Raw genomic sequence first — 44340 nt, 5'->3', positions numbered from 1 at the left:
CTCGACACGGACACGCGGGTAGGACCCGATACGCTTCTTCACCTGGAGAGTGCCTTCTTTCCTGCGGCGGACAGAGCCTTCGACAAGCCCCTTCCCAGGTCAGGAGCACTCTCCACCTATTTGATCACCTTCTGGACACCCGCTCCGTGAAAGCCCGAGGTTAGAGAGGTGGGGGGATCCACAGGATCGTGCGCCTCGAGTCGAAGTGCCCCGGAGCTGCGGACCACTGCTGGCCGCCGTGCTGGCTTCTTGTTGGCACGCACGGCGGCCAGGGCCTAGCTTCTGCGGTCAGCGCGCCTGGGGAGGGCGCGAGCGGTTCAGGAGAGCCAGTCGGCGTAGCGGGTGGGGGCGAGGTGGGCGTCCTTGTCGGTGAGGACCTCACCCTTGACGACGGCGAACATGCCGGCGGTGGGGTCGGTAACGACGGTACGGTTGTCGCCCTTGCGGGACAGGGTGATCCGGCCCAGCTCGTCCAGGGAGAAGATCTCGGGTCCGGCAATGTTGCGAATGCCATTCAGCGGGGCGCCCGCGGCGACCTCCGCCACCGCGCTGGCCACGTCCTTGGAGGCGATCGGCTGGATCGGCGTGGCGGGCAACCGGACGGTGCCGGGGTCGGCGGTCCAGGACAGGACGGCGTCCATGAACTCCATGAACTGCGTCGCCCGGACGATCGAGTAGGGGATCGGCCCGGCCGCGAGGATCTTCTCCTGGAGCACCTTGGCCCGGTAGTAGTCCAGCTCCGGCACCTGGTCCACGCCGACGATCGAGAGGATAACGAAGTGGCCAACGCCGCCCTTCCGGGCCGCGGCCACAAGGTTGTCCATCGAGGTCTGGAAGAAGGCCAGGGAGGCTTCGTCGAAGGTCGGGGAATTCGTCAGGTTGACGACGACGTCGGCTCCCGCCACCGCCTCGTCCAGTCCCTGGCCGCTGATGACGTCGACTCCGGTGGACTGCGAGTGCGGTACCGCCTCGTGCCCGGCGGCGTTCAGATTCTTGACGACCTGCGACCCGATCAGCCCAGTACCGCCGATGACCGCGAACTTCATGACATACCTTTCGTTGGCGGGTATGTCTGCAATATGGCATATCGCCCTATGCGGGCGTTGCATGCACCGAACTCGATCGCCGATCCGGTCCAGGGCGTCGGCTGGGACTACGGCCCCCGCACGATGGCCGGCATCAGAGCATGGCTGACCGCGTCGCACGCGTGAGGGCCCCGGACCGCGAGACTGCCTGTCGCGCCGCGTGATCCGGGCCCCGGCATTCCCGTCTGCCAGGCACCGCCAGTTCTTCAGATGCGCGATCCCGTGCTCGACCCGGATGCGCCGTGAGGACTGCGCAAAGCGCCGAGGGCTCGCTTCCGCGTACGAGAAGCGCGTCTGGCTTGGTGCCGCTCGTGCCACAACGGGCCTACTTCGGCGGCGAGTTCGGCGATCACCTCGGATGACAGTCCCGTGATCCGCTCGTTCCCGACGATCAGCGCACGCACTGCGTTCCCCACCACGCGCAGATCAACGACGGCCCACGCCGACAGGCCACGGCCAACCATGGACGAGGTCGTGAGGGCGTGTATCGAAAGTGCCTGGTGAGGATGGTGGAGAGCTCATTTGTGATCCAGAATGATGGGATGGTCACGCTTGAGACTCCCCGTTTGATCCTGCGTCGCTGGCGCGAGGAAGACGTTGCGCCCATGGCTGCCGTCAATGCCGACCCCGAGGTCATGCGGTGGATCCGTGACGGCAGCGTCCGTGACGAACAGCAGACTCGCGGCGGGGTCCAGGCATGGGAGAGCGAGTGGGAGTCACAGGGCTTCGGCCTGTTCGCCGTGGAGATCCGGTCCACTGGCGAGCTGGCCGGGTTCACCGGCCTTTCGGTGCCCGACTTCTTGCCGGAGGTACTGCCGGCGGTTGAGGTCGGCTGGCGGCTGGGACGTTCCCACTGGGGGCAGGGCTTGGCCACCGAGGCCGCTGCGGCTGCTGTACGGTTCGGGTTCGAAGAGCGAGGGCTGGAGCGGATCGTCAGCATCACTCAAGTGGGCAACGACGCCTCCGAACGGATCATGACCAAACTGGGGATGCATCCGGTCCGTGAGACCGTCAATCCCACCTGCGGTCGGCGAGTACGGGTGTTCGAGTTGTCGTCGGACCAGTACGTAACGACCACTCGTTGATGGCGGCAACGAGGACGGTAGCCTCGTAGCGGACCGCGAGTTTGTCGTACCTGGTGGCCACGGCTCGATGTCTCTTGAGGCGATTGATGCCGCACTCGACCGCGTGCCGGGCCTTGTAGTCCTCTGGGTCGAACTTCGGTGGCCCGCCACCGCTGGACCCGCGCTTCTTGCGTTGCGGACCTGGTCGGCCTTGTCCGGAATGGTGCAGCGGATACCGCGACGCCGCAGGTAGGCACGGTTCTTGCGGGACGCGTACGCCTTGTCGCCCGCACGCGATCCGGCCGGATGCGCGGTCGGCAGGGCCCGATGCACGCGGACCTTCTCCAGGAGGGGCTCGAACTGCGGGGAGTGCCCACGCTGCCCGGCCGTGACCACGATTTCTGAAGCCGTGGAGCCAGGTTCGCTCAACTACCCAGCGGGAGACGCCTGTGGGGTTCCAGAACAGTGCCGCCGCGCTGACGTGGCCCGCCTCCCAATAGGCCTCGAACTCGGCGCCCCACTCCCGAGGAAACCGCCCCTTCCCTATCGCCGCCGAAATCATTGCCACCCGCCGAGGTGGCAGAGGCGTCCCCCTGGCCGGCTCCCACACCCCGATCCATCACACAACCCAACGGCAAGGGACCGGGGAGGGGGCGGCAGCCTGACCCAAGCACTGAAAGTGCCCAGAGCTCAGTCCGGCGAGGGGGCGGCGGGATGGTCGACGTGGAAGGTGAGTCCGGTGATCCGGCCCGATTGGATGGAGGGGGCCGTGCTGGACTCCGCCGCTGATGTCGTTGTGCACGGTGACCCGTTGTGTGCCCGGGGCGTTCGTGAGCCGCGGCAAGGATGTGAGCAAGTCGCGCAAGTCGTCGCCCTTGCGGAGCTTCGGCATCCGCCCTGCTGCCGGATCTTCGTCCGCTGTCTCGGTTACGCCGGCGGTTTTTGGCCCCAGGCGGCGATGCCGATATACCGGATGTCGACGAAACCCGGGTTGTCGAGGAGAGCCAGGCATTCGTCGAGGTCGTCCTGGGTGAATAGCCCGCCGTTGACCAGGTGCCTTCCGGCCTGTTTCAGGTTGATTCGCCAGAGGTCATCCGGTAATCCGCCCGTACCCACGAGGCGGAGTTTGGATTCTGCGGTGACGTGGCCGAGTCCGAGCGTGGCCAGGATGCCCGGAACTCTGCTGCCCCATTGCATGTCCGCACCCCGTAGCTGTGCAGCATTCTGGGCGGCCGCGGCGTAGCGGTTCATGGCTGCGTACGGGCTGGAGCCCACAGGAAGGGTGTAGACATCTTCCACAAACAACCACCCGCCAGGGGCGAGCCACTCGAAAGCCTGTGCAAGGACCTCGTCTCGGGCCGGGAGGTGGCAGAGAACCGCGCGCGCGTGAATCAGGTCGAAGGACGACGGGGCGAACCTGTGCGTAGCGATGTCCACTTCCTGGATGTCCACGTTGGGTGACCGGTGCGGATCCAAATTCCGGGTGTCGATATCGGCGGCGACGACGCGTCCCTTTGAACACCTCTCGCCGAGCCAGTAGGCGATCGACCCCGCGCCGGCGCCGATCTCCAGGCACCGCCATGACTCGACCACAGGAAGCGACTCCAAGACGCGGATCGTGTCGGAGTCCTTGGTTTGCTCCAAGAGCAACAGCCGGTCTCGTTCGGTGAGTTCGTCCATGCTGAACGGACCGGTGCTATATGCGTCGGTCCTGAGTTTCGCGTCCATAAGTATTCGGCGTCCTCGTCCCGTGTGTCGACGAAGCCGGCCCCTACGACCGAGCGCTCGCGCGGCGGCGCGAGGAAACGGCGCAGGTGCGGGACTTCGCTGTGGGGCAACCTCGGTGTCGTCACGATAGTCCGTGGCCCCTGCCGGTGCATCAACGGCCCGGCGCGTGATGGCTTGGAACGCCAACAGAACTGGGCTGTACATCCGCGAGGCGCGTGCATGCCCTCCGGCACCGTCCGACGGGCGTTGCCCATCGCCTCGTCCGATTCGATGGGCACCGGACATGAGGGACGCCCGTCGCCGCGACATCAGCCAGTTTCAAGCGGATTGACCAACGTCCGTGACCGTAATGGCTCGCGTCCACCCGGCCCGGGGGTTCACGGGGCTCGAGCCGCTGCGACGGCACCGGGCGTCCGGGCTCGGTCCGGAGAACCGCCAGCCGTTGTTGGACGGCGTGGTGACCGGCTGGGCCAACGGCCGCGGCCGGACCGCATACGGGTAGGCGCACGACTTCCGCATCTTCAGCGGCACATTCGGTGAGACACACGCCGAGAAGATCCACAAGGTGATGATGCTCGCGGGCCCGATCCTGTGCGGCTTGGCCCCGGTCCGCGGTGGTGCACGCATGCCGACGTCAGGCCAGTCTGCCCAGCCGGTGGCGAGCGTTCACCGCGGACACGCATCGCTCTACCAATGGCGTTGACCAGACTCTCGCTACTTCTCGGAGCCAGCTGAGTTCGGATTCCCCATCGCTCCCGCCTCGACGGACCAGGTCGAGTGCCTGCTCGGTGTTCGGCAGACCAGCCCGGTGTGCAGACAACGCCACCTTGAGCCAGCACGCAGTTATTACAGCTTCGGCTTGGTCACTGGGGACTTCCTCTTCGGCGATCACTGCCCGTATGTGGTCGAGATCGGTCGAGGTGACCCAGTCACGCATGATCAGTAGTCCGTCACGGATCTCGACGAGTCGGCGGTGCAGCCGCAGCTGACTATCTCGCGGCAGTAGCACGTCAACGAGTCGAGAACGGGGTGGATAGAGAGCAATTTGCGGTAGGGCAGTGCACAAGGTCTTCCACAGTGGGTAGAGCATGGTGCCGTTGCGCCATGAAGTGTAGCCCTGAATCATGGGTATGAAAGCTGCGATCGAGCAGCCCAGGGCGACGCCTACGGTATGGGTCGATGAAATGTACGTGCCGTACTTGATGGGCTCTGCCGAGTAGGTGAACACGGCTACTACACGGCTACCGAGAAAGACCATGAACGTGCTGGTGGCGACTGTCAGAAGAAGCACCGGTGTTCGCATCAGCCACGAACGGACGGTCCACAAGATGACGACCAGTAAGGCCGAGGTGACGCCAGTAGCGACCAGCATGTACGTGAGGTAAGTCGCCCAGTAGACGCTGTGCACTGTAAACGTTCCGGGAATGGGGAGGAAGCGGTCCCTCGTAGGAATTCGTTGGAACGTGACGATCGAGAATGTAACGATCATGGTGCCGACCGTCATGCCGCAGGCGATCAAGCGGAGACGCCTGAACGGGGCACGCGGCAACTTGTCTGCCAGGTAGGCTCGTGCGGCGAATGTCAGGAGGGTGGTCGCAACTCCGACCGCCATCAGGCTCGACACCAGGTTTCCGATGCGCGGAAGGCCGGTAAGGTGCAGGAGTGCTTGTGCTGTCGATTCTTGAAGCATCGTCATGCCCAGGGCCAGCATGAGAAGTGCAAACCATAAGGGCCGTTGATTCCTCGATCGCAGAGCGGAAACGCGAATGATGACGACGGCCCAGCACAGGTAGAGTAATACCAATTGGATCAGCTCAGTCATCCTTGATTTCCCAATCTCGCCCTAGACCTGTGTCGTCGGCCGCCTATGAACCGCATGCCGCCTCGCTGTCCCTTCCACGCCTGGAAGAGCCCCTATTTCATGGTGTGGTGCCTGGTGGTGTAGCCCAATCCGCAACACCAGAATGGTCAGCCGGTCGGGAGTGCTTCCCTCGAGGGGAGTCGACCGATGAACGCTGGACGTCAGATGACGTCAACCTCCCATGGAGGGACGAAATGGAACAACCAGACCAAATTTTCAGTCATCGATCACTCCGAGCGCCGAACCGAGCCAGCGGTCGTGCTTGCTCGACGGCTTGTCCCGCATCCTGTTCGACTTTTCCAGGATCAGGCTGGCAACCATCTCGGCCTGTCTCTCCTGTTCGGTCGTATAGCTCGTCCGCTTGAGTGCTCCTCGGACGACGTCGGGGTCTGTCTGGTCGCGACCCGGCGAGAGGCCGGACTCATCGGCCAGGTGCGGCATGGAGTGTCCACACAGTATGTGACCGATTTCATGCAGGATGATATGGTCCCGATGAAAGGCGCTGGTCTGCTCTTCGTAGAAGATGTGATCGGCCGTCTCGGTCGCGATCCAGACTCCAGAGGGAATATCGGGGCCGCTCTCCGCTGGCAACGGGTGTAGATACAGGGGGCGTCCACGTTGCGTCGCGATTGCATCACATAGTGCGGTGACGAAAAAGGGCTGTGGAAGCTCGATCTCGCGGAGGATGGCCTTCCCGTATCTTCGGAGCTGACCTGAAGTCATGTACTTTGTGTCCATGGCGGGTTGGCTTGCGCATCGGCAGTAGACCTTGCCATCGAAGCCGGGGGGACACCCGCTTCTGCGGCGCTGTCAGCCTAGTCTGCACCCACGCCTCCCACAAGGTCGACTGGTAGCCGAGGGGGCCCGTACGAGCCGTTCCCGTCTGGGCCGTCGGGCTCGCAAGCATGCCGCAAGAGTTTGGCGGCGGTGACCGCTACTCGGCTTCCGGCTTTTCTTTGTCAGGAGAATCGATCGGGTTCAGCCGCTCGATCTCGCCAGTTGTAGAAGGCCTCTAACTCGCCGAGCGCATGCCGGAGATGGTGCTGGTTCGAGATCAACCTGCGGTCCAGGACCTCGCGTCGGCAGGTTTGTATCCAGCGCTCCATGATGAAGTTCATGCGTGGTATCTGGATGGCCAGCGGTGACGACCCTTCAGTCCGGCCTCGGCCAGCAGGTCGTCGAACGCTGCGGTGAAGCGGCGGGGACCGGAAACGGAGCAGGGGACCGGAAACGGAGCATCAGCCACCGCGCCAGTCCCGAACCCTACTGGCCTCCCCTTCCTGACTTCCCTTGGTGAAGGGCAGGTCAGCCGTCCGGGTCCTCCGTGCTTCCCGCCTGCTCCAACCGGTAGACGAAGTCGAGCAGGTCCATCACCTGCTTGCGGCCCTGTTCCGAGAGCTCGCCGGCACGCAAAGCCATCAGCTTCACATCGCTGCTCTGGACGGATGCGTTCCACCGGGCCTGCTTCGCGGCCAGGGTCTCGAGCTGTTCTGTGACCCGATCGGTGACCTCGTCGTCGAAGAAGTAGGCCGCAGGTACCCCGAAGAAGTCGGCCAGTGCCTGCAGATGCTTGAGGGTCGGATTGGCCTTCTTGCTCTTGCGCAGTTGCCAGATGTAGCTCTGAGAGATCGTCACGCCGGTCCGGCCGATGGAGGCCGCAACCTGCTCGTTGCTGTACTCCCGGTCGTGCCTGGGCCTGACGGTGGCAAACAGGTGGTTGAGCTTGTCCGCCAAGCTGCGCCCCGTCCCCTCGGTCATCGTGCCTCCTGTGCCACCGCAGTCGCTTCCACCTACGTGAACGTGCATCGCGTGCAGTCTCTTCACCTCAGTTGAAACACGTCAACCCTCGGGCTAAGGTGCAAATGCGTGCCACCACCCACCGTGGTCATGCTCCTGACTGGCCTGTGATTCACGTGAGTTGACCACTCCGAGGACCATAAGCCCGAGTCGGGTTGCGTGCCTGGAGCCACGCGCCGATGACCGACCGACTGCCCGAGCCGCGTGCACTCGCGGGCAGTGCGTTGCCCTGCACCACCTCATGCACGGACGACTGCACCAGGAGCCAGCACGTCATGAATGATTCCAGAAGCCCTGCGGACGGGGTGCGCCCGTTAGCCGCGGGACTCGAGGTGGTGGCGCGGTGACCTGCGAGCCCCTCGAGTCCACCGCAGAACTCCCTTCCCGCACGGATGCTGCGTGGACGCCATTGGGGGTGGCGCATCCCTGCCGCGGCGGTGAGTCGGCCGGGATGCCGAGGACGTTGGTTGCCATCGCCTCCCTTCTGCCGTCCGACTCTCCGAGGTTGAGCGGCGAGGACACGGAGCACGTGCGGTTGCTTGCCGGGTTGGACGGTGAGCTGCCTCCCATCGTTGTCCACCGGCGCACGATGCGCGTTGTGGACGGCATGCACCGGGTCCGCGCCGCCGAGTCCAGAGGCGAAGAGCGCATCGCGGTCCACCTCTTCGACGGTACCGAGGAAGACGCCTTCGTCCTGGCTGTGAGACTGAACTCAGCGAATGGACTGCCCCTCAGCCAGGCTGACCGTGGCCGCGCGGCAGCGCGCATCCTCGCCTCCCATCCGCACTGGTCGGACCGGCGGATCGCCGAGGTCACCGGCCTCGCCGCAGGGACTGTCGCGGCCATGCGCAAGCGTTCAACTGACCGTTTCGATCAGTTGAAAAAGAGGGTGGGCAGAGACGGGCGCGCTCGGCCCGTCGACCCTGCCGAAGGCCGTATACGTGCCAGCGAGTCGCTCCTTGCCCACCCGGACAGTCCGCTCAGGGAGATCGCCGCAGCGGCCGGAATCAGCATCGCCACGGCCAAGGACGTACGGGACCGGATTCACCTGGGCAAAGACCCGTTGCCGGCGCGATTGCGTCATGCCGCAGCCGAAGCCGCCGTCCCGCAGACGGAAATGGCTGTCATCGAGTCCGAGCTCCCGAGTATGCGCAAGGACCCCTCGATGCGTACGGAAGCGGGACGGGCGCTGATCCAGTTGCTGAGCGCCCACTCGATCGGTGACCGGAACAAATGGCGCCGACTGGCGGGCAGCGTACCTGGCCACCGAACCGGGGCCGTGGCCCAGGCGGCTCGCGCCTGCGCCGAGCAGTGGCTGCGTCTTGCCAGTGAGCTCGAAGAGAGAAATGCCTGATGCTCAACGGCGAGACATCGTTGTCGAATTGTGAATGAGAATTCGGCCCATTGACCGTTCTTGAGCGGACGACGATCCCCAGTGAGAGAGGAACGCATACGACGTGACAGCACGTAGTGTGGGACGGCGAGTCGGCGTGACTGTTGCTGTGGTGGTGGTGAGTGCCTCCGCAGCGGCGACCGCCACCGCAGCACCGAATGGCGCGGCACAATTATCACGGCCCCCGGCGGTCGCCGCCGACAGCGGCGTTGACTACGACACGTGGCGGCGAGACGTGGAGCGTGTCATCGCCGAAGCTCGCCCGTACATCGAGCAGCGCACCGAGAATTCTCAGGAAGAGAAACAAGCGATAGTCCTGGACATCGACAATACGTCTCTCGAGTCGTACTTTCATCCCTTGCCGCCCACGCAGGCGGTCGCGCCGGTACTGGAGTTGTCCAAGTACGCGCACTCCCGCGGTGCGGACATCTTCTTCGTGACTGCGCGCCCAGCGATCCTGCAGCCGGTGACCAAGTACAACCTGGAGAGTGCGGGTTACCCCGTCACCGGCCTCTATGAGCGCGGACTGATCGACCTGTTTGCCGAGGTGAGCGCCTTCAAGACGGAGCAGCGGGCGGCGATCGAGAAGCAGGGCTACAAGATCATCGCCAACATCGGAAACAACACCTCCGACTTGGTCGGTGGTCACGCCGAGCGTTCGTTCAAGTTGCCGGACTACGGCGGAAAGCTGTCCTGAACCGTCCGCTGCCCACGGGCAGTCGGCGGACGGGAGAGGAGAGGTACGAGGCCCCTGGGGCGCCACTTGCTGTGGTGCGCCGGGGGCCTTGGCGTGCCATCACGCCAGTACGCATTGCAGCTTCCTGCCAGAAGTGTGCGGGGTGCAATGTCCTCCACTGCCGCTGTGTACGGAAGGGCATCATCATGCAATGAGGGACGCCTCAAACTTGAGTCGTCACCTGGTAAATTGAGGCATGTGGTTTAGACCGGCCATATGGAGTCGCGCCTGCCGTGACGGCCCGAGCGACTCGCTGAGCAGGATGTTCTGTGACGGGGGTATTTCTGGTGGGACACCGATTGACGGTGGGTGCATGAACGGTGTGCGAAGCGTAGCCGTCAGATCGTAGTTGTTGAAAGCGATAGAGCTATCCTGCCGAGGATTGGTCTGCACCTGTGTATGCGGCCAGTCGGATTCGGGCTTGGTTTGGTCGAGCTTCAGGGGGAGCTGTGCCAAGTTTGTCTGTCGATTCGGAAGAGCTAAACGACTGCAACATAACGCCGTCCCCGATAGGGACTGCATCGTCCAGCGATGAAATCGAGCAAATGCTGCTGCAGGCCCGCTTGCTCGTGGAATCAGCTGTCGACAAACACCGCAGCCACTCGGGAAGGCGTTCGGTGGCGCCATTGGAGTCGAATGACTCCGTAGTGGGAGCCGCCGCGGAACGGTTAGTCGGCTCCGCTCGCCGGTACGTTGTCGTGGTCCTCCCCGAAACCGGGGGAGCGGCGATGGGAAACCTCTTCAGCCGACTCGGCAGGGCGGCCGCCCATGGTATCGACGTGAAGCTGATGGGCAGGGTGACCATCCTCGAAAACCGTGGGCTGATGGAGGAGCTGGACAAGTTCGCCCACGGAGTTGAGATACGGCTCGTCGAAGTGCCGCTTCAGGAAATGGTGCTGGTCGACGATGTGGCCGCGCTGGTGCGGACCAGGGATGAGCCGATGGGCCAGCAGGCGCTTCTGGTCCGTGCGCCGGCTCTGCTGACCAATCTGCGAGCGCTCTTCGCCGCTTCCTGGCGGTCCAGTGTGGCTATCGGGAACTACCGGAAACTCGGCCGCAGGTCGCGCAACGGTCTGACCCGGCGGATCCTGGTGGCGCTGGGCTCGGGGCGTACGGACGAGGCGGCCGCTCGCGAGTTGGGGATGTCGGTTCGTACTTATCGCCGTCATGTGGCGGAAATCGCGCGTGAGCTCGGGGCGAACTCCAGATTCCAGACCGGCGCCCGCGCCGTGGAACTGGGGCTCCTGCCTCCCATGGCCACGGCGTTCGATCCCGGCGAGTCGCGTGCCGGGTGAGAACCTGCCATTGCCGGACATCCGCGAATGCCGTGGCGGGGAGCGCTGGCAGCTTGCTGTAGATCTCCTTGTCGCTCGTTCGGGAGGCGAGGTAGACACTCCTTGCCCGCACATTCCCTCCCTGTCTCTGCCATGGGCGCTGAACCACTGTCTGCGAGGAATGACAAAACGTGAGCCGTGCAATGATCGAAGCAATTGAGATCAGCAGGAGTTTTGGTCAGGCGCACGCTCTCACTGACATCAGCTTCGAAGTCGGCAAGGGTGAAGTGCTGTGCCTTCTTGGGCACAACGGCGCAGGCAAAAGCACGTTGGTGAGCATTCTGACCACCGTGCTTCCGCCCACATCCGGGACCGCCAGGGTCGCCGGATTCGATGTGACGCGGGAGGGGCACGATGTCCGCGCGAGGATCGGCCTGACAGGGCAGTTCGCGTCGGTCGATTCCAGCCTGTCGGGGATGGACAACCTTGTCCTCGTCGCGCGCCTGCTCGGGGCGAGTCGTCGCCAAGCCCGGTCCCGCGCGGGGCAGTTGCTGGAGATGTTCGCACTGACGGGGGCAGCCGGCAGGCCCGCCCGCACGTACTCGGGCGGCATGCGACGCCGCCTGGATCTCGCCAGCAGCTTTGTCGGCCGCCCCAGCGTGCTCTTCCTCGACGAGCCGACCACCGGCCTCGATCCGGTCAGCCGCAACTCGTTGTGGGAGCTGGTCGGGCAGTCGGTCGCCCAGGGCATGACCGTGCTGCTCACCACGCAGTATCTGGAGGAGGCCGATCAGCTCGCCGACCGGATCGTCGTGCTCGCGCAGGGACGGACGGTCGCCGAGGGAACGACCGAGCAGCTCAAGAACCGGGTGGGCGTGAGCACCGTGCACGCGACCCTTGCCGATCCCGCGGCGGTGCACTCGGCCATGACCGCGCTGAGCGCGGCGGGGCTCGAGCCACAGCCCTCGGAGAAGCCGGGGTCGGTGAGTGCGCCGGTCGAGACCTCTGTGGGCCTGGCGGCCGTGGTGCGGGCGCTCGATGACGCGGGTGTGGCGATCACCGGTATCTCACTCGCCGAACCGACCCTGAACGACGTCTATCTGGCGCTGGCCGAGCACTCCGGCGTTCCGGTCCTCTCGTGAAGACGGCAGGAAAGCGTCTCGCCGCCGGTCAGGTCCGGCAGTCCCCCGCGCGCCGACGTCCTCGTCCGTGCTGTTCTCCGCCCCGAGTCACAGGGAGCCTTCATGGCGGTAGCCACGACCACGTTCCAGGAGATCACCGAGGCTCAGATGATGCCGCGGCTGATCAAGCTGGGGCCGAACTTGTACGGAGCGGTCTTCACGCTGATGAAGCTGCTGCCCGCCCGCTATATCCTCCGCCGGGCGGCGGACCGCGGCGAGTTGGACCGCGACACCGTGATCGTGGAGACCACCTCGGGCACCTTCGGCCTGGCGCTGGCGATGCAGGCCGCCCTCATGGAGCGGAAGCTGATCCTGGTCAGCGACCCGGCCATCGACGCCAACCTCCACCGCCGTCTGGAGGACCTCGGCGCGAGCGTGGAGATCTGCCCCGAGCCCGCGCCGGTAGGAGGCTTCCAGGAGGCCCGGCTGCGCCGGCTCGCCGAGGTCAGGGCGGAGTACCCCGGCAGCTTGTGCCCCGAGCAGTACAGCAACCCGGACAATCCGCGCTCCTACGGGGTGGTGGCCGAGCAACTCGCCCAGTCGTTGGGGCAGGTCGACTGCGTGGTGGGGCCCGTCGGCTCCGGGGGTTCGATGTGCGGCACGATCAACGGGCTGCGCGAGCACACCCCGCACACCCGGGCCATCGGCGTCGACACCCATCGCAGTGTGCTGTTCGGCCATCCCGACGGCCCGCGGTCGCTGCGGGGCCTCGGCAACAGCCTGTGGCCCGCCAATCTGGACCACACCGTCTTCGACGACGTGCACTGGTGCACAGCCGCCGAGGCCTACGCCGCCACCCGCCGGCTGCACGCCCAGCACGCCCTCTTCCAGGGGCCGACCAGCGGGGCCGCCTACCTCGCGGCCCATTGGTACGCACAACACCACCCCGACGAACTGTGTGTGGTGATCCTCCCCGACGAGGGCTACCGCTACCAGGCCACCGTGTATTCGGACGCCTGGCTCGCCGACAACGGATACGCGACGGCCCAGCCCGAAGAGCCCGTCCGGATCACAGCCGTTGACCAGGCCGGCGATCGGTGGTGCCATCTGGACTGGGGCCGCCGCGCCTACGACGAGGTCCCCGGTGTCGTGGGCAGGTCCTCCGTCACGGAGCCCGCGAAGGCCCTGTCATGAATGCCACCGGCCGGCTCACCACGACCCTGGGGAGCCGTACCCAGCGCGTGGTCTACGGTGAGCCCGGCCCGGCCGGCATCCGCCACGAGCTCGGGCTGACGACCACCGTCGACCTGGCGCATGTGGTCATGCTGGCCGAGTGCGACCTGCTGCCCGTGCCGGCGGCCGCGGCGCTCCTGGACTACATCACGCGTCTGCGGGCCGGCGGCTTCCGGGAGTTGTACGAGCTTCCCGCCCCCCGGGGCCTCTACATGATGTACGAGAGCCATCTCGTGGCCGAGCTCGGCTCGGAGGTCGGCGGCAAGCTGCACACCGGCAGGTCGCGCAACGACATCAAGGCGACCACGACCGCCCTGCGGCTGCGCGCCGATCTCACGGAGTTGCTGAGCGAGACGTTGCGGATGCAGGCCGTGCTGCTCTCCCGCGCGCGGGCGCACCGGCAGACGCTCATGCCGGTCTACACCCACTTCCAGCCCGCCATGCCCGTCACCTACGGCTACTACCTGGCCGGGATCGCCGTGGCGCTCGGCCGGGACATCGACGCACTGCGGCTCGCTCTCGGCGCGCTGGACCGCTGCCCGCTGGGCGCGGGCGCGGTGGCCGGCACCGACCTGCCGATCCAGCCCGCTCGTACGGCCGAGCTCCTCGGCTTCGCCGGACCGCCGCTGCATGCCATGGACGCGGTGGCCAGCCGGGACACGGCGCTGCGGGCGCTTGCCGCAGCCAGTGGCGTCGGCCTGACGCTGAGCCGCATCGCCACCGATCTCCAGCTGTGGAGTACCCAGGAGTTCGGCTTCGTCGAGTTTCCCGAGCGCTTGGTGGGCGGGAGCTCGGCCATGCCGCAGAAGCGCAACGCCTTCCTTCTCGAGCACGTCAAGGCGAAGGCCGCCGCCGCGATCGGCGCCTGGACCGGAGCGGCGGCGGCCATGAAGTCCACTCCCTTCACGAACTCCATCGAAGTGGGCACCGAGGCGCTGGCCGGCGTGTGGGGCGCGCTGGAGGCGGTGCGTGAATCGGTGCTGCTGGCTCAGGTGCTCGTCAGCGGCGCGCGCCCGGTGCCGAACCGGATGGCCGAGCGTGCCGAGGAGGGCTTCGTGACCGCCACCGTGATCGCCAACAGGCTGGTGCGGCAGGGGGTTCCGTTCCGTACGGCCCATCACCTCGTGGGCGCCGCCGTGCGTGAGGCCGTGGAGTCGGGAGCCACGCAGCTGAAGATCGACGGTGCGGCCGTCGACGCGGGCGCGGCGCTGCCGTCTTTGGACGAGGCGGTCACCGAGCACCGATTCGGCGGCGGCCCCGGAGCGTTCGACACCGCCTTCGACGCCATGCGCGAGCAGCTCGCTGCCCACAGTGGCCGGCTGCGGCGGTACCGGGCTCGCGTGGCATCGGCCCAGGGGGAGCTGGAGCAGGCAGTCGCCGCACTGATCGACAGGGCGGCCCCTACGAGCGGAGGCGGGTCGGCATGAGCGGAGGAAAGACCCGCTGGTTCGCGTTCGTGGAGAGCAACACCACCGGTACGGGCCGGCAGTTCTGCGCCGCGGCGCGCGCACGCGGAATGCGCCCGGTGCTGCTGGCCAAGGACCCGGACCGCTATCCGTACGCGGCCGAGGACGGTATCGCCACGGTGGCTCTGGACACCGGCGACATCGACGCCGTGCTCGCGGCCTGCGGGGAGCTGTCGGAGGGCGCGGGCCTCGAGGGGATCACCTCCAGCTCGGAGTACTTTGTGGCGACCGCCGCGCGGGCCGCCCGGAAACTGGGCCTGCCCGCGCCGGACGGTGACGCGATCGCCCGCTGCCGCCACAAGAGCACCCAGCGGGCGCTGCTGGCGGGAGCCGGTGTGCCCGTGCCGGCCTTCCGCGCCGTCGAGGAGGCGGCCGGGGCGGTGCACGCGGCCGAGGAGATCGGGTATCCCGTGGTGGTGAAACCGGTCAGCGGCTCCGGGTCGGTCGGAGTCAGACTGTGCCGCGACCGGGGCGAGGTACGGCAGTGGGCGGACGGGCTGCTGTCCAGAACCGGGGACGAGCGGGGCGCGCCCGTCGCGCGGCAGATCCTGGTCGAAGCGGCCGCCCGCGGGCCGGAGTTCTCCGTGGAGACCTTCGACAGCGGTGTAGTGGCCGTGGTCGGCAAGCACACCGGCTCCGAGCCGTTCTTCGTGGAGACCGGACACGACGTGCCCGCTCCGGTGCCCCCGGACCGGCGGGCCAGGCTCGGCGAGACGGCCGTAGCGGCGCTCGGGGCGCTCGGCCTCGGCTGGGGCGCCGCCCACACCGAACTGCGGTGGACGGCCCGGGGCCCGGTGGTTATCGAGGTCAATCCACGGCTCGCCGGGGGCATGATCCCCGCGGCGGTCCGGGCAGCGGCCGGCATCGACCTCGTGGACGCGGTCATCGCGCGGGCGAGCGGCGGGGAGCCGGCGCCCGCCGGGCCGGGGGAAGGGCATGCCGCCATCCGCTTCCTCATGGCGTCCGGCACCGGCCGGGTCGCGTCCGTCGCAGGCGTGGAAGAGGCGGCGGCCGCTCCTGGCGTCGTCCAGGCCCGGACTTCAGCGGCTCCCGGCTCCACGGTGCGGCTCACGCACTCCTTCCAGGACCGCCTGGGATACGCCCTGGCCGTCGGAGCCGATACCGGGGAAGCCGGACGGCGCGCGGAATCCGCCGTGCGCCTCATCAGGATCGAACTGGCCGGGAACGGGCCGGAGGAAAGGGACGGGGGACGATGACGGACCACGGCATGCACGGGGTGTTCACCAAGGTCCCGCGGTGGACAGAGCCGCTGACCAGCGATGAGGGCACCGGCGAGCACCGCACGCGGCTGCCCGGGGAGCTCGTACGGGATCTGGAGCGCACGGGCGTGCGGCTCGGCGCGCCGCTGCCCGCCCTGCTGATGGCCGGGCACGCCCGGGTGCTGGCGACCGTGTGCGCCGAACGCGAGCTGCTCATCGGCCGCGTGGTGCCGGGCGCGGACCGGCCGGTGCCGCTGTCCCTGACCGTGGACAACTCCACGTGGGCCGAACTGGTCGCGCGAACGAACGAGACCGGGTCCCCGGCGGCCGCCGACGGGCAGGACGCCGACGGGCAGGACGCCGACGGGCAGGGTACGGACGACGGTCCCGAGGTGGTGCTCGACCTGTCCGGCCTGCGTCAGGAAGCAGCGGACGGCGCCGGCCCGGCCGCGGGGAACCCCTCGGCCCCGGCCCCGGAGCCCGGCGACCGAGCGCTTCTGCGGGTCGCCTACGCGCACCATGGCGACGAGCTGGAGCTGCGGATCTCCTTCGACCGCGGCACCGTGAACGACGCGTACGCGCGGCGGCTGGCCGGATACCACCTCACCGCTCTGCGACTGCTCACCGAGGACCCCGGGGCGCGGCATCACCGGCAGAGCCTGCTGTCCGACTCGGAGGTGGAGACGCAGCTGTACGGGCTCTCCGGCCGCCGCGTCGAGTTGCCACCGTCCACCTTCGTCGAGCTCTTCGAGGAGCGGGTCCGCACCGCTCCCGACCGCGTGGCAGCCGTCCACGGCACGACCCGCTGGACCTACCAGGAGCTCAATGCGCGCGCCAACCGCATCGCGCACGCCCTCCTCGGCGCCGGCGTCCGCGCCGAGGACGTCGTGGCCGTCGTCATGGACCGCGGCCTGGACTGGATAGCCGCCGCGCTGGGTGTGTTCAAGGCGGGAGGTGTGTATCTGCCGGTGCGCCCCGACTTCCCGGCGGACAGGGTCGCCGCTCAACTGGAGCGCAGCCGCTGCGCCTTCCTGCTCTCCGAGCCTCCGAGTGACGAGCTCGTCCGCCGGGCCACGGCCGGCCTCGGCTCCGCGCCCCGCGTCCTGTCCGTGCCCGGCATCCACGCCTCCGGGGCCGGGGCGGAGAACCCCGGGGTCCCCGTCGAGCCCGCGCAGGCCGCGTACATCTACTTCACCTCCGGCTCCACCGGCGCCCCCAAGGGCGCGCTGTGCGAGCACGCGGGCATGCTCAACCACCTCTTCATGAAGATCGAGGACATGGGGATGGAGACGGGCGCCGACGAGGTCGTCACACAGACCGCCTCGCAGTGCTTCGACATCTCTCTCTGGCAGTTCGCCGCGCCGCTGCTGGTGGGCGGCAGCGTGCGCCTTGTGGACACCGACGTACTGCTGGACGTCGGGGGCTTCATCGACGAGATCGTCACGGGTGGGGTCACCGTCGCGCAGGTCGTGCCGTCGTACCTGGAGGTCATGCTCACGCACCTGGAGCAGAGCCCGCGCCCGCTGGGCGTCCTGCGCTCGCTGTCGGTGACCGGTGAAGCCCTCAAGATGGAGCTGGTCCAGCGCTGGTTCGCCGCCTACCCGCACATCCGCCTGGTCAACGCCTACGGCGCGACCGAGGTGTCGGACGACACCATGCACGAGGTGCTGGATGGGGTACCGGAGCGTGACTTTGTGACGGTGGGACGCTCTCTGCGCAACGTCAACACCTATGTACTGGACGAGAGTCTGGCGCTTGTGCCGCTCGGCTCGCCGGGTGAGATCGCGTTCTCCGGCGTGTGCGTGGGCCGCGGGTACATCAACGACGAGGAGCGGACCCGGCAGGCTTTCGTGCCCGACCCGTTCCGGGCGGGCACCAGGATGTACCGGACCGGCGACTTCGGCCGCTGGCTCCCCGAGGGCCGCATCGAGTACCTGGGCAGGCGCGACGAACAGGTGAAGATCCGCGGCTTCCGGATCGAGATCGGCGAGATCGAGAACAAGCTGCTGACCATGGCGGGCGTACGCGCGGCGGCGGTCGTCATCGACGGCGGCGCGGGCGAGCTGCGCAACCTCGTCGCCTTCTACAGCAGTCCCCAGGAGCTGCGGGCGGAACAGGTGCGCGACTTTCTGGCCGGGCTGCTGCCCGAGTACATGGTCCCCACCTATTTCCACCAGATGGAGCGGCTGCCGCTGACCGAGAACGGCAAGGTGGACAAGAAGGCGCTCACCCGGCTGGCCGGGACACTCGGCCACGGCGGAGCGGCCTACGCCGCACCGGTCACCGACACCGAGCAGCGTCTGGCGGTGCTCTGGTCCGAAGTGCTGGGCGTTCCCCTGGAACGGATAGGCCGGGACGACAACTTCTTCGAGCTGGGAGGGACGTCGCTCGCGGCCGTGCGCCTGCTGGTCAGCATGGACCGGGCACTGTCGCTGCGGCAGCTCACACAGAACCCGGTACTCGGTGCCCTCGCGGCGGTCCTCGACGAGAGGGGTGCGCGCGGCGGGCAGGCGTCCCCGGCCGACAGCCTGCTGCAGCCGCTGTCCGCCGTCACCAGGCCGCATCACACGCTGGTCTGCTTCCCGTACGCGGGCGGCAATGCGGTCAACTTCCGCTCCCTGGCAAAGGAACTGGAACGCGACGGGATCGCGGTGTACGGAGTGGAGCTGCCCGGCCACGACCTGGCAGGGGCCGAGGAGCCGCCGGCCGACGTGGCCGAGGTCGCCCGCCGCGTTCAGGCGGAGATCGCGGAACGGATCCGTACTCCGGTCCTGCTGTGGGGCCACTGCGCCGGCGCTGCGGCTGCCCTGGAGACGGCACGGTTGCTGGAGGAGGCGGGCAGGCAGCCCGAACGGGTCTTCATCGGCGCACTGCTGCTGGAGAGCGTCGCCGCGCTGCGCAGCGAGATGAGGGATGTGGAGGCCGTGGACAACAGGGGCCTGCTCGCCCGGCTGCGCGACGAGAGCGCGTATGTCGAGCTGGACGCCCTCAAACCGGAGCGCGCCGATGTGGTGGGCGCGGCCTACCGCCACGACGTGCTGACGGCCAACCGGCATCTGATCGGCGTACGCGAGAACGCGGCGCGGTACCGCATCGGTAGCGCGGTCGAGGTCGTCATCGCCCGCGACGACCCGACGACCGCCGGTTTCGCGGACCGCTACAGCGAGTGGAAGCACGTCTCCGACACCGTGGAGCTGCGCGAACTTCCCCACGGCGGTCACTACTTCACCAGCACGCGGCCGGGGGAGACCGCCGCCCTCGTACGGGCCGCGTGCGAGGGAGCGGCTCGGGCCCGGGACCAGGCGGGGCGACGCGGGGATGACGCGTAGGACGAGGGGATGAGCACGGGGGTGACGAAGTGATGAGGGCCGGAATGACCGTGACGGAGGAACTCTCTCTCCACCGGGCACGGCGCCGGGCAGGAGCGACCGGGGTGAGCGCGGCCTTCGGCACGTTCGGCGAGCTGCTGCAGGGGGTGCTGCCCGAGGAGGACGGCGACTTCCTGGTGACGCTTCCTGTCGCCCGCTGGACGATGGCCAAGTTCCAGGCGGACCCGGGGACCCGCACCCTGGAGGTGTGGCCGCCGCAGAAGAAGAAGGCCCTGCACCTCATGTCGATGATCATGGACGAGGTCCGGGAGCCGACCGGGGGCCTGCTGACTATCGACAGCATGCTGCCGGAGGGTAAGGGGCTGGCCTCTTCCTCGGCGGATCTGGTCGCCACGGCGCGTGCCGTCGGCAATGCCCTCGACGAGCGCATGCCACCGCAGCGCATCGAGTCCTATCTGGCCAGGATCGAGCCCACCGACGGTGTGCTGTACCCGTCGATCGTCGCGTTCCACCACCGCAGCGTGCGCCTGCGCTCGAGGCTGGGATCGCTGCCGTCGATGGCCGTGGTGAGCGTCGACGAGGGCGGCGCGGTGGACACCGTCGACTTCAACCGCATTCCCAAGCCCTTCACCGCGGATGACAAGCGAGAGTACGCGCGGCTGCTGGAGCGGCTGACGGATGCCGTGGCGCGCCGGGACCTCGCGGCGGTGGGGGAGATCGCTACGCGGAGCGCGGTGATGAATCAAGTGCTGCGCCACAAACAGCTGCTGGAACCGATGATCGGCATTTGCGCGGATGTGGGAGGGCTCGGCGTGGTCGTCGGGCACAGCGGTACGACCCTCGGGATCCTCCTGGACACCTCGTACCCGGCGTACGCGGGCCGGCTGGCCGACGCGGCGCAGGCCTGCGAGCAGCTGGCGGGAAACGTGACGATGTACCGGACCCTGAGCTTCGGCTAGCCGGTTCCGGCCACCCACCTGGACAGACAGGGAAAGGAGAAGGCTCATGAGGACACTGCCGGAACCCGTCATCGACGACCCGACGTTCGCCGCATCAAGCGTGGAGGAGGCGGGCGCGCGGCGCGCTCTGCAGCAACTGGCGGCCGGTACCAGCGGGGCCGTCAGATGGCCCGGACTGCTGGCGGACGACCTCCCGGAATTGGTGAAGAGGGTGCACGCACCCTCGTTCGAACCGTATGACGAGGAGAGGCTCGATCCCCCGATCATGAAATTCGGGCCCGCCGTCTTCGACTACTACGTCAACGGCCGGCTGCACGAGGAGTACTGGGCGCGAGCCGAGCACGCCCGGAAGGCATGGCGGGCGAACTTCGGTGACGCGGACCCGACGAGAGCGGTACTGGCGAGGCTCGATCGGGAGCTGGGAATTCCGGTCCGGCCCGCCACCATCGACGGACGACCGCTGTACGTGGGGATCCTGCGGGAGTTCCCGACTGGGTCCAAAATCCATTTCGATGAGGTGGCACGGGAGTTCCCCGGTCGGCTGGACGAGGAGCCCATAGTCCAGCTCGCCTTCAACTGCCATATCACCGTGCCCGATTCCGGTGGGGAGCTCACGGTGTGGAGGCACCGGTGGGTGCCTGACGACGACGTGAGGAAGGACGGGTACGGCTGGGAGCCCGGCGTCGTCTCGCGCGTTCCGTCCGTGACGGTGCGGGCGGGCGGCGGCGAGGGGGTGTTCTTCGACTGCCGGAACTTCCATCAGGTCGCGAAGTCGTACGGGGCGCGCAGGATCACGCTGTCCTTCTTCATGGGTTTCACCCTGAACGGGGAACTGCTCGTATGGTCGTGACCGGGCTCCCGTAGCCGTCATCATGCGCTGTGCCGAAAAGCGGCCGGCCCCGCACACCGCGGGGCCCGGCCGCTTTCCGGTCACGACCGGAATCATCAGCACGCCGTGGCGGGCACCGTGGGGTGGCAATCGTCGAGACGGACGGGATCGCCGAGTCCGACCACGATCTCGCGGTCGCCCTGGTAGGGCTCCCGGCTGTGCGCCATGCGGATGTTGTCGACCACCATCAGGTCACCGCGCTGCCACGGCTCCCGCAGCGTGTGCGCCTCGTACACCTCGTTGATCAAGTCGACAGTGGGTTCGTCGAGCGGGGTGCCGTCCCCGTAGTACGTGTTGAAGGGCAGTCCCTCGGGCCCGAATTCGAGGGTGAGGAACTCCCGCACGTCCGGGGCCATCGTCCACTCGTTCAGGAACGCGATCTGGTTGAACCAGCAGCGCTCGCCGGTGCGCGGGTGGTGAACGACCGCGGCCCGCGACTGGCTCGTACGCAGTCCGCCCTCCGCGTCCCACTCGAAGGCGATCGCGTTCTGCTCGCAGTAGCGCTCGACGGCCGCGCGATTGCTGGTTCCGAACGCCTGGGACCAGGCCACACCGACGAGCGGGTTGTAGTTGCGTGTCAGGCGCCAGCCGGTCGACTCGAAGCGCTCAACGAGGCCCCCCGGGAGGTCCCGGAGCACGGCGCGTGTGTCGGCGATCGCGGTGATCCCGCCCCGTGTCGGCGGGGTGAGGCAGGCGAAGAGCATCAGGCCGGGGAAGTGCCTGGTGTAACTGAGCTCGTTGTGCATGCACATCGGCTGGTCCGGCGGCCACTGCGAAGAGGAGTGGATCCCTTCCCCGTGGCCCTCGTAGACCTCGCGCGGTGCGAAGCCCTCGTGCTCGGCCATGCCCCGGTCGACGATGCCGCGGATCGCCCCGGCCGCCGTGCCCCGAGCGGTCAGAGGCAGGCCGCGGATGAGCACGGCGCCGTGCTCGGCGACCTGTGCCCGTATCGCTTCCCGACGCTCTGCGATCCAGCCCACGGCCTCTGCCGCCGAGGCCGCTGCGGCCTCCATGAGCGCGATGGAACTGGCGTGAGGTGTCGACATGCGTCTTCTCCAGACTCTCGGGGTGGTGTGCGGGCGGCCGGCCCACGAGTCCGGGCGGCCGCGCATACGGATACGTGGTTCAGCTGCCGGGGGAGGGACGCTGGAAGGCGCGTACGGCGCAGGTGGCGCCGACGGCGGCGACCAGCAGGCTCGAGCCGAGCGCGGCCCACACCTGGCCGCCCACCGGCAGGTCCAGGGCGAGACTTCGGCTCGCCTCCATCGCGTACGTCAGCGGGTTCACCGTCGCGAGGATCTGCAGCCACTCGGGCAGCCGCTCCTTGGGCACGAACGCGCTGGAAGCGAACATCAGGGGAAAGGTCACCAGGAAGCCCATGTTCTGCATCGCTTCTGCGCTGCGCAGCCAGGCGCCGAGAGCCAGGAAGATCCAGGCCATCGCCCATACGACCACGCAGGTCAGCAGCAGGGCCGCGGTCAGTCCGAGCGCGCCGCCCGCGGGGTCGGCGCCGAAGAAGAGCGCACCGCAGACCAGGAGGATCAGCAACTGGACGGTGACGCGGAGGAGGTCGGCGAGGCTGCGGGCGAACAGCAGCAGCGGGGAGTGGATCGGCAGCGTGCGCAGCCGTGCGACGGCACCGTTGTCCATGTCGTTCACCAGGCCGATACCGGAGGCCACGGCCGGGCCGATGCCTGTGGTGACCAGGACGGCGGGCAGCAGATAGTCGATGTAGGCGATGTCGTGCGGCAAGTGGTCGCGGTCGACGATGCTGCCGAAGACCTGACTCAGGAGCAGCAGCATGAACACCGGCTGGAGCATGCTGAGCGCCGCCGCCTTGCGGTTGGTCAATTGGGCGCGTACGGAACGCCCGGTGAGGATGAGGAGTTGGGCGACCGGAGCGGCTCCGCGCCAGGAGACGTCCGCGGCGGCTGTACCGGCCGTCGGTGGTGAAGGACTGGTCATGGAGTTCCTTGGGAGTCGTAGGCCCGCTGGACGTGGGAGAGCGCTTCGAGCAGGTCCGCCGACGACAGCCGCCGCCGCTGCCGAGAGGATGCCGGGGAGGAGAACGGCAGCGATCCGGTGTCGGACCACTGCAGGCGCCCGGTGTCGTCGATGAAGCTTCTGGTGCGTCCCGCGTTGTCGGGGTGCAGGCAGAACGGGACGTCGAGGAGGCCTCGTTCGAACGCGGTCTGCAGCGCGTGGCCGAGGTCGTCGTGCAGATTCAGCACCGCGTGCGTGAGAGCGCGCGCCTCGGCGTAGACCTCGGAGTCGGCCGCCCCGTTCTCGATGGGCGGCGCCGGCGATGCGGCCTCCCTGGACGCGGCGGCCGCGGTCTCCAGGGCCTCGACATTGTCGGCGACGGTGGGGATGCGGTGTGCCTCGGCGGCGGTCTTGACGATCAGCCGGGCGGCCCCGGACGTGACGGCCAGCCGTGCGGCCGCGGACAGCAGGCTCAGCGCTCCGCCGTGCGAGCGCGGATACACGCCCATGTAGGCGTAGAGGACGACGTGCCATTCCACGCCGGGCAGCAGTTCGGATGCCAGTCGGCGCAGCGCGGCTATGGCCTCACGGTCCTGCGCCGGGTTGATCTGCTGCGCATAGCTCAGGGAGACGCTGCGCAGCCCCTGCTGGGCGAAGAAGACGCCTTCCAGCACGCTGATCGCCACCAACAGGCTGGGCGGGCACAGCTGTCCCAGCATGCAGCCGCCGAAGCTCTCCAGGTGGGGCACGGCTCCGGTGTCCTGGAGCCGGGCCAGCATCGCGCAGCTGGTGCGCCAGCTGCGTACGGCATCGCGCAAGCGGGTGCGGCTGTAGGGCAGGCAATAGGAGACCGGGCCTCCCTCGGATGCGTCCAGGCCCAGCGAGATCAGCGAGCGGAAGATGTGCTCCGGCCTGGCCGACCCGTGCCTGACCTGGACGGGAAAGGTGTCGTCGCGGATGCCGTCCAGGACGGCCCGGGACGTCGCGCGGGGGTGTGTGCTGATCGGGTAGCCGTTGAGGGGGACGCCATCGGTCACGGCCCGGCGGGCGGCGTCCAGGTCGCGTACCCGCGTGTAGCTGTCCAGGGTCAGCGTGCCCAGGGTGGTCGCGTCGGCCGCCTTGGTGGCGGCCAGCCCCTCACGCATCAGGTTCGGGTCGCTGAACCCCATTCTTGGTTGCACGACGAGTGCCCCGCACCGGTGAGCACGCGACACGAAGTCCCCCAAGGAGACCCGGGTCACGACACCGCTCGGGCACCGAGTCCGGAGACCAGGGTGCGGAAGCGGCCCAACTCCCCGTTCTCGAAGACCGCGTCGTACCCCTCGGACGTCAACTGCCGTGCCCAGCCGACGTTGCGCAGGCCGTCCGTGCTCAGCTTGCCGCCGATGACGACCTTGGTGCGGGCCAGCTCGGGCCGGGCGCGGAGCGCCTTGATCAGGTGCAGTCCGTCGTTGAATCCGTGGCCGTTGACGCTGCTGACGACGACGAGACCGGGACGGCGGTCGAGGCACTCGCGCACCACCAGCTCATCGGGGCTGCAGGGCCCGAGGTTGGTCACCGTGTGGCCCATTTCCTCGAGCACCAATTGCAGGAAAACGAGATTCCAGGTGTGTGCATCCGAGGAAGTCCCCGTCACCAGAACGGAGAGGTCTCCTGATGCGTGCGTGGAATTCATGAGCCTGACCCATCGTCGAGAAGCGGTCACCGGTGGGTACGCCTTTTCTCGACGCCGGGACCGCCCGGTGGTGGGAAGTTGCAAGGGAATTGGCGCCACCTCGACTTTACTGCGCGGACACGACCGCGACGCCGGTCAAGGGTGGCCGGAACTGGTCTGTTCTGCCATCGGTCGGGTGCCGTTCCGGGTGATTCCGGCCCCTTGTGACGGGGAGTCGGCCTGTCGGGTGCAGTTTGCTGCCAGGGGTCTTCCGGATATCCGACGCCGACTGTAGAAAGTCACGGCGGCGCCGAGTCGAGGTGCCGCAAAGGTATTGGTGGCGATTATTCGTGAACACGAAGGGCAGGGCTTCGAATATGGCGGCACCGGTCACCGCTCCCAGCGTCACGGCGAGGCTCAGACAGCATGCCGAACAGCTGGCGGATCAAGGTGCCGCGGCCTTTGTGACCGACCCGGACCAGGAAGACGGTGTGCGCTGGCTGACGTATGCCGGGCTCGACGAGCGGGCCCGGAGCATAGCCGTGTGGCTGCGCCGGCGGATCGCCCCGGGCGACCGTGTCCTGCTGCTGTATCCGGCCGGACTCGAATTCGTCGCCGCGTTCTTCGGCTGCCTCTACGCCGGGGCCGTAGCCGTCCCCTCGTCCCTGCCCGGGCGCTACCGCCACGAGCGGCACCGGGTCAGGCGCATCGCCGACGACGCCGGGGTGTCGGCGATCCTCACCGACACCGCCACGCTCGCCGATGTCGAGGACTGGGCCGCCGAGGGGGAGCTGCGCCGCACGCCCCGGCTGGCGACCGACGCCCTGGGCAGCGGCGGAGCGGACGGCTGGACGATGGCGCCGGCCGACCACTCCACGCTGGCTGTTCTCCAGTACACCTCCGGGTCGACCGGCGACCCGAAGGGCGTCATGATCACCCATGGCAACCTGCTGTTCAACGGCCAGAACATGGCCCAGGCCTTCCGCCTCGACTCCGGTACCCGCTGCGGTGGCTGGGCCCCGCACTTCCATGACATGGGCCTGATGGGGCACATCATCCCCCCGCTGCTCCTCGGTTCCGCCACCGTCCTGATGAACCCGGTCACCTTCCTCAAGCGGCCGCACCTGTGGCTGCGGATGATCGACCGGTTCGGGATCGTCTTCTCCGCGGCCCCCGACTTCGCGTACGACCTGTGCAGCCGGCGCGTCACGGACGCGCAGATCGAACAGATCGACCTGTCCCGCTGGTTGCAAGCCGCCGACGGCGCCGAGCCCGTGCGTTCCCACGTCCTGGAGCGCTTCGCCAAGCGCTTCGCGCCTGCCGGGCTGCGCGGTGACGCGCTTGTCCCCGCCTACGGAATGGCGGAGACCACCCTCATCATCTCCGCGTCGGCGACCCTGCCGCCGCTGGTGCGGCGGGTGGACGCGGCGGCACTCGAGCGGAACGAGTTCCGGCCGGCACCAGAAGGCGTGCCCGGCCGGGAAGTGGTCAGCTGCGGCAGGCCGCAGGGCGCGGTGGTCCGCATCGTCGACCCCCGCACGCGCGAGGTGCTGCCCGAGGGCCGGGTCGGTGAGATATGGGTTCGGGGCAGGGCCGTCGGGCAGGGCTACTGGCGGCGCGAGGAGACCAACGCGGCCGAGTTCCGGGCGGCCACGGCCGATGGTGACAGCGGGTATCTGCGCACCGGTGACCTCGGGGTTCTGTACGAAGGCGATCTCTACGTCACCGGGCGGATCAAGGACACCCTGATTCTGCGCGGCCGGAACCTCTATCCACAGGACATCGAGCACGAACTGCGCGCTCAGCACCCCGTGCTGGGGAATCTCGTCGGGGCGTGTTTCACCGTCCCTGCCGAAGGCGCGGAGGACGGCCAGGAGGTGCTCGTCGTCACCCAGGAGGTCCGCGGCCTGAAGGACCCGGAGCGGCTGCGGGAGCTGACCGCGGACCTGCGGCTGACCGTGGCCCGCGAATTCGGCGCTCCCGTCGGTGCGGTGCTGCTGCTGCGCCCCGGCGGCGTGCAGCGCACCACCAGCGGGAAGGTGCAGCGCTCGGCCATGCGGGAGTTGTTCCGCGCGGGCGAACTGAAGCCGGTCTTCGCGGAGTACGAGGAGCGGATGCTGCGGGACCCCGCCGCGGATGCGGAGGACCACTCATGACGGCCGGCTTCCCCTGCATAGACCGGGAGGGCGAGGAGCGGCCCGTCGCAGGGCTCACGGCCGTGCTGAACGAACTGTCCGGCCCCGGCGAGCCGTTCTGCGCCCAGGAGGTGGACCGGCTGGACCGTTCTGAGCTGTTCCCGGCCGCGGCCTGCCGCGTCCTGGACGACTTCGGCCTGCCCGGCTATTACGTACCGGCCGAGCACGGCGGGCGGTTCGACGATTTCGGTGTGCTGGCGGGGATGCTCCGCGTCGTCTCCCGTATCGACCTCACCACCGCGGTCGCCCACGGCAAGACCTACCTCGGAGCGGTTCCGACGTGGATCGCGGGAGAGCCGGACCGGGCGGCGTGGCTGGGCGAGCGCGTCGCACACGGCGCCGTCGTCTCGTGTGCGCTCAGTGAACGCCATCACGGCAGCGACCTGTTGGCCGGTGAGGTCACGGCGGAGCGCGCAGGCGGGGGTGAAGGCCCCGGCGGATGGCTGCTGACCGGCGAGAAGTGGCTGATCAACAACGTCACGCGGGCCGACCTGGTCACCGTGCTGGCCCGCACGGACCCGGCGGGCGGACCCCGCGGATTCAGCCTCTTCCTGGTCGACAAGGCGCAGTTGGCCCCCGATAGCTTCACATGCCTGCCCAAGGTCCCCACGTATGGCATCCGGGGCGCGGACATCAGCGGGATCGCCTTCCACGGCGCCCGTGTTCCGGCCGACGCGCTCATCGGCGGGGAGGGCCAGGGCGTCGAGATCATCCTCAAGGCCCTGCATCTGACGCGCACCGTGTGCGTGTCCATGTCGCTGGGGGCGGCCGACCACGCCCTGCGGCTCGCTGCCCAGCTCTGCGTACGCGCCGAAGACGAGGGCCGTCCCCTGCTGGAACAGTCCTACGCGCGCCGGGAGTTGGGGGAGGCGGTCGCGGGGCTGCTGCTGGCCGAGGCGCTGAGCGTCGTGGCGGTGCGCGGCGTCCACGGGCTCACCCGTGAGATGAGCGTGATCTCCGCGGTCGCCAAGGCCCGTGTCCCGGCCCAGGTGGACGAGCTGATCACACGGCTGGCCCGGGCGTTCGGCCCGTACGGGCTGCTCGCCGAGGACCATGCCGACGGGGGATTCGCCAAGGTGGAGCGGGACCACCGCATCATCGGCATCTTCGACGGCAGCAGCCTGGTCAACCGCAGTGCCCTGATCGACCAGTTCCCCCGGCTGACCCGCGCCTACCGCAAGGGCAGCTGGGACGCCGCGGGACTGGCCGAGGCGGCTACGGTCCACGAGCCCGTCAGCCCCCTGCGCCCTGCCGACCTGACGTTGGTGTCCAGCGGGGGTGCGTCCGTGGTCGCGAGCCTCCCCGAGACGGTCGCCGGGATCCGCGAGCTGGCCGCCCGCGGCCGTGCCTCGGCCGAACTCGCGGACCTGGCAGGCCGGTTGGCCGACGCCGCCGACGAGCTCCACGACGAGATGGCCGACATGACGGTGATGCCCCGTGCCGTGCCGCCCGCGGCCTTCGAGCTGGCGGAGCGCTTCGAGGTGTGTTTCGCGGCTGCTTCAGGACTCCATCTGTGGCTGCGTGGCGCGTCCCGTACACGCCCGGCCGACGACACGTGGCTGCGCGGCACCCTCGTCAAGGCCCTCACCGAGCTGGGCGCCGAGACAGGCCCGGCCGGAAACGAGATCTACGGCCGCCTCGCGGACTCCCTGGCCGCATGCCCGTCCGACACACCGTTCTCGCTGCTGAACTACCTGGGAGCAGAGGCCTCATGACCGGACACGCCGTGCCCCGGCCCGGGGCGGCCACCCTGGAGCGGCTCCTCGGGAACCCGTACGACCAGGCCAACCCTTACGGATTCCACGCGATCCTCGCCGCGGACGAACGCGGCGAGCCCTTCCGCGCGGGGGGCGAACTCCTCGACACCTGCGGTCTCACAGCCGGGCAGCCGAGCTCCCAGGAGCTGCTGGAGGCGATGCGCGCGGTCTTCCGCAGAGCGCCGGCGCTGGCCCACGGCCGGGCTCCCGCGGGCCCGTACGCGGAGGCCGTGCGCGTCGGGGCGACCACCGGCGCCCTTGACTCGGGCCTGCGCATCACCCTGCGCCACCTCCTCGCGCGCCGCCTGTACGGCAGGGCCGCCATCGACATCCCGTATCTGCGAGCGGTCCTGGCCGGAGTCTTCGCGGACCTGCTGCTGTGCGACAGCCTGACCACGGCCGCTGCCCGGGGCATCGACGTGCTGCCGTCCCGGAGGGGTGCGCACCGGCACGCCGTCCGGGACGTCGTGCCGCGCGTGGTGCAGGACGCCATGGACCGGCTGTCGATCGTGCTCGGCTCCCGCTTCTACATCAGGGTGGGGGAGACCGCCGTCTTCCAGCTGCTGCTGCGGGAAAGCCAGTGGTGGCTCTTCGGCAGCGCCGCCCCGCTCGCCGGGCCGGAGCCCGGCTGCGTCGCCGAAGTCCTGTCGGCCCCGTACCTCGCTGAGCTGTGCGAACCGGCCTGGCTCGCCGTGGCACCGGGCCGACTGCGCCGGGAAGGCGGGCGGCGGGCGCGCCCGCCGGAGTCCGTCGAGCGGCAGCTGTTCGACGAGCTGCTCGAGCGGTACGACAGCGGCCGCTCCTTCGGCCTCGCCGGCCACCGTGTCCCCGACCGTCCCTAGGGGGTGTTCCCCCAGCCGCTCCCGCCCGCCCCCGCCTCGCTCACCAAGGAGACCCGTATGTCCAACGCATCTGCCGGCACGCACACCGCTGACACCCTGCGCGGCTGGCTGGCCGCATGCGTCGCCTCCCACCTGGGCCGGCCGGTCCAGGAGATCGCCACGGACGTGTCACTGGCCGACTACGGCCTCGACTCGGTGTATGTGCTCGCGATCGCCGCTGAGCTCGAGGACTACCTGGACATCTCCCTGGACCCGACGGTGATGTGGGACAACCCCACCATCGACGGCCTGAGCGAGGTCCTCGTCGAGGAGCTGGTCGGCCGAGGCTGACCGCTGCCGCCCGCGCGCCCCCGCGCTCCGCTGCCCGGCACCCCTTCGCCCTTCACCGCTTGGCTTTCCGAGAAACAGTGAGAGGACCGCTCCTCCATGTCGCATGCCCCCATGGTCCGCCGACCCGTCACCGCCGCCCAGCTCGGCATCTGGGTCGCGCAGCAACTGGAGCCGGACAGCCCCTTCTACAACTGCGGCGGCTACTACGAGATCACGGGGCCTCTCGACGCTGACCTGCTGGTCCGGGCGGTGCAGCAGGTCGCAGGGGAGTGCGAGGCACTGCGCTCCCGTTTCATGGCGGAGGGAGAGGAGCTGTGGCAGATCGTCGGGGCTCCCGAAAGCGAGCCGCTTGCGGTCCTCGACCTGAGCGGCGAGGACGATCCCGAGGCCGCGGCGGCGCAGTGGATGCGTGAGGGCATGGCCGAGCCGCTGGATCTGGTGCGTGGGCCGCTGAGCAGCCAGACCCTGATCGTCCTCGCTGCTGACCGGTACTTCTTCTTCCACCGCTACCACCACGCGGTCCTCGACGGCTTCGGTCACTCCGTCTACGCCGCCCGCGTCGCCCAGGTCTACACCGCTCTGGCGGCCGGGGAGCCCCCCGCCGCCTCGCCGTTCGCGAGCCTGGACGAGCCGGCGGCCGAGGAGTCCTCCTATCCCGCGTCGCGCCGCCACGAGCGGGACCGGGCCCACTGGCTCGGCGAGCTGGCCGACCTGCCCGAGCCGGTCGGTCTGGCAGGGCGCAGGGCCGGCATGGCCGTCAGCGGGCTGCGCCGGATGGTGACACTGCCCGAGCGGCAGGCACGCGGGCTCGCGGCCGCGGCCGAACAGCTCCAGGTGCGGTGGCCGGTGCTCGCCATCGCCGGTACCGCCGCGTTCTTCCACCGCATGACGGGACGCGAGGACTTCACGCTGTCCCTGCCGCTGGCGGGCCGGATGGGCCGCACTTCCCTGGCGACGCCGGGCGCCATGGTCAACGTGCTGCCGATCCGCGTCCTGGTGCGCGCGCGCATGCTCTTCAGCGAGCTGGCCGAACAGGTGGCGGAGCAGCTGGCCGAGGTCCTCAAGCACCAGCGGTTCCGTGGCGAGGAGCTCTTCCAGGAGCTGGGGCTGTCCGGAGCGGACGCCCACCTGGGCCCGACGGTCAACGTGATGGGTTTCGAGAACGAGCCCGCCTTCGGCCCGTGCCCGTCGGTCCTGCACCCCCTGTCCACCGGTCCGGTCAACGACTTGAAGATCAACTTCTATGGTACGGCCGCGGCACGGGCGGGTGTCCGCGTGGAGTTCGACGCGGACCCCGCGCTCTACAGCGAAGCCGAACTGACGGCCCACCAGGCCCGGTTCCTGCGGGTGCTGGAGGCCGTCGTCGCCGATCCCCGCGTGCGGATCGGCGCGATGGAGGTGCTGGACCGCGATGAGCGCACCCGGATCCTGGACCAGTGGAACCGGACCGCGCCCGTGGTGAGCGGCACCTCCCTGCCCGGACTGTTCGCCGAGCAGGTGACGCGTACCCCGGACGCCATCGCGGTCGAGTACGGGGGCACGACCCTGACCTACGCGGAGCTGGACGCGCGAGCCAACCGGCTGGCCCGCTGGCTGATCGAGCGCGGGGTCGGCCCGGAGACGCGGGTGGGCGTGCTGCTGCCGCGGTCGCCGGAGCTGATGGTCGCCCTGCTGGCGGTGGTCAAGGCCGGTGGTGCCTATGTGCCGGTGGACCCGGACTACCCGGCCGAGCGCATCGCGTACATCCTCAAAGACGCGGACCCGGTGGTGATGCTCGACGACGCGTCCGTTCTCGCGGAAGCCGCGGGACTCTCGGATGCCCCCGTCACCGACGCGGACCGCATCGCGCCGCTGGCACTCTCCCACCCGGCCTATGTGATCTACACATCCGGATCGACCGGCCGCCCCAAGGGCGTGGTGATCGAGCACGCCTCGCTCGGCGAGTTCCTCGAGACCTGCCGCGACCGGTACCCGGACGCGGCCGGCACCGGCCTGCTGCACTCGCCGGTGTCCTTCGACCTGACGGTGACCGTCCTGTACGTGCCGCTGGTCAGTGGCGGCCGCGTGAGGATCGCCGATCTGGGTCCGGGAGCGGTGTCCACCTCGGACGAGGAGCCACCGACGTTCGTGAAGGCGACACCGAGCCACCTGGCCCTCCTGGAGGGTCCGGGCGATGCCGCCTCACCGTCCGGGACGCTGGTGCTGGGCGGAGAGCAACTGCTCGGCGAGGCGCTGGCAGCGTGGCGCGAGCGTCACCCGCACGCCTCGGTCTTCAACGACTACGGCCCGACCGAGGCCACCGTCAACTGTGCCGACTTCGTACTGGAACCGGGAGACGAGACCCCCTCCGGCCCGGTCCCGATCGGCCGCCCGCTGCCTGGCAACCGCCTGTACGTGCTGGACGCGGTCCTGTCCCCCGCGCCCGTGGGCGTCGCGGGCGACCTCTACATCGCCGGCACCGGCCTGGCCCGCGGGTACCTGGGGCGCGCGGCGCTGACCGGCGAGCGTTTCCTCGCCGACCCTCATGGCCCGGCGGGCGGCCGCATGTACCGCACCGGCGACGTGGCCCGGTGGCGGGCCGACGGCAACCTCGAGTATCTGGGCCGGGCCGATGACCAGGTCAAGGTGCGCGGCCACCGCATCGAGCCCGGCGAGATCGAGGCCGTGCTGGCGGCCCACGAGGCTGTCGACCGGTGCGCGGTCGTCGTACGCGAGGACCGCCCAGGCGACCAGCGCCTGGTGGCCTACGTGGTCCCCGCGGGCGGCGCGGCGGACACCGCCGCGCTCATCCGGTACGCAAGCGGGCAACTGCCCCCGTACATGGTGCCGTCGGCGGTCGTCGCCCTGGATCAGCTCCCCTGGACGCCGAACGGCAAACTGGACCGGCGAGCCCTCCCCGCCCCGGAGTACGGGCCGAAGACAGCCGGTCGCGCGCCGAGGTCGCTGCGCGAGGAGATCCTGTGCGGCCTCTTCGCCGACGTGCTGGGGCTGCCGTCCGTGAGCATCGACGACGGCTTCTTCGACCTGGGCGGCCACTCGCTGCTCGCCACGAAGCTGGTCAGCCGCGTCCGCTCGGTACTCGGAGCCGAGATCACCGTCCCCCGGATCTTCCAGACCCCCACGGTGGCCGCGCTCGCCCCGGCACTCGACGGAACGGGCGCCGCCCGGCCCGCCGTGACAGCCCTGCCCCGCCCCGACCGCATCCCGCTGTCGTACGCACAGCAGCGGCTGCGCTTCCTGGACCTGCTGGAGGAGGACAGCACCGCCTACAACGCCCCGGGCACGCTGCGGCTCACCGGGAACCTCGACGTGGAGGCCCTGCGGCAGGCCCTGTCGGACGTGGTGGCGCGGCACGAGAGCCTGCGCACCGTCTTCGCCGAGGACGCGGACGGCTTTCACCAGGTCGTCCTGGAACCGGAAGCGGCCCGGGTCGAACTGCCCGTCCACGAGGTGACGGAAAGCGAACTGCGCGACCAGCTGGCCGCGGCTGCCCGGCACGCCTTCGACCTCGCCACCGAACCTCCGCTGCGGGCCTGGCTGTTCGCCCTCGGTGAGCGGGAGCACGTCCTGATGCTGCTCCTGCACCACATCGCCGGTGACGGCTGGTCGATGCGCCCGCTGGTCCGGGACCTGTCGGCCGCCTACACAGCACGTACGGCCGGTGCGGCGCCGTCGTGGGAGGCGCTGCCGGTGCAGTACGCCGACTACAGCCTGTGGCAGCGCGAGATTCTGGGCACCGAGGACGACGCGGACAGCGAGATCGCCCGCCAACTCGCCTACTGGAAGCAGGCCGTGGAGGGGATGCCCGAAGAGCTTCCGCTGCCCACCGACAGGCCGCGCACCGACGCGGTGTCCCAGCGCGGCGGACGGGTCGCCTTCGAGATCCCGGCCGAGCTCCACGGCCGCCTGGGTGCCCTGTCGCAGGCCAGCCACGCGAGCCTGTTCATGGTGGTGCAGGCGGCGCTGGCGTCCCTGCTGACCCGCCTGGGAGCGGGCTCGGACATCCCCCTCGGCACCCCGGTCGCGGGCCGCACCGACGACGCCGTGGAAGAGCTGGTCGGCTTCTTCGCCAACACCTTGGTGCTGCGCGCCGACACCTCCGGCGACCCCACCTTCACCGAGCTGATCTCCCGTGTGCGTGAGACGTCGCTCGCGGCGTACGAACACCAGGACCTGCCCTTCGAGCGGCTTGTCGAGGTGGTCAATCCGCAGCGTTCGCTGTCCAGGCACCCGCTCTTCCAGGTCTGCCTGACCCTGCACAACACCGACCCGCGGGCGACCGTCGCCGAGGTCGTCCGCTTCCCGGGCCTGGACGTGGCCCTGGAGCCGGTGCCGGTCGAGGACACCAAGTTCGACCTCAACTTCGAGCTCACCGAGCGCTATGACGACGCCGGCCGGCACGCGGGCATCCACGCCGAACTCGAATACAGCGCCGACCTCTTCGGCCCGGCCGCGGCACACGCGCTCGCGCGCCGTTTCCTGCGGGTGCTGACGGCCGTAGCCGAAGCGCCGGACGGGCGCGTCTCCGGCGTCGACGTGCTGGAGCCCGCCGAGCGGACGGTGCTTCTGGAGCAGTGGAGCGACGCCACCCGGGCGGGCACCGGCCCGGCCCTGTCCCGGCTCGAGCCGCACGACGCGGCGCGCGGCACCCACGTCTACGTCCTGGACGAAGCGCTGTGGCCACTGCCTCCGGGCGTCGCCGGGCGGCTGTACACCGCGGGCTTCGACGCGGCCCCGACGGGCGACACGGACCGGTGGCTGCCCTGCCCCTTCGACGGCGGCGGGGCGCACATGTACCGCACGGATGCCGTGGCGCGCTGGACCGGCGACGGCGAACTCGTCCTTGTGGGCGCCCCCGAGGGCGATGCATCGACCCCCAGGCAGCCACGCACCCGTGGCCCGCGCGGCCCGCGCGAGCAGATCCTGTGCTCCCTCTTCGCCGAGGTGCTCGGCGTGCCGGGGGTCGGAATCGACGACGGTTTCTTCGACCGCGGAGGCCACTCGCTGTCCGCCGTGCGGCTGCTGAGCCGCATCCGCTCGGTGCTGGGCGTCGAGCTGTCCATCCGCAAGCTGTTCGAGGCTCCCACGGTGGCCGGACTGAACGCGGCCCTCGACGAGGCGACCGGGGCACGGACCGCGCTGACGGCACTTCCCCGCCCGCCGCGCATCCCCCTGTCGTACGCCCAGCAACGCCTCTGGTTCCTCGAGCACTTGGAGGGGCCCAGCGCCACGTACAACATCCCGGTGGCGCTGCGGCTCACCGGGGTCCTCGATGTGCAGGCCGTGCGGCAGGCTCTGGCGGACGTCGTCGAGCGGCACGAGAGCCTGCGCACGCTCTTCGCGGACGGGGCGGGAGTGACGGCGGCCCCCGAGGGTTCGCATCAGGTGATCCTCTCGCCGGGGCAGGCGCGCCCCGGCCTCACGGTGATGCACACCTCGCCCGAGGGGGTTGAGGAGGAGGTGCTGCGCTGCGCCGCGTACGAGTTCGACCTGACGACCGAACTCCCCTTCAGGGCCTGGCTCTTCACCCCATCGGAGCGCCGCCATGTCCTGCTGCTGGTGCTGCACCACATCGCGGGTGACGGCTGGTCGATGGGGCCGCTGGCCCGGGACCTGTCGGTCGCGTACACGGCGCGCACGGCCGGTGCGGCGCCGTCGTGGGAGGCGCTGCCGGTGCAGTACGCCGACTACAGCCTGTGGCAGCGGGAGCTGCTCGGCTCCGAGGACGATCCGGACAGCGAGATCTCACGGCAGCTCGCCTACTGGCGGGAGGCCCTGAGGGGCATTCCGGAGGAGCTCGAGCTGCCCACGGACCGGGTGCGGCCCGCCCAGCAGACCTACCGGGGCGACCGCGTCGAGTTCGAGGTGCCCGCGCGGCTGCACCGTGCGCTGTCCGACCTGGCGCGCGAAACCCAGTCGAGCCTGTTCATGGTCGTGCAGGCCGCGCTGGGATCGCTGCTGACCCGCTTGGGTGCGGGCACCGACATCCCGATCGGCAGCCCGGTCGCGGGTCGTACCGACGACGCGGTGGAGGACCTGGTCGGGTTCTTCGTCAACACGCTCGTCCTGCGCACCGACACGTCCGGCAACCCGGCCTTCCGGGACCTTGTCGGGCGGGTCCGGGAGACGAATCTCGCCGCGTACGCGCATCAGGACGTGCCCTTCGAGCGACTCGTCGAGGTGCTCAGCCCGGTCCGCTCGCTGGCCCGGCACCCGCTGTTCCAGGTGCTCCTCGGGTTCGACAACAATCAGGAAGCCCGCGAGGAGCTGCGGCTGCCCGGACTCGCGGTGGAGGCCGAGGCCCCGGAGGTCGGCCGGTCCAAGTTCGACCTGTCGTTCTTCTTCGACGAGACGTACGGCCCCCAGGGCGAGCCCACGGGGCTGCACGCCGCCGTGGAGTACAGCACCGACCTGTTCGACCGGGACACGGCGCAGTCCCTGGCCGCCATGCTGCTGCGGGTCCTCGAGGAAGCCGCCGCGGATCCGGACGGGCCGATCGGGGACATCGAGCTGATGGCCCCGGCGGAACGCCGCCGCGTACTCGAGGAGTGGAACGACACCGCACACGACATCCCGGCGGTCCCGGTACCGCTGATGATCGAGCAGCAGGTCGCGCAGGTGCCCGAGGCGACCGCACTGATCGCCGAAGGCGCCACCCTCGACTACGGCGAACTCAACACCCGGGCCAACCAACTGGCCCGGCTCCTGGTGGCCGAGGGCATCGGCAGCGAGCAGGTCGTCGCCATCGCGCTGCCCCGCTCGCCGCAGTTGGTCGTCGCGCTGGTCGCCGTGCTGAAGACCGGAGCCGCCTACCTCACACTCGACACCGGCGCCCCGGAACAGCGGCTGCGCGCCGTCCTCGACGACTGCGCGCCCGCCGCCGTCATCACCGACACCGCCACCTCTGCGTGCCTGGGCGAAGCGAGGCAGAGGCGGGTCGTCCTCGACGACCGGGACATCCTGGCCGCGCTCGACGAGGCCGACGGAACGAATCTGACCGACGCCGAGCGGCTGCGCCCGCTCGACCTGCGCAACCCCGCCTACGTCGTCTACACCTCGGGCTCCACCGGCACCCCCAAGGGCATCGCCATGCCGATGAGCGGCCTGGTCAACCTCATGGTCTGGCACGCCGGGACGTACTCGGGCGGCGTCGGCACCCGTACGGCACAATTCCTCGCGCTCGCCTTCGACTTCGCGGTTCAGGAGATCCTGCAGGCGCTGACCATGGGCAAGACCCTGGTCATCCCCCAGGAGCAGGTGCGACACGACCCCCATGAGCTGGCCGCGTGGATCAACCGCTACGGCGTCAACGAGCTGTTCGCACCGACCCTGGTGATCGACGCCGTTCTGTCGGCGGCCGCGGACCGGAGCGAGACGCTGACATCGCTGACGGACATTTTTCAGGGCGGCGAGCAGTTCCGGCTGAGCGACGAGCTCCGGGAGTTCTGCGCCGGCAACTGGCGGCGGATGGCGCACAACATCTACGGCCCTGCCGAGGCACCGGATGCGACGACGTCCACACTCCCGGATGACGTCGACGAATGGCCACCGTCGGCTTCCATCGGCCAGCCGTCGTGGAACCAGAAGGTGTATGTGCTGGATGCGGCGCTGCGACCGGTGCCGCCCGGCGTCCGCGGGGAGCTCTACATCACCGGTGCGCAGCTCGCCCGCGGCTACATCAACCGGCCGGACCGCACCGCCGAGCGCTTTGTCGCCTGCCCCTTCGGCCCGGCCGGAAGCCGCATGTACCGGACGGGCGACGTGGCCCGTTGGAGCCGGTCCGGCGAACTGGAATTCCTCGGCCGCGTCGACCACCAGGTGAAGATCGGCGGCTTCCGGGTCGAGCCGGGAGAGGTCGAGGCCGTCCTGGGCGAGCACCCCGACGTGGCGACGACCGCCGTGATCACGCACGAGGACGGCCAGGGCAGGAAACGTCTGGTCGCCTACGTGGTGCCGGAGGACGCCGCAGGGCACGGCGGAGCCGGCGAGAGCGTCCGCCAGGCCCTCCGCGCCCACCTCCGGCAGCGCCTGCCGGAGTACATGGTGCCGTCGGCCGTGGTCTTCCTCGACGAGTTGCCGTTGACGGCGAACGGGAAGCTGGACCGGGGTGCGCTGCCCGCTCCGCGGTACGGCGGCGAGCGCTCGGGGCGCGGGCCGCGCTCGGAGCGGGAGAAGACGCTGTGCTCCCTGTTCGCCGAGGTGCTGGGGCTGTCGGAGGTCGGTGTCGATGACGGGTTCTTCGACCTGGGCGGCGACAGCATCATGTCGATGCAGCTGGTGAGCCGGGCCCGGCGGGCCGGACTGGAGCTGTCCGTACGGGACATCTTCGAGCGGCGCACGGTCGCGGCCCTGGCCGAGGTCGTCACCGAGTCGCAGCGGTCGCAGGCCGAGGAACCGGGGGCCGGCCTGGGCGCCGTCCCGCTCCTGCCGATCATGCACTGGCTGGCCGAACGCCCCAGCGCGGTCGATGAGTTCAACATGTCGGTCGTGCTCCAGGTCCCCGCCGACCTGGCCCTGGGCACCCTGACCCAGGCCGTACAAGCCGTCCTCGACCACCACGACGCCTTGCGCGCCCGCCTGGACACCGACCCCATCGGCCACTTCGAGGTGCGCGCACCGGGGGCCGTGCGCGCCGAGTCCTGTGTGCTGCGGGTGGACGCGGCCGGCCTGGACGAAGCCGCGTTGGAGTCGCTCGTCCACACCCACGGCCAGGCCGCACGGGCCCGGCTGGATCCGGCCGCGGGGTCCCTCCTGCAGATCGTGTGGTTCGACCGGGGGCCCGAGACGCCCGGGCTGCTGCTGCTTCTGGTGCACCACGTGGTGGTGGACGGGGTGTCGTGGCGGGTGTTGGTGCCGGATGTGGCGGAGGCCTACCGGGAGGTGGCGGCCGGCCGCCCGGTGGGGTTGCAGCCGGTGGGTACGTCGCTGCGCCGCTGGGCGGAGCGCCTGGTGGAGGAGGCGGCGACGCCGGTGCGTGCCGCGGAGGCCGCGTGGTGGCGGGATGTGCTGCGTGGTGCGTCCCCGCCGCTGGGCGGCCGGGCCCTGGATGCGGAGAGGGACACGTACGGGACCGCCGGGCATCTCACGCTGCGGCTGCCGGTCGCGGTGACGGAGCCGGTGCTGACGACGGTGCCGTCGGTGTTCAACGCCGAGGTCAACGACGTGCTGTTGACGGCGCTCGTGCTCGCCTGGGCCACGTGGCACCGGGGAAGCGGCCGCGAGCTGCTGCTCCACCTGGAGGGGCACGGCCGCGAAGAAATCCTGGTGCCAGGAGCCGACCTGTCCCGCACGGTCGGCTGGTTCACCAGCCTCTACCCGGTCCGGCTGGACGGCGGCTCCTTCGACGCCGCCGAGGCCTGGGCGGGCGGCCCGGCCATGGGACTGCTGCTCAAGCGCGTGAAGGAGCAGCTGCGCACGGTGCCCGACAAGGGGATGGGGTACGGCCTGGTCCGCTACCTCAACCCCGCGACCGCCGGTGACTTCGAGGGCCTCGCCGAACCGCAGGTCGGCTTCAACTACCTGGGCCGTTTCACCACCACCACGACGACCGGCAGCGGCAGCGGCCACAGCGCCGACTGGGTCCCGGTCGCGGACATCGAGGCCGTGGCGGGAGACCCCTCGGGTATGCCGCTGGCGCACGCCCTGGAACTCAACGCCCGCACCGACGACGGGCCACGGGGACCGGAGCTGACCGCCCTGTGGACCTGGGCCGGGGAGCTCCTCGACGAATCCGCGGTCCGTGAGCTGGCCGAGCTGTGGTTCACGGCGCTCGAGGCGCTCGTCGCGCACGCCGAACGCCCCGACGCGGGAGGGCTCACACCCTCCGACGTAACGCTGTCCTCGATCACGCAGGACGAAATCGATGAGTTCGAAGAAGAGCTGGGCACTGACGAAGAGGCGGAGAAGTGAGTCGTAACCCGCGCAAGATCGAGGACATCCTGCCGCTGGCCCCCCTCCAGGAGGGCTTGCTCTTCCACAGCGCCTACGACGAGGGAGGGCTCGACCCGTACGTGGTCCAGGTGTCCTTCGACATCGAAGGAGACCTCGACGCCGCCGCCCTGCGCACGGCGGCCGAAACCCTTCTCGGCCGCCACGCCAACCTGCGCGCGACGTTCCGCCGGCGCAAGAACGGGGACTGGGCGCAACTGGTGATGCGCGACGCGGAGCTGCCCTGGACCGAGACCGACGTGTCGGCGCTCCCCGAGAACGAACGCTCCGCCGCCGCGGCCGCGGTACTCGCCGCGGACCGGTCCCGCCGCTTCGACGTCAGCAAGCCTCCGCTGATGCGCTTCACCCTCATACGGATCTCCGGCACCCTGCACCGGCTCGTCTTCACCAATCACCACCTCCTGCTGGACGGATGGTCGCTGCCGGTCCTCATGGGCGAGCTGTTCACGCTGTACGAGGCGAAGGGCGACGCCTCGGGCCTGCCCCGGGCCCGCCCGTACCGCGACTACCTGCGGTGGCTCGCGGACCAGGACAGGGATGCCGCGCGCGCCGCCTGGCGCGAGGCGTTCGCAGACCTGGCCGAGCCCGCCCTCGTCGCCCCTGACGCGGGTCGCGCCGCCGTCGCGGGTGCGGAGGTCGAGGCGGCCTTCTCCGACGGGGACACCGCCGCGCTCTCCGGCCTCGCCCGCAGCAACGGCCTCACCCTCAGCACCGTCGTCCAGTCGGCCTGGGCCATCGCCCTCGGCCGCCACACCGGCCGCGACGACATCGTCTTCGGCACCACGGTCTCCGGCCGGCCCCCGGAGATCGACGGTGTCGAGGGCATGGTCGGTCTGTTCATCAACACCGTCCCCACCCGGGTGCGGCTGCACCCGGCCGAACCGCTCCTCGGGCTGCTGGCGCGCGTCCAGGACGAGCAGGCCCGCCTCACCCAGCACCAGCATCTGAGTCTGGCCGAGATCCAGCGCGAGGCCGGGCACAGGGAGCTCTTCGACACCTCGATGGTGTTCCAGAACTACCCGGTGGACGAAGGCGTCACCAGCGGTCAGGGCCTTGGCGCGGGCATCACGGTGGCCCCCGGCAAGAACCGTGAGGCCACCCACTACCCGCTCCTGCTGATCGCCTCCGCGCGGGACACCATGCTCTTCCGGCTCAACTACCGGCCGGACCTCTTCGACCAGGCCACCGCCGAGCGCATCCTCGACCGGTTCGTACGCGTCCTGCGCGCCCTGATCGCCGACCCGGCACAGCCCGTCGGCCGCCTCGACGTCCTCGCCGACGACGAGCGCGCACGCGTGCTCGAGCAGTGGAACGACACCGCGCGCGAGGTGCCGCACGCCTCGGTCCTCGATCTGTTCCACGCCCAGGCCGCCCGTACGCCGCACGCCGCCGCGGTCCGCGACGCGCGCGGCACGCTCTCGTATGCCGAACTCGACGCCGGGGCCAGCCGGTTGGCGCATCTGCTGATCCAGCGCGGTGTGGCCCCCGAGCAGTTCGTCGGCATCGCCCTGCCGCGCACCGCAGACCTGGCCGTCGGCCTCCTCGGCGTCCTCAAGGCCGGTGCCGCCTATCTGCCGATCGACCCCGACTATCCGGCCGAGCGCATCGCGTTCATGCTCGGCGACACCGACCCGACGCTGATCATCAGCAATCGGGAGCTGGCCGGCGCGCTGCCGGACACCTCCACGCCCCACCTGCTCCTCGACGACCCGGGAACGGCGGAGGAGTTGGCAGCGCTGCCCGCGCAAGGTCCGACCGACGCCGACCGCAACGGTCCGCTGCTGCCCGCGCACCCGGCGTATGTCATCTACACCTCAGGCTCCACGGGCCGCCCCAAGGGCGTGGTGATCGAGCACCGCTCGCTCGGGGCGTATCTGCAGTGGGCACGTGAGGCGTACCCGGCGATGACGGGCACATCGCTCCTGCACTCCCCGATCTCCTTCGACCTCACCGTCACCGCCCTCTACACCACCCTCGTCTCCGGCGGCCTCGTCCACATCGCGGAGCTGGACGAGCGCGCTGCCGAAGGCCCCACGCCCACCTTCCTCAAGGGCACCCCCAGCGCCCTCGCGCTCCTGGAGGCGCTGCCGGACGAGACGTCGCCGACGGAACTCATCATGCTCGGCGGCGAACTGCTGCTCGGTGAGGTCATCGACCGGTGGCGCGCCCGCCACCCCGGCGCGGACGTTCTGAACGTGTACGGAGCCACCGAGGCGACGGTCAACAGCGTCCAGTACCGCATCGAAGCCGGCGCACCGTCCCCCACCGGCCCGGTGCCCGTGGGCCGCCCGTTCTGGAACACGCAGGTGTACGTCCTCGACAGCGGGCTGCGCCCCGTCCCGGTCGGAGTCCCGGGCGAGGCATACATCGCAGGCACTGGCCTGGCCCGCGGCTACTGGAACCGGGCTTCCCTGACCGCCGGGCGCTTCGTCGCCAACCCCTACGGTCCGCCCGGCTCCCGCATGTACCGCACGGGCGACGTGCTCCGCTGGAACGAGGAGGGGCAGCTGGAATTCGTGGGCCGCGGTGACGGCCAGATCAAGTTGCGCGGCTTCCGTATCGAGCTGGGCGAGATCGAGTCCGTGCTCGCGTCGCATCCGCAGGTGGCGCAGGCTGCTGTGGTCGTGCGCGAGGACCTGCCCGGGGACAAGCGGCTCGTCGCCTACGTGGTGGCGGGCGCCTCCGCGCCGGCCGCCGAGTCCGTACGGGAGCACGCGGCCGCCCAGCTGCCGGAGTACATGGTGCCGTCGGCGTTCGTGACGGTGGACGCGTTCCCGCTGACGCCCAACGGCAAGCTGGACCGGCGGGCCCTGCCGGCCCCGGACTACGGTCCGGAGTCGGCCGGCCGTACCCCGCGCTCGCCGCGTGAGGAGATCTTGTGCGATCTGTTCGCCGAGGTCCTGGGCGTACCGACCGTGGGTATCGACGACGACTTCTTTGCGCTCGGCGGGCATTCGCTGCTGGCTACCCGCCTGGTGAGCCGCATCCGGTCCGCGCTGGGCGCCGAGATGCTCATCCGGCAGCTCTTCGAAACTCCCACGGTTGCCGGTCTGTCCGCCGCGCTCGACACCGGCAGCCCGGCCGCGCGCACGCGTGTTACCGCCGTGGTGCCCCGCCCCGAACGGCTTCCCGTCTCCTTCGGTCAGCAGCGGCTCTGGTTCCTCAACCGCTTCGAAGGCCCCAGCGCGGCCTACAACTCGCCGGTGGCCCTGCGCCTTTCCGGCTCTCTCGACCGCGTGGCGATGGAGCGGGCGATCGCGGATGTGGTGGCGCGGCACGAGAGTCTGCGGACGGTGTTCGCGGAGGACGCCGCGGGCCCGTACCAGATGGTGCTGGACGCCTCGCGAGCCGCACCGGAGCTGACCGTCGTGGCGAGCGACCAGGAGCACCTAGAGGAGGAGATCGACCGTGCGGTGCAGCACCGCTTCGACCTCAGCTACGAACCGCCCCTGCGCGCCTGGCTGTTCGAACTCGGCCCGACCGAACACGTCCTGCTGCTCCTGACGCACCACATCGCGAGCGACGCCTGGTCGCGCACGCCGCTGGCCCGGGACCTGGTCGCGGCGTACGCGGCGCGCACGGCTGGTCGGGTGCCGTCGTGGTCGCCGCTGCCGGTCCAGTACGCGGACTACAGCATCTGGCAGCGCGAGATGTTCGGTGACGAGGACCGCGCCGACAGCGAGATCGCACGGCAACTCGCCTACTGGAAGAACGCCCTGGCGGACCTGCCGGAGGAACTGGAGCTGCCCACCGACCGTCCGCGCCCGGCGGTCGCCTCCCACCAGGGCGATCTCGTCACCTTCGAGCTCGCCCCCGAACTGCATGAGCGGCTTGTCGAGCTGGCCCGTACGTCCCAGTCCAGCCTCTTCATGGTGTTGCAGGCGGCCCTGGCTGCGTTGCTGACGCGGATGGGTGCCGGGACGGACATTCCTCTCGGCACGCCGATCGCCGGGCGTACGGATGATGCGCTGGACGACCTGATCGGATTCTTCGTCAACACGCTCGTGCTGCGGACGGACACCTCCGGCGACCCGACGTTCCTGGAGCTGATCGCGCGGGTGCGGGATGTGGACCTCGCCGCGTATGCGCATCAGGATCTGCCGTTCGAGCGGCTGGTCGAGGTGGTCAATCCGGAGCGGTCGCTGTCCCGGCATCCCCTCTTCCAGGTGCTGCTCAACCTCAACAACGCCGGCCTCGAGGGTGCCCTCGACGAGATCGCGAAGCTCCCCGGCCTGACGGTGCGGAACGAGCCCGCAGAGACGAACCGGGTGAAGTTCGATCTCGCCTTCTCCTTCTCCGGGTCCCACAGCTCTACGGGCACACCGGGCGGGCTGAGCGGAGTGATGCAGTTCAGCACGGATTTGTTCGATCGGGGTACGGCCGTGGCTTTGGTGGCGCGGTTGGTGCGGGTGTTGGAGTGTGTGGTGGCTGATCCGTTGGTGCGGGTCGGTGCGGTGGATGTGTGGGTGGCCGGTG

At 69.5% G+C, this 44340-nt stretch carries 27 protein-coding genes and 1 pseudogene; 19 read left to right on the top strand and 9 right to left on the bottom strand.

All coding sequences use genetic code 11. From position 1 onward, the window contains the following. Nucleotides 1-317 precede the first annotated feature (317 nt). Nucleotides 318-1046: an SDR family oxidoreductase gene (locus ACTWP8_RS34630; protein ID WP_443326053.1), complete on the bottom strand. Its 729-nt coding sequence runs from the start codon at nt 1044-1046 to the stop codon at nt 318-320. Between the two features lie 33 nt (nt 1047-1079). Between ACTWP8_RS34630 and ACTWP8_RS34625 the strand changes: the two genes are divergently transcribed. From ACTWP8_RS34625 to ACTWP8_RS34615, 3 genes and pseudogenes are all read left to right on the top strand, one after another. After that, complete coding sequence (locus tag ACTWP8_RS34625) at nt 1080-1211, top strand: hypothetical protein (protein ID WP_443326052.1); 132 nt, start codon at nt 1080-1082, stop codon at nt 1209-1211. A 416-nt stretch (nt 1212-1627) separates the two neighbouring features. After that, nucleotides 1628-2170 carry a GNAT family N-acetyltransferase gene (locus ACTWP8_RS34620; protein ID WP_356185008.1) on the top strand — a complete coding sequence of 181 codons (543 nt, stop codon included), beginning with the start codon at nt 1628-1630 and terminating at the stop codon, nt 2168-2170. Nucleotides 2171-2642: 472 nt separating this feature from the next. Then, nucleotides 2643-2814: pseudogene (locus ACTWP8_RS34615) on the top strand (XdhC/CoxI family protein); the annotation flags it as partial. 262 nt (nt 2815-3076) lie between these two features. On the opposite strand, the gene ACTWP8_RS34610 reads toward ACTWP8_RS34615, so the two are convergent. The 4 genes from ACTWP8_RS34610 to ACTWP8_RS34595 all read right to left on the bottom strand — a co-directional run bounded on the left by ACTWP8_RS34610 (nt 3077) and on the right by ACTWP8_RS34595 (nt 7496). Next, nucleotides 3077-3829: a class I SAM-dependent methyltransferase gene (locus ACTWP8_RS34610; RefSeq protein WP_443326051.1), complete on the bottom strand. Its 753-nt coding sequence runs from the start codon at nt 3827-3829 to the stop codon at nt 3077-3079. A 682-nt stretch (nt 3830-4511) separates the two neighbouring features. Next, nucleotides 4512-5699, bottom strand: coding sequence for an MAB_1171c family putative transporter (locus ACTWP8_RS34605; RefSeq protein WP_443326050.1), 1188 nt, complete (start codon nt 5697-5699; stop codon nt 4512-4514). Between the two features lie 255 nt (nt 5700-5954). Next, nucleotides 5955-6476, bottom strand: coding sequence for a hypothetical protein (locus ACTWP8_RS34600; RefSeq protein WP_443326049.1), 522 nt, complete (start codon nt 6474-6476; stop codon nt 5955-5957). Nucleotides 6477-7043: 567 nt separating this feature from the next. Then, a complete protein-coding gene (locus tag ACTWP8_RS34595) occupies nt 7044-7496 on the bottom strand; it encodes a helix-turn-helix domain-containing protein (RefSeq protein WP_443326048.1) in 453 nt (150 codons plus the stop codon). Nucleotides 7497-8040: 544 nt separating this feature from the next. Between ACTWP8_RS34595 and ACTWP8_RS34590 the strand changes: the two genes are divergently transcribed. The 10 genes from ACTWP8_RS34590 (at nt 8041) to ACTWP8_RS34545 (ending at nt 21116) form a co-directional block, all read left to right on the top strand. Next, nucleotides 8041-8889: a ParB/RepB/Spo0J family partition protein gene (locus ACTWP8_RS34590; protein ID WP_443326047.1), complete on the top strand. Its 849-nt coding sequence runs from the start codon at nt 8041-8043 to the stop codon at nt 8887-8889. Nucleotides 8890-8992: 103 nt separating this feature from the next. Then, the gene (locus tag ACTWP8_RS34585; protein ID WP_443326046.1) at nt 8993-9625 is read left to right on the top strand and encodes an HAD family acid phosphatase; all 633 of its coding nucleotides are present in this window, start codon (nt 8993-8995) and stop codon (nt 9623-9625) included. 818 nt (nt 9626-10443) lie between these two features. Further along, the gene (locus tag ACTWP8_RS34580) at nt 10444-10959 is read left to right on the top strand and encodes a hypothetical protein (protein ID WP_443315946.1); all 516 of its coding nucleotides are present in this window, start codon (nt 10444-10446) and stop codon (nt 10957-10959) included. 170 nt (nt 10960-11129) lie between these two features. Beyond that, entirely contained in the window at nt 11130-12080 is a 951-nt protein-coding gene (locus ACTWP8_RS34575) for an ATP-binding cassette domain-containing protein (protein WP_443326045.1), read from the top strand. A 102-nt stretch (nt 12081-12182) separates the two neighbouring features. After that, complete coding sequence (locus ACTWP8_RS34570) at nt 12183-13253, top strand: cysteine synthase family protein (RefSeq protein WP_443326044.1); 1071 nt, start codon at nt 12183-12185, stop codon at nt 13251-13253. After that, nucleotides 13250-14719 (top strand): argininosuccinate lyase, encoded by a 1470-nt coding sequence (gene argH, locus ACTWP8_RS34565; protein WP_443326043.1) that lies wholly within the window; start codon nt 13250-13252, stop codon nt 14717-14719. Before ACTWP8_RS34570 ends, argH begins: the two co-directional genes overlap by 4 nt. After that, nucleotides 14716-15975, top strand: a complete 1260-nt coding sequence (locus ACTWP8_RS34560) for an ATP-grasp domain-containing protein (protein WP_443326042.1) — start codon at nt 14716-14718, stop codon at nt 15973-15975. Before argH ends, ACTWP8_RS34560 begins: the two co-directional genes overlap by 4 nt. Continuing rightward, complete coding sequence (locus tag ACTWP8_RS34555; RefSeq protein ID WP_443326041.1) at nt 15972-19307, top strand: non-ribosomal peptide synthetase; 3336 nt, start codon at nt 15972-15974, stop codon at nt 19305-19307. The genes ACTWP8_RS34560 and ACTWP8_RS34555 overlap by 4 nt, the downstream gene beginning before the upstream one ends. A 104-nt stretch (nt 19308-19411) precedes the next feature. Then, the gene (locus ACTWP8_RS34550; RefSeq protein WP_443326040.1) at nt 19412-20266 is read left to right on the top strand and encodes a GHMP family kinase ATP-binding protein; all 855 of its coding nucleotides are present in this window, start codon (nt 19412-19414) and stop codon (nt 20264-20266) included. Between the two features lie 46 nt (nt 20267-20312). After that, complete coding sequence (locus ACTWP8_RS34545) at nt 20313-21116, top strand: 2OG-Fe(II)-dependent halogenase WelO5 family protein (protein WP_443326039.1); 804 nt, start codon at nt 20313-20315, stop codon at nt 21114-21116. Nucleotides 21117-21211: 95 nt separating this feature from the next. On the opposite strand, the gene ACTWP8_RS34540 is transcribed toward ACTWP8_RS34545, so the two are convergent. The 4 genes from ACTWP8_RS34540 to ACTWP8_RS34525 form a co-directional block, all read right to left on the bottom strand. After that, nucleotides 21212-22201, bottom strand: coding sequence for a TauD/TfdA family dioxygenase (locus tag ACTWP8_RS34540; protein ID WP_443326038.1), 990 nt, complete (start codon nt 22199-22201; stop codon nt 21212-21214). Nucleotides 22202-22280: 79 nt separating this feature from the next. Beyond that, on the bottom strand, nt 22281-23120 hold the full coding sequence (locus tag ACTWP8_RS34535; protein ID WP_443326037.1) for an ABC transporter permease: 840 nt from the start codon (nt 23118-23120) through the stop codon (nt 22281-22283). Continuing rightward, nucleotides 23117-24352, bottom strand: coding sequence for a methylaspartate mutase (locus ACTWP8_RS34530; RefSeq protein WP_443326036.1), 1236 nt, complete (start codon nt 24350-24352; stop codon nt 23117-23119). The genes ACTWP8_RS34535 and ACTWP8_RS34530 overlap by 4 nt, the downstream gene beginning before the upstream one ends. A gap of 23 nt (nt 24353-24375) precedes the next feature. Further along, nucleotides 24376-24813: a cobalamin B12-binding domain-containing protein gene (locus tag ACTWP8_RS34525; RefSeq protein ID WP_443326035.1), complete on the bottom strand. Its 438-nt coding sequence runs from the start codon at nt 24811-24813 to the stop codon at nt 24376-24378. 356 nt (nt 24814-25169) lie between these two features. Here ACTWP8_RS34525 and ACTWP8_RS34520 point away from each other — a divergent pair, with 356 nt between their 5' ends. From ACTWP8_RS34520 to ACTWP8_RS34495, 6 genes are all read left to right on the top strand, one after another. Next, complete coding sequence (locus ACTWP8_RS34520) at nt 25170-26948, top strand: fatty acyl-AMP ligase (protein WP_443326034.1); 1779 nt, start codon at nt 25170-25172, stop codon at nt 26946-26948. Next, on the top strand, nt 26945-28702 hold the full coding sequence (locus ACTWP8_RS34515) for an acyl-CoA dehydrogenase family protein (protein WP_443326033.1): 1758 nt from the start codon (nt 26945-26947) through the stop codon (nt 28700-28702). The genes ACTWP8_RS34520 and ACTWP8_RS34515 overlap by 4 nt, the downstream gene beginning before the upstream one ends. Further along, on the top strand, nt 28699-29586 hold the full coding sequence (locus ACTWP8_RS34510; RefSeq protein WP_443326032.1) for a hypothetical protein: 888 nt from the start codon (nt 28699-28701) through the stop codon (nt 29584-29586). The genes ACTWP8_RS34515 and ACTWP8_RS34510 overlap by 4 nt, the downstream gene beginning before the upstream one ends. 57 nt (nt 29587-29643) lie before the next feature. Next, entirely contained in the window at nt 29644-29916 is a 273-nt protein-coding gene (locus tag ACTWP8_RS34505) for an acyl carrier protein (protein WP_443326031.1), read from the top strand. Nucleotides 29917-30012: 96 nt separating this feature from the next. Further along, entirely contained in the window at nt 30013-39825 is a 9813-nt protein-coding gene (locus ACTWP8_RS34500; protein WP_443326030.1) for an amino acid adenylation domain-containing protein, read from the top strand. Beyond that, nucleotides 39822-44340, top strand: a 4519-nt coding sequence (locus ACTWP8_RS34495; protein WP_443326029.1) for an amino acid adenylation domain-containing protein, incomplete at its 3' end; no start/stop codon positions are given. The genes ACTWP8_RS34500 and ACTWP8_RS34495, both read left to right, overlap by 4 nt.

This window comes from Streptomyces sp. 7N604 (assembly GCF_052245475.1).
In the GTDB taxonomy this organism is placed as follows: Bacteria; Actinomycetota; Actinomycetes; order Streptomycetales; family Streptomycetaceae; genus Streptomyces.
The sequence above is the reverse complement of the archived record's forward strand: the minus strand, read 5'-3'. Positions and strand labels throughout refer to the sequence as shown.

Coding starts and splice junctions, on each gene's coding strand:
- ACTWP8_RS34630 (WP_443326053.1), bottom strand. CDS start 1,046: ATGAAGTTCGCGGTCATCGGCGGTACTGGGCTGATCGGGTCGCAGGTC.
- ACTWP8_RS34625 (WP_443326052.1), top strand. CDS start 1,080: ATGGCATATCGCCCTATGCGGGCGTTGCATGCACCGAACTCGATCGCC.
- ACTWP8_RS34620 (WP_356185008.1), top strand. CDS start 1,628: ATGGTCACGCTTGAGACTCCCCGTTTGATCCTGCGTCGCTGGCGCGAG.
- ACTWP8_RS34610 (WP_443326051.1), bottom strand. CDS start 3,829: ATGGACGAACTCACCGAACGAGACCGGCTGTTGCTCTTGGAGCAAACC.
- ACTWP8_RS34605 (WP_443326050.1), bottom strand. CDS start 5,699: ATGACTGAGCTGATCCAATTGGTATTACTCTACCTGTGCTGGGCCGTC.
- ACTWP8_RS34600 (WP_443326049.1), bottom strand. CDS start 6,476: ATGGACACAAAGTACATGACTTCAGGTCAGCTCCGAAGATACGGGAAG.
- ACTWP8_RS34595 (WP_443326048.1), bottom strand. CDS start 7,496: ATGACCGAGGGGACGGGGCGCAGCTTGGCGGACAAGCTCAACCACCTG.
- ACTWP8_RS34570 (WP_443326044.1), top strand. CDS start 12,183: ATGGCGGTAGCCACGACCACGTTCCAGGAGATCACCGAGGCTCAGATG.
- argH (WP_443326043.1), top strand. CDS start 13,250: ATGAATGCCACCGGCCGGCTCACCACGACCCTGGGGAGCCGTACCCAG.
- ACTWP8_RS34560 (WP_443326042.1), top strand. CDS start 14,716: ATGAGCGGAGGAAAGACCCGCTGGTTCGCGTTCGTGGAGAGCAACACC.
- ACTWP8_RS34555 (WP_443326041.1), top strand. CDS start 15,972: ATGACGGACCACGGCATGCACGGGGTGTTCACCAAGGTCCCGCGGTGG.
- ACTWP8_RS34545 (WP_443326039.1), top strand. CDS start 20,313: ATGAGGACACTGCCGGAACCCGTCATCGACGACCCGACGTTCGCCGCA.
- ACTWP8_RS34540 (WP_443326038.1), bottom strand. CDS start 22,201: ATGTCGACACCTCACGCCAGTTCCATCGCGCTCATGGAGGCCGCAGCG.
- ACTWP8_RS34535 (WP_443326037.1), bottom strand. CDS start 23,120: ATGACCAGTCCTTCACCACCGACGGCCGGTACAGCCGCCGCGGACGTC.
- ACTWP8_RS34525 (WP_443326035.1), bottom strand. CDS start 24,813: ATGAATTCCACGCACGCATCAGGAGACCTCTCCGTTCTGGTGACGGGG.
- ACTWP8_RS34520 (WP_443326034.1), top strand. CDS start 25,170: ATGGCGGCACCGGTCACCGCTCCCAGCGTCACGGCGAGGCTCAGACAG.
- ACTWP8_RS34515 (WP_443326033.1), top strand. CDS start 26,945: ATGACGGCCGGCTTCCCCTGCATAGACCGGGAGGGCGAGGAGCGGCCC.
- ACTWP8_RS34510 (WP_443326032.1), top strand. CDS start 28,699: ATGACCGGACACGCCGTGCCCCGGCCCGGGGCGGCCACCCTGGAGCGG.
- ACTWP8_RS34505 (WP_443326031.1), top strand. CDS start 29,644: ATGTCCAACGCATCTGCCGGCACGCACACCGCTGACACCCTGCGCGGC.
- ACTWP8_RS34500 (WP_443326030.1), top strand. CDS start 30,013: ATGTCGCATGCCCCCATGGTCCGCCGACCCGTCACCGCCGCCCAGCTC.